Raw genomic sequence first — 57671 nt, 5'->3', positions numbered from 1 at the left:
GACTCACAGGTCACAAATCAGTGCATCTTCGACCATGGTCCAGTACTGAACTTGCAATTTCAGTCTCTCTGGGGCGCGCCGGATTCGATTGTCGATGGTATGATTAGGCCGCTATATGACCAGCAGAGGCCTGGCGGCGTTCTAACCCGCCTCGTTCCTGGCCGTGCGAGCAGCAGATTCACCGGTGTATCAGGCTCGGTGATGACTGGGCACACAGGGTCTTGAATGTATAAAGCTGCGGTTATGTGGTGCCCCGAACCGTCGGAGCGGTCGGGTGGCCCTGGCAGGGTGGCGTACATGTGCCTGATGACCCAAGCTATTTCTGCCAACGGTGCCGATAGGCGATCAAGCAGGCGAAGACCCGCGATCCCGTAACCTGCGTCAGGTGCAGGCATGGATATTGCCTGCAAAATAGCCCCTGCGTACGTTCAACACTATCTTTCGCATAACGGAGTCTCCGGTCGCGGCATCAGCCACAAGCCGTTGCACGCTGCCGGAACATACAGAGTGATACTATGACAAAACAGACGATTTACTACACGCTCACCGACGAAGCGCCTTCGCTGGCAACCTGCTCGCTGCTGCCCATCGTTCGAACCTTTACCAGCGCTGCCGGCATTGATGTCCAGATCACCGATATCTCCCTGGCAGGCCGTGTCCTGTCAGCTTTCCCGGAGTTTTTGACCGAAGACCAGCGCGTAACCGATGGTCTGGCGTTTCTGGGCGACCTGACCCAGGATCCGAATGCGAACATCGTTAAACTGCCAAACATCAGCGCCTCCGTGCCGCAGCTTAAAGCCTGCATCGCCGAGCTGCAGGGCCAGGGCTACAAGATTCCGAACTTCCCCGAAGCGCCGAAGGATGAGGCGGAGCAGGAAATTCGCAGCCGTTACTCCAAGCTGCTGGGCAGCGCGGTAAACCCGGTACTGCGCGAAGGCAACTCCGACCGTCGTGCGCCGGCTGCCGTGAAGCAGTTCGTACGCAAGTTTCCGCACAGCATGGGCAAGTGGAGCATGGCCTCGCAAACCCATGCCGACTACATGCGTGGTGGTGACTTCTACTCCAGCGAACAGTCTGTAACCGTTGATGAGCCCACCGATGTGCGCATCGAGTTTGTTGGCAACGACGGTGCCGTCACCGTTAAGAAAGAACTGAGCCTGGAAGCGGGTGAAATCCTCGACAGCATGTTCATGAGCGCCAAGGCACTGCGCCAGTTCTTTGAAGATTCCCTCAACGATGCCAAAGAATCCAACGTAATGTGGTCTCTGCACGTCAAGGCCACCATGATGAAGGTGTCTCACCCCATCGTGTTCGGCCACGCCGTGACCGTGTTCTACAAGGATTTGTTTGAGAAGCACGGCGAGCTGTTTAAAGAGCTGGGTGTAAATCCGAACAACGGCCTGAGCAGCGTGTACGAGAAAATCGAATCCCTGCCGCGCTCCAAGCGCGAAGAGATTCTGGAAGACATCCACGCCTGCTACGAAAATCGCCCGGAAATGGCGATGGTTGACTCCGTCAAGGGTATCACCAACCTGCACGTACCGAGCGACGTGATCGTCGATGCCTCCATGCCTGCCATGATCCGTAACGGCGGCAAGATGTGGGGCCCCGATGGCAAGGCCAAGGACACCAAGGCCGTCATGCCGGAAAGCACCTACTCCACCATCTATCAGGAGATGATCAACTTCTGCAAGACCAACGGTGCTTTCGATCCCACCACCATGGGTACTGTGCCAAACGTCGGTCTGATGGCGAAAAAAGCCGAAGAGTACGGCTCCCACGACAAGACCTTCGAAATGATGGCCGACGGCATCATGCGTGTGGTCAAGGCCGACGGCACCGTGCTGATGCAGCACAATGTCGAGCAGGGTGATATCTGGCGCGCCTGCCAGACCAAGGACGAGCCCGTACGTGACTGGGTCAAGCTGGCCGTTACCCGTGCTCGCCAGTCCGACACCCCTGCCATCTTCTGGCTGGACCGCAACCGTGCCCACGATATCCAGCTGATCAAGAAGGTTAACAAGTACCTGCAGGAACACGACACCAGTGGTCTGGACATCCGTATCATGACCTACGTTGAGGCGATTCGCCGCAGCATGGAGCGCATGGTGCGTGGTCGTGACACCATCTCCGTGACCGGCAACGTACTGCGTGACTACCTCACCGACCTGTTCCCGATCATGGAGCTGGGTACCTCTGCCAAGATGCTGTCCATCGTGCCGATGCTCAAGGGCGGCGGCATGTATGAAACCGGTGCTGGTGGCTCCGCGCCCAAGCACGTGCAGCAGGTTGAAGAAGAGAACCACCTGCGCTGGGACTCCCTGGGCGAATTCATGGCCCTGGCCGTGTCGCTGGAAGAGATGGGCATCAAGCAGAACAACCCGCGCGCCAAAGTCCTGGCCAAAACCCTGGACGAAGCCACCGGCAAGCTGCTGGAGAACAACAAGTCTCCATCGCGCCGTACCGGCGAACTGGACAACCGCGGCAGCCACTTCTATCTGGGAATGTACTGGGCTCAGGCCCTCACCGCTCAGGCGGAAGATCCGGAGCTGGCTGCACTGTTCGCACCGCTGGCGGAAGCCATGGCCACCAATGAAGACAAGATCATTGGGGAACTTGCTGCCGTTCAGGGCAAGCCCGCTGAGCTGGGTGGCTACTACCATGCCATGCGCGAAAACGTGAAGAAAGTCATGCGCCCAAGCGCCACGCTGAACGCCGTACTGGCAGAGGCTAACGCCCAGCGTTAATTTCATTCTTGCGCAAGACCCAAGCCCGGTGCAGCGAACTGCACCGGGCTTTTTTGTTATTGATGAATGGTGATTGGCGAATGGTAAGTAGTCATTCGAATCGGATGCCGCCAACCGCCGCGGTCCAAATGATGCTTGTGTAGGATGCGGTGCGGCGAAGCGAAACGAAACCCATCGGCAATCGTAACGCGTCATTCATGAGTCGCAGCCCGTAGCCTGGAATGAGTTTACGAATTCCGGGGGCTGAGCGAGCGAAGCCCGAGATCGATCGGCGCTTCTCGGAGTTTGTGCAGGGATTCTGTTCTTCGAAATTCGCCCCGGAATTCGCTTCGCTCATTCCAGGCTACGGCTTATTCTTCGCGTTCGGGGTCGTGCAGGGGGTCTGCTCTTCGAAGTTCGCTTAAGGCTCATTCCAGGCTACGAACTCATACCGTTCACCCTGCCGGCTAGCCACCTTGCCCCCCAGCCCACACACTGTGTACCCCCGGTGTACCCAGCAATCGTGGACACCTCAGTTAAGAGATAATCTCTGAAACCGAGGTAGATGATGACAACGAGAAAGAAATACACCAAAGAGTTTAAACAGGATGCGGTCCGACTGGTCACGGAGCAAGGCTACGCGCGGGCTGAGGCAGCGCGGAACCTGGGTATCAATGCCAACATGCTGGGGCGCTGGGTGCAGGAATTCCAGACTGATGAAAACGACGCCTTTCGTGGTAACGGCAACTTACCACCGGAGCGGGACGAATTGCGTCGCCTGCGCGAAGAGCGTCGCCGGCTGAAGTTGGAGCGGGAAATATTAAAAAAGCGGCGGTCTTCTTCGCGAAAGAATCGAGCTGCAGTATCAGTTCATCGTCCAGAAGAAGAAGGCCTACTCGGTGAAGTTGCTTTGCCGGGCACTGGGTGTTCCACGCAGCGGGTTTTACGACTACCTGCGACGTCAAAGCAACGGGCCAAACCCGGAGCGCGAAGAAATGATCGAGTGGATCCATGCATTGGCGAAGACGTCTGATCATACCTATGGCGCGCGGCGTATGGCCAAGGCCCTGCGGATGCTGGGCTTTCCGGTCGGTCGCTTTCAGGCGCAGAGCCTGATGCGCGAGGCCGGGGTATGGGTGCATTACCGCCGGCGCTATCGGGTTACCACTGACAGCCATCACCGCCAGCCGGTATTCGAGAACCGCCTGAAGCGAGGCTTCTCGGCCAAGGGTCCTGATCAGGCGTATGCCGGCGATATTACGTATGTGTGGACTCAGGAAGGCTGGCTATATTTGGCCGTGGTTATCGACCTGTACTCACGCAAAGTAGTGGGGTGGTCGATGAATAAGCGCATGACCAGTACCCTGGTGTGTGACGCCCTCAGGATGGCTCTATGGAGTCGCCGTCCCGTTCAGGGCCGGCTGATCCACGATTCTGATCGCGGTGTTCAGTATGCCGATCGGGCGTTTCGACAGCTGCTCGAAGCCCACGGCATTGCCGGCAGCATGAGCCGCAAAGGGAATTGCTGGGACACTGCCGTGGTAGAAAGTTTCTTCGACACACTGAAGTCCGAGCGCATTCATTGGCGCAGCTACCAAACCCGGGAGGAAGGCCGGGCGGATATCGCCCGCTACATCACGATGTTTTATAACAGCCACCGGTTACATTCCTATCTGGGTTACCAGAGTCCGAATGAGTTTGAACGAAAGGGCCTGTTGGCCAACGCCGCTTAACTGGGGTGTCCGTTATGACTTGACCACGTCATATCGTGCGGTTTGAAGATAGGTATGGAAGGAGTTGAAAGAGCGGGGGCAAGGGGCAAGGGAGAAGAGCAGGTACAAGGTACAAGGTTCAAGGGGCAAGGTTAAAAAAGCCGGCAAGCGGGCGACCTGCGGCCGCCTTGGTGCAATTCGCTGGAGGCTCATTGGCACCCTACGGGGCCTTTCTACGACTATGATAAAAACTGGGCACCACGAAGATGTCGACTATTCGTCGCGGGGCGCGACTCCTAGTGCGAGTTTTAACCATACGATGATTAAATGCTATTTTGTTATGTTTCGTTCCCGCACATGCTGCGCTATGGTTGAGGAAATTGGAGGTAACCATGAATCCAACACTAAGTGACCTGTCTATTGATCAGCGGATTCGCCTGGTTGAAGACGTCTGGGACAGCATCGCGGCTGAACAGCGGTCACTTCCTCTGATCAAGGCACAGCGGGATGAATTGGATAGGCGTCTGGATGCGTTAGAGGCAGATGGTGATACTGGTCGCAGTGCCACCTCGGTGCTGGAGAGCATTCGGAAAAAATTATGATGTTTGATGTTCGACTTCGCAAAGAAGCCGAGCAGGATCTTGAGGACGCCGCGTAATGGTATGAAGCGCAGAGCCAGGGACTTGGGCATGAATATTTAGGTGAAGTAGAAGCGACGCTGGGCCAAATTGCCGAAAATCCTTCCATGTATCCGCTGGTTCATCGCGGCACCCATCGTGCGTTGATCCGAAAATTTCCATTCGGTATTTATTATCGAGTTGCTGGGGACATGGTCATTGTAATTGCCGTGATGCACGGTAGTCGTCATCCCCGGCGATGGAAAACGAGAACCTGAGCAATAGGTCAAGCCGACAGGTTTCCGCTCAGGCTCCATACGTCGGGCAGCCTCCGAAAGGCGGGCTAGAGAATCGCCGATTTTATGGAAAAGGATTGAACTGATGAAACCGATTGTTATTGCCGGTGGTTCGGGCTCTCGCCTGTGGCCGCTGTCCCGCGCGCTTTACCCCAAGCAATTCCTGCCGCTGGCATCGGATCAGACCATGTTGCAGGCGACCCTGGCCCGTATCGACGGCCTCTGTGATGGTGCTCCTACGGTCATCTGTAATGAAGAACACCGCTTTATCGTCGCCGAACAGTTGCGCAGCCAGGCAGAGGGCGCTTCCATTATTCTGGAGCCCGCCGGGCGCAACACGGCGCCGGCGATTGCACTGGCGGCGCTGGAATCCCTGAACAAGGATGAAGACCCCTTGCTGCTGGTATTGGCGGCGGATCATGTGATTGAAGATGCGCCTCAGTTTCAGCAGGTGGTGCGCGCCGCCATGCCGCTGGCCGAGCAGGGCAAGCTGGTGACTTTTGGTATCGTCGCTACGGGCCCTGAAACCGGTTATGGCTATATCCGCCGTGGGGTGGCAATGGCAGATGCCGCGGCTTTGGCAGCCACTGCAGGTGGCTCGAGCGATTTGACCGGCTACGCCGTTGAGCAGTTTGTCGAAAAACCGGACTTGGCGACGGCCACGGGCTATGTCGACAGCGGTGAGTACTACTGGAACAGCGGCATGTTCCTGTTCAGGGCCAGCCGCTACCTGGAGGCACTGCGTGAATTTCGGCCCGATATTCTGGCCGCCTGTGAGCAGGCCATGGCAGATACGCACCAGGACATGGATTTTGTACGGGTCGACAAGCAGGCGTTTCTGGCCTGCCCGGATGAATCCGTCGATTACGCCGTTATGGAGCCGCTGTGCAGCGCGCCGGGCGATGATAGCGTGGTGGTGATGCCGCTGGCTGCCGGCTGGAGCGATGTGGGGTCCTGGTCGTCCCTGTGGGAGGTGAATGCCAAAGATGCGCAGGGTAATGTCACTCAGGGGGATACCCTGCTGCACAGCACCGAAGACTGCCTGGTACATAGCAGCCACCGACTGGTGGCAACCCTGGGCCTGAAGGACATGATCGTTGTTGAAACCAAGGATGCGGTGCTGGTAGCTGCCAGAGACTCTGTGCAGGATGTGAAGCATCTGGTCAATCACCTCAAGGCGCAGGGTCGCAGTGAGTACCAACTGCACCGCGAAGTTTACCGCCCCTGGGGCAAGTACGATTCCATCGACTCGGGCGAGCGCTACCAGGTGAAATGTATTACCGTGAAGCCCGGCGAGAAGCTCTCCATCCAGATGCACCACCACCGCGCTGAGCACTGGATAGTGGTATCCGGTACCGCCAGGGTACGCCGCGGTGACGAAGAACAGCTGCTCACCGAAAACCAGTCGATCTATATCCCGATCGGCGCCGTTCACTCACTGGAAAATCCCGGCAAGATCCCGTTGGAGCTGATCGAAGTACAGTCGGGTTCTTATCTGGGTGAAGACGATATCGTGCGGTTTGAAGATAGGTATGGCAGAGCGGGGGAAGGATAAAAGCAGGTTCAAGGTTTGCCTTATGTAGGTTGGCAATGAGCATCGCGAATTCCGACAACCGTCGCGCAGCGGTGGCGACTGTGGCTTTTGGTGATTTGATTTCCGGCATTCGCAGGCACTTCCTCGAAATTCGCCTGGGACTCATTTCCCGGAATTCGCTTCGCTCATTCCAGGCTACGGGCTGTACTTGTTTGGCTCCAGGGCGCGGGGCGACGCCCGTCGCACTTCTGACATTGATGTGGCGGTGTTGGCTCAGGCGCCGTTGGCGGCAGAGCTAATGGCGGATATCCGCGATGCGCTAGAAGAGAGCCTGGTGATCAATCATGTCGACTTGGTGGACTTGGCCGGGGTGCCCGATGAGTTTCGAGAGAAGGTGTTGCAGGAGGGTATTTTGTGGAACGATTAAAAGCTCGGTTGCAGCAGGCTGAACGGGGCACTAAGGACGCTGCAGGCCTTGGCCGGACTGGTTAATCCAACGGCTATCGAGCGTGATGCTGCCATTCAGCGCTTCGAATACAGTTTTGAGGCCATCTGGAAAACGGTAAAACGCTATCTGGATGTGGTGGAGGGTGTCGAAGTTGCATCGCCCAAAAGTGTGATTCGCGCTTCGATGGACAATGGTTTGCTAAATGATCGGCAAGTTAGAGCGGCCTTGTTGATGGCCGATGATCGAAATTTAACTTCACATACCTATAACGAAGCCCTGGCGGACGAAATTTTCTCCAGGATTTAGGGCCATACCGCGATTCTGGAGCTTTGGCTTGCAGCGGTTGCGGCGCGGGTTAAGTCGTAACGCATTGTTAGGATCTATCCGTCTTCGCTTGAAACTCAGTCCCCCCGGCATTCGCCGGCACGTCCTCGAAATTCGCCAGGGCTCATTTCCTGGAATTCGCTTCGCTCATTCCAGGCTACGGGCCGGTGTCACGCTGGCGCCGTTATCTGTCACTCGACCTCCATGGATTCCCACGTTCGGGGGAAAGGCGATGGAGCGAACCGTAGGTTGGCAATGAGCTTGCAAATTCCGACAACTGTCGCGCAGCGGTGGGGAGCAGATACGAGGCTAAAGGAGCAAGGTTAAAAAGCTGGCACCCTGGCTCGAATTTGCTCTTTTCACCTTTTACCTTTCGTTTTTCATCTTGCCCCATTAATTTACTTCGTTATGTAACACATAGGAATTGAACATGAAAATTTTGGTAACCGGCGGGGCCGGCTATATCGGTTCACACACGGCGGTTGAGCTACTGAATGCCGCGCACGATGTGGTGGTGCTGGATAACTACTGCAACAGCTCGGCAGTAGCGCTGGAGCGGGTGGCGAAGATCGTCGCCGATGAAACCGGGCGGCCAGCGCAGCTGACGGCTGTCGAGGGCGATATCCGCGATCGCGCGGCGCTGGACACGCTGTTCTCCGAGCATGACATCGACGGCGTGGTGCATTTTGCTGGCCTCAAGGCGGTGGGCGAAAGCGTGGCAAAGCCGTTGGAGTATTACGAGAACAATGTCGGCGGCTCTATCACCCTGTGCCAGGCGATGCAGGCGGCGGGGGTGTTCAATCTGGTATTCAGTTCGTCTGCCACGGTGTATGGCGAGCCACCTGAGATGCCGATTCGTGAAGACTTTCCCATCGGCGTGCCAACCAACCCCTATGGCCGCTCCAAACTGATGGTCGAGGAAGTGTTGCAGGATCTGGCCCGTTCGAATGAGCGCTGGTCCATTGCATTGCTGCGTTACTTCAATCCAGCGGGCGCACATGTAAGTGGTCTGATTGGTGAAGATCCGCAGGGCATTCCGAATAACCTGGTGCCCTATATTAGCCAGGTGGCGATTGGCGCGCGAAAGAGACTGTCGGTATTCGGTGGGGACTACCCGACGACCGACGGTACCGGGGTGCGTGACTACATCCATGTGGTGGATTTGGCAAAAGGTCACCTTTCGGCGCTGAACTGGATGCAGGGTAACAGCGGTGTGGGTATCTGGAATCTGGGTACGGGCCTGGGCTACTCGGTGCTTGATATGGTGCGAGGGCTGGAGAAAGCGAGTGCTCGTGAGGTGCCGTATGAAATTGTTGACCGCCGGCCGGGCGATATTGCCGAATGCTGGGCCGATGCGAGCAAGGCTGCAGCGGAGCTGGGCTGGAAGGCGGAGCTGGGCCTGGATCAGATGATGGCCGACACCTGGCGCTGGCAGTCGATGAACCCGGATGGGTATAAAAAGCAGGGGCAAGGTTAAAAGCAGGTAAAGGAGACGGGAGAGCGAAAACAGGTTAAAGCAACCGCTCTGGCCATGCCCCGGAATTCGTGAACACATCCCCGAAATTCGCCGGGGCTCGTTTCCCGGAATTCGTAAACTCATGTCCTCGGTGTTCGCAAGCTCACTCCCCGGAATTCGCTTCGCTCATTCTAGGCTACGGGTTTTACACCGCTCCTATAACCACGATTTTGACTAACACAACGAATGCTACAAGCTCTTTATAACCTGCGCCTGCCGGTGTTTCTGTGCTGTGTGGCGGGGCTGCTATACGGTATTTTCCGTGCAGCGCCGCCGCCGGATCTGTTTGATCAGTCCGACAAGGGAGGGCACCTGCTGGCCTTCGGAGCATTGGGCCTGAGCAGCCGGCTAGCGTTCCTGCGCCAGCCTGGCTTGGTACTCTGGCCAACGCTTGTGAGCCTCGCGCCGCTGCTGGAGTGGCTGCAGCACCAGTTGCGGCCGCTGCGCATTTACAGCCTTGAAGATGTCTGGCCAATCTGGCCGGTGTTGCGCTGGCGGTGGCGTTTTATCCCGGCACCCATGGCGATTATTACGACCGCCTGGGACGTATTTACGAATGGCAGCATGTGTTTGCACCTTTTGGGGACCCTGCTGCCCGTGCGTCCCGCGAAGCGGCACGGGGTGCTTATCGAATGGCGGTGATTGCCCGCCCTGACTGGCCCTACACCTGGGTGCAGCTGGCGTATGTAAAAACTGCGCCTGGGTGAATTTGACGCCGAGTTCGACACGGCCCTGGCGCGCGGTTTTGAGCTGGGTCCCTGGCGTCTTGATGCCAACCGCTGGCTGGCGGAGATAGGGCTACGGGCCTGGTCATCATTAAATGATGACCAGTGTGAACAGGCGCTGGAGTCGGTGCGCCGCACCGTGGCATTACAGTAATGCAGAGCTCCGTGTGCTCATTAAACTGGTGGATGGCACCGGCCGGCAGCAATTGCTGAGCGATGCTTTATCCGCCGAGCTGAAAACCCGCCGCAAGCTTTGCTTGTGATTGCGGGAGAAAGTCGTCCATAACGGCTGTCTTCGGACGCTAGCGGCCTGTCGGACTTGGTCGGTCGTAGCGAGGGAAAGTCCGTATTGAGGCAGTTTTTGGGCTCTTTTGAGGTGAATAGTGGTTCTATTTAACAAAAAAGAGTACACAAAATGACCAAAATCGGCTTTTTCGCAGTAGATCAGTGTTAAGTCCGACAGGCTGCTAGCGGCCAGCTGGTCGTATAATCGCTTCGGTGATGTGGTTGCGCCGTACGGCACGCCAGGGGTTGGATTTGCCGCCCAGGCGTTCCCGGCGGTCCAGGTACCACCAGAACAGCCGTACCTGGCGCCCGCGCAGAAAGGGCAAAGACCAGATGTCCAGCCCGACCCAGGGCAGGAAGGGGTTGCGGCGGGCGTAGGCCCAGATCTCGACCCGGGTGGAGGGTTCCAGGCTACGTCCGCGCGCATGGAAACCACAGGTGTCGCCGACGACCAGCGTATTGCCGGGTACGGCCAGTGCCTGGGCCTGGGGCAGGCCCAGGCCAGCCAGCTCGTGCGGCTGGATGCGCATGGATCCCCGGGCAGACAGGCTGTTCTCGCCTTTGCCCAGGGTAATGCTGTGCTGTTTTTCCCACTCTAGTCGGGCGGCGGTCGCTTTATGGGATCCGGGTACGTAGGTAAAGGGGCCGTGCTCGGGCGCTACCCTGTCCATGAACAGCCAGGCTTTCATGGAGGGGTGAAAGGCATCCATATGCAGGACGGTCTGCGGGTCGTCCGGGGCATCGCCAACCTGGGTCAGGATCACCTGGATGTAATACACAGGCTCCATGGCATAACTGCTGACATAGTGCATCAGGCCTTTCCAGCGCTGGCTGCGTAGCAGGCGTGCCAGTGTCGGCATTTGCTTCAGGGTGTCCGGGTCGAGCAGTACGCGTCGGGTTACAGCATTACCCTGGGTCATTTCCCGCATCTCACCGCTATAGCCGTAGACTTCCTGGCGCAGTGTCGCGAACTCGGTTTCGGGCAACAGGTCGTTTTTCAGGATAAAGCCATTGGCGGCAAACGCCTCGCGCTCCTGTGGCAGGACGGTACCGGCCATGCGCGCGCGGCGCCAGTCCGCCAGGTTACAGGCGATTTTCTTGCGCCAGACATGCAGGCCGCGCCGGTTCAGGGCTTCGCTGCCTAAAATCGGATTTGCTTTAAACGATTTGGCTGAGGTGGCAATTTCAGCCAGCCAGATGGGCAGCTTCAGCCATCGCAATGCGCGCATGCGGTTTTCCCGGGTATCAAAGCAGTCGTTAAACGGACAATTAAATCTGGCTGCACACTATCGCGCAATACCACTTAAGACAAGCCTTGCCGACCGGGCTGGTCGGCAGTCTTGCTGCGGGATTGATGCAGGTCACAGAGGCGAAGGCCTTTTCACCTCTCACCTTTCACCTTGATAGGTATATCGAGATGAAAGGTGGTGCCCGTCGTATCGGACTCTACACGAATGGTTCCCTCCAGTAGCTGGTAAACCCACTGGTGCACGAGGTGCAGCCCCAGGCCCGCGTGGCCCTCGTCGCGTCCTGACGTCACAAAGGGATCGAACAAGGCATCGCGCACCTGCGGGTCTATGCCCTTGCCATTGTCAACGACACTCAGGTGCAGCCGGTCACCGCTGGCCTTGGCAAGCACCTGGATCTGACCGGCCTGCCTGGGATCAAACGCATGGTTGAGCGCATTGTCGATCAGGTTTTGCAGCACCTGCGACAGGATGCCGGGGTAACCGGTCAGCTGCAGCGACTCGGGAATATCCATGACCAGACTGACCGGGGACTGTTTCAGGCGGTGGCCCAGGTAATTGCTCAGGTCGCGTGTGATCTCGGCCAATGCGAATCGGGTGATATCGCCATGACTGCGTTCCACCGCCATGCGCTTGAAACTTCGAATCAGGTCGGCTGCGCGGTGCAGGTTCTGACCGGCCAGTTGCAGCCCGCTTTCGGTGCGACCGAGGAAGGTTTCCAGCGCGGTTCTGGTCATGCCTGCGCTGAGACTTTGTTGCAGTTTTTTGAGCTGTACCTGCAGTGTGGAAACCGCCATCAGGGCGGCTCCGGTGGGAGTGTTCAGCTCATGGGCGATACCTGCGACCATTAATCCCAGGGATGATAACCGGCGTGACTCCACCAGTTCGTCCTGCATTGTAATCAATTGGTTATGGGACACTTCGAGATTCTGGTAGGCGTTGGTTAGCTGCTGCTGTTCCTGTTCCAGGGCCTCGGTAAGCCTTGCCCGTTCCCCATGGGCAAGGTGGAGACGATGCAGGACGAACAGTCCAAGAGCGAGTATGACAAGGCCCGTCAGGATCACGGCGCTCAGCAACTGGGTGCGGATGGCGGGGATGGTGCCCGGGTGGCTGGCAGCCAGTATGAGGGTATGGTCGGGCGTGTTCCTGCCGTTGTCATCCTGATCATAGTGAAGGCGTGCAAAGCTCCACAGCCGGTTGTCCTGTAACAGATTGTCACCGGTTTGAGCGTCGGCAAGCGCTTGCCACAGGGAAGGCATCAGGTGTTCAAGGTTCAGGTCGCGCCGGTTGAAATGCAAGCCCCATTCCAGCTCGCGGTTGGGGTGGAGCAGCCAGTACCCCTGCTCATCGACAAGTTCGAGCGTGATCTGGGTGTCGCTCAGCGTCCTGAGCTGCTGGAAAAGCTGTGCCAGGTTGATGTTGATAATCAGAACACCGCGCTGCAGTCCGTCGGTATCACCCGTGAGCAATGTGGCGCGCAGGCTGGGCTCGAGTGGTCGTACGATCTCGTTATGTTCCTGGTTTAGATCCAGCTTTGAAAGGTAAACCTGCCCTGGACCCAGGCGCAGGGCTTCCTGGAAATAGTAGCGCTGTGCCTTGTCCTGGAGTTGATCATCGCTAACCCGGTAAGGGCGCCCCTGGCTTATGTTGATGCGAACCTGCTCCAGGCCGCTGCGATCGAGCCAGCGTATCTGGGAAATGGCCGGCACGCCCTTGGCGAAGTGGAGAAAACTGGCGGCCAGGTTATTGAGGTCAGCTGGCCCGCCAGCGTCCAGTGCCTGCTGTACGGAGAGACTGTTTTTCAAGACTCGGGTCAGGTTGCGGATGTGCCCAAGTTCCCGGCTGAAAGTGGCGACAACCCGCTCGACGCGCACGTTTTGCCGCGCTTCCAGTGCACCGATCTGCTGAGCGAACAGGCCGGTATAGGCGAAGGCGCCTCCTGCTCCCAGCAGGATCAACAGTAGCAATAGCATTGCCACCAGGGAGGAGGTCAAGCGGCGATCACTGCGGGTTGCGATTCGTCCCTGGAGGGGCTTTGGCTGCACGGTCATTGTATATGCGTCCTTGCCCACTCAATGGCCTGAGGGAGCGGCATCGGGCGCGCGAAGAGAAACCCCTGTCCCATCTGGCAACCTCTGTTCATTAAGGCTGTGCGCTGTTGTTCAGTTTCAATACCCTCGGCGATGATGGTGAAGCCGAAGCATTCGCCCAGGCGCAAAATCATGTCCACCACCTGTTCGTCGGCCCGGGAATGACCGAGCCGGTCGACGAAGGACTTGTCGATTTTAAGGGTGGTGGCGGCCAGGTCCGTGATGTGGCTGAGCGAGGAATAGCCGATGCCGAAGTCGTCAATGCTGACGCCCATGCCCAGTGCGATTAGTTTGCGCAATGACGGCGAGATGCGGCTGTAGTCCTTGACGGCCTGGGTCTCGGTAATTTCGAGCTCCAGCTGGCTGGGGCTGATACCGGCGTCTTCAATCAGCTTCAACATGCGGTTGAAGAATTTGGGCTCCGTCAGATCCGATGAGGACACATTGAAGGCAATGGGCACCTCGATACCGGCCGCCTTGAGTTCATGCAGTGCGCGGCAGGTCTGCAGCAGAACAAGCTGATCCAGCTTGCCAATCAGGCCCGAGGTTTCAGCCAGCGGAATAAACTGGCTGGGCGGAATCTGCTGCCCGTCAGGGAGTGTCCAGCGGGCCAGTGCCTCAAACCCCAGCAGTTTTTTGTCGGACAAGCGCACCTTGGGCTGCAGCTCCACGTAAAACTGCTCCCGGGACAGGGCGCTGCGCAGTTCACTCAGCAGGGCATAACGGCTGGCGATATCTTCCTCGAAGCCGGGGTTGTAGGCCAGATAGCCCAACTTCTGCTTGTGCGCCGTTTCGACGGTGCTTTCTGCCAGGCGCAGAATCTGCTCTGGCTTGCGGTTGGGCTGCAGGCGCAGCGCAACCACGGTAACTGTCGCGGCGATGCGGTGTTCGGCATCTGCAATGATTAATGGCTGACTCAGAAACTGGGCAAAAAACGCCTGATCGAGACTTTGGGCAGAGGAGGTCAGCAGTGCGAAGGCATCGTGGTCAATACGGGCGATAACGATATCCGGCGACAGCGCAGAAACCAGCTGACGATACAGGCAGTAGAGCAACTCATTGCAAAAGGGCTCGCCAAAGGCGATGCCGATGTCGGTGAAGTCGTCGATCTCCAGCACGATCAGTTCGGCTTGCTGGCGGTCGGTTTGCGACATGTTGTCGAGCTCGCGCATTAGCCAGTTACGGTTGGGTATGCAAAGCAGCGGATCGCTGTAGGCCAGTTCGGTCAGCCGGTTATACAGTGCGACATTGGTAAAGCCGGTGCTGATGTTTTCGCTGAAGACCTGCAGCAGGTTCACTTCGCCGCTGAGCAGCGGGCGCCGGGTCTCGATCAGAATCAGGTATTCCCGTTTGTCGATCTCGGTGCTGTTGAAATAAAACAGCGAATAGCCATCCAAAAAGCAATGTTCGCGGCGGGTGGCGGCCTGATGAAACGCCTGTCGCAGCTCGCTGGATTCAATGGACTTCACGGTATGGCCAACGAGGTTTGTGAATTCTTCGGTGGCGGCCAGAATGGTGGCGTCGTCAGCCTCGCATTGCGCCTGCAGCAGGGTACAGAGGATCCCCCCTTTCTCGATGCCAAGGATGTGGCCGATTTCCAACAGCACGGTATGGGTAAAGCTGGCGATATCCCGTTTCGAACTAATGGCCTGGCTAGCATCGATCACCATCTGCAGGCCCTGGCGGGCGCGGGTCAGCTGGGTCAGGTGGTCCCAGGTGCGGATATTGCTGGTAATGATGGTCAGCAGGTGGTCATTGGTGAGTTCGGACTTGCACCAGTAATCGTCGATATCGTAGCGGTGCATGATATCTTGGCGCGGTGCCATGCCGGGCTGGCCGGTCAGCAGGATGATGCGTACTTCGGCGTTGCCGATGACGTCCCGGATTGTTCTGACCAGCCGCAAGCCGGCTTCATCGTCTTCCATGACCACATCCAGCAGAATGACGCTGATATCGGGGTTGTGGGCGATGATCTGAGCTGCGTCAAATGCAGAGCGGGCACACAGCAACTCGGTGCCGCGTCCGAGTACCTCCAGTGAATCCAGCGCGAAAATCAGCGAGGCCTGGTAACCGGCATCGTCTTCGACACTGAGGATCTTCCAGCACTGCTGCGCAGGCTCAATGCTTGTCTCGGCTTCAGGCTTGAAGTCGAACAAAGGTCCATCTAGTGACATCTCTGTACTCCCTTACAGCGCTTTCCCTAAGGTCGCCTGCGTGATTGTCGATGCCGGCGAGCGGATGCCTCCTGAACTCTTTAAGAGTTTCTCGGCTAAGTATAGATACCGCGCTGGAAAGCACGCGATCTAACTTTTTACTCAGTGCTGCGGGTGTCATATAGCCGGCATCGAAGAGCGGTACCGTTAATATATGAAAATCCATATATGTGAATTATCATATGTTTTTTGAGCGCAGATCGCATCACGCGTCTGCCAGTGAACATGAATGCGATAGAGACGCTTATGACCGCTATGCTGACGCCAACCGGAGTCTTCAAGTGCCTGGCCGATGAAACCCGGGCACGCATTGTGCTGTTGATTCAGCGCGAACAGGAGCTTTGCGTCTGCGAACTGATCCGTGCACTGGACGAAAGCCAACCGAAAATCTCGCGCCATCTGGCGCAGCTGCGAAAGTGCGGTCTGTTGCAGGATCGTCGTCAGGGACAGTGGATTTACTACCGCATCCATCCGGACCTGGATGACTGGGTGGTTCAAATACTGTCCACGACACTGGCGGCTAACCTGCACTGGCTGGAGCCCAGCCAGCAGCGCCTGACTGCGATGGGCGATCGCCCGGCCCGCTGTTGTGCATGAACGGTAAAAGACGAATGACAGTTTTTGGATCGCGGTTGTCACCATTGCGTGGTGGTTAGTGAGGTCCACTGTACTCATTCCAACGGAACAGCTTATAAGGAAGCTAATCATGACCATCAAGATAGGTATTAACGGCTTTGGCCGCATGGGGCGGCTGGCACTGCGGGCGGCCTGGGGCTGGCCGGAAGTCGAGTTCGTGCAGATTAACGATCCGGCGGGGGATGCCGCGACTCTGGCCCATCTGCTGAGCTTCGATTCGATTCATGGCCGCTGGCAACATGAGGCGGGCAGCGATGGCGATACCATCACCATCGGGGACCAGCGCATTGTCACCAGCTGCAACAGCGCCATTGGCGACACTGACTGGTCAGGCTGCGATCTGGTGATCGAGGCGTCGGGCAAGATGAAAACCCGGGCATTGCTGCAGGCCTATCTGGACCAGGGCGTGAAACGGGTGCTGGTGACGGCGCCGGTAAAGGAACCCGGGGTGCTGAACATGGTGATGGGCGTTAACCATGATCTCTACGATCCTGCGCAACACCGTATCGTGACGGCAGCATCCTGCACCACCAACTGCCTGGCGCCGGTCGTGAAGGTTATCCATGCGGCGCTGGGTATCCGCCATGGCTCCATGACCACCATCCATGACCTGACCAACACCCAGACCATCCTCGATGCGCCGCACAAGGATCTGCGCCGTGCCCGTGCCTGCGGCACCAGCCTGATACCGACTACCACCGGATCCGCCACGGCAATCACTGAGATTTTCCCCGAGCTCAAAGGGCGCCTGAACGGCCATGCCATTCGCGTGCCGCTGGCCAATGCATCCATTACCGACTGCGTGTTCGAGGTCGAACGGGCGACCACGCCTGAGGAAGTCAACGGCTTGCTAAAAAAGGCGGCAGAACAGGAACTTAACGGCATCCTGGGGTATGAGGAGCGACCGCTGGTATCGGTGGATTACAAGACCGATCCGCGCTCCAGCATCATCGATGCGCTCTCGACACTGGTTATCAATGGCACCCAGGTGAAACTCTATGCCTGGTACGACAATGAGTGGGGCTACGCCAACCGTGTGGCGGAGCTGGCACGCATGGTCGGCTTGCGGGACCAGATCGCCTGATGTGGCTGGCACAGCTTTCGAGCGGTGTGCGCCAGTACCTGCTGGTCACCGGTAACTACTGGGCCTTCACCCTTACCGACGGCGCGTTGCGCATGCTGGTGGTGCTGCACTTCCATGCACTGGGTTACAGCCCGCTGCAGATCGCCTTGCTGTTCCTGTTTTACGAGCTGTTCGGCGTGGTGACCAATCTGGTGGGGGGCTGGCTGGGCGCGCGCCTGGGCCTGAATCGCACCATGAACCTGGGGCTGGCGCTGCAGGTGGTGGCGCTGGCCATGTTGCTGCTGCCGGCACCGAGCCTGACGGTGGCCTGGGTGATGGCGGCCCAAGCGTTGTCGGGAATCGCCAAGGATCTCAACAAGATGAGCGCCAAAAGCGCCATCAAGCTGCTGGTGCCGGGCGAGGCCCAGGGGTCACTCTATCGCTGGGTGGCGCTGCTGACGGGGTCCAAGAACGCACTCAAGGGCGTAGGGTTCTTTCTGGGTGGCGCCCTGCTCAGTGCATTGGGATTCCGGCTGGCGATCGGCGCTATGGCACTGTTGCTGGCGCTGGTCTGGCTGAGCAGTGTGCTGTTGCTGAAAAAGGACCTGGGCAAGGCGCGGGCCAAGCCCAAGTTTCGTGATCTGTTCTCCAAAAGCCCGGCGATCAACCGGCTGTCGGCGGCCAGACTGTTTCTGTTCGGCGCCCGGGATGTCTGGTTTGTGGTCGCGCTGCCCGTGTTTCTGGCGACAGCGCTGGGCTGGGATCACTGGTCGGTCGGCAGCTTTCTGGCGCTGTGGATTATCGGCTACGGGGTGGTGCAGTCCGCTGCACCCTGGCTGACCGGCAGCAAATCCGGGCGTGTGCCGGACGGGCGTAGCGCTTTTGTCTGGGCACTGGCGCTGTCGGCGCTGCCGGCGGCCATTGCGCTGGGGCTGGATACCGGTTTTGATACCCAAACCGTGCTGTTGGGCGGCCTGATGCTGTTCGGTGTGCTCTTTGCGATCAATTCATCGCTGCACAGCTACCTGATCGTCCGTTATGCCAGTGCCGATGGTGTTTCGCTGGATGTGGGCTTTTACTACATGGCCAATGCCATGGGGCGGCTGATCGGCACCCTGCTGTCGGGCTGGCTGTATCAGAGCGCCGGCCTTGAGGCTTGTCTCTGGGTATCGAGCCTGTTCGTCGCCATTGCAGCCCTGCTGTCCATCAGCTTGCCGCGCCGGGACGGCTGATACGTTCTCAAGTCGATATGGCCTGTTGAAGAGTCCGGCGACGTCGCTTCAGGGGTTGGGTGTCGCTCTTGGTCAGAGTGCCACCGCGGCCCTGTGCTATGGTGATTTTCTTTTTGAAAAGGAGTGTATTGGTGACAACGCAGAACGATGCCATGCAAAGCACATCGGCGCAGGCCGGGCCTGTCCAGGTCAGGGTGATCAGCGGCGCGGCGATCGAGCCCCATGTGGCGGATCTGGCGCGCCTGCGTATCGAAGTATTTCGCGCCTTTCCATATCTCTATGATGGCGACCTGGACTACGAGCGCGACTATATCCGCCGCTACTCAGCCTCGCCGCGCAGTCTGTTTGTCCTGGCCCTGGATGGCGAGCGCGTGGTTGGAGTGGCGACCGGTGTGCCGCTGGCGGATGAGGCCGAGGTGTTTCGACGTCCCTTTATAGACGCGGGGCAGGACATCGAGGACATTTTCTATTTTGGTGAGTCGGTACTGTTGCCCGAATACCGGGGGCAGGGGCTGGGCGTGCGTTTCTTTGCCGAGCGCGAGCAGTATGCCAGGGCACTTGGAATGCACCGTTGCGCCTTCTGTGCGGTGGAACGTGACGAGGATCATCCCCGCCGTCCGGCTGACTATGTACCGCTGAACGCCTTTTGGCACAAGCGTGGCTATCGTCATGCAGCGCAGTTACGCACGCAACTGGGCTGGAAGGATATTGGCGAAGAGAGCGAGTCGGTCAAGTCGTTGTCGTTCTGGCTGAGGGATCTGGCATGAGCCGGGTAACGCTTGCGGCCTGTCAGTACGCCATCGAACTGCTGACAGACTGGGACAGCTACGAGCGTCATCTGCGCGCGCTGGTGGCGGAGGCGGCTGAGCAGGGCGCATCCCTGGTGCTCCTGCCTGAATATGCCGGCATGGCCCTCAGCGGGCAGTTACCTGAGGCCGTGCGCAGTGACCTGCAGGCCTCCATTGCCGAGCTGCAGCCGCTGATTCCCCGCTGGCTGGCGCTTTGCGAGTCGCTGGCGCGGGAACATGAAATCTGGTTCTGTCCGGGCTCGGTGGCGGTGCTGGATGAGGATGGTATCTATCGCAACCGCTGCTGGCTGTTTGGCCCCGATGGCGTCATCGGGCAGCAGGACAAGCTGATGATGACCCGTTTCGAGCGCGAGCAATGGCTTATCGGGCCTGGCTCCGGTTTGCAGGTGTTCGATACACCCTTTGCGCGAATTGGCATTCTGATCTGCTATGACTCAGAGTTTCCGCTGCTGGGGCGTCGCCTGACGGAGGCCGGCGTTGATCTGATCCTGGTGCCCAGCTGCACCGATACCCGCGCAGGCTTTCACCGCGTGCGCATTGGCTGCCAGGCGCGCGCACTGGAGGGGCAGGTTGCGGTGTTGCAGGCACCGACGGCGGGACTGGCGCCCTGGTCTCCGGCGCTGGATATCAATACGGGCCGGGCGGCACTCTATCTGCCGCCGGACTACGGCCTGCCTGATGATGGTGTACAAGCGCAGAGCGCGTCCGAGCTGGCGGAACAATCCCGCTGGCTGCTGTGTGAGCTGGATTTCGCCGCCCTGCACGATGTGCGCCTGCGGGGCCAGGTGTTCACGCGGCGCGACTGGTCCGAACAGTTTGATGGGCACGCCGAACTGTTAAGCTAGCAGCCTGTCGGACTTAACACTGATCTACTCGGCTCGGGCATCCTGCTTCGCCCTATCTCCTGCATCCATGCAGTCGTGCGGAAAAGCCACCTCTCTTATGCGAAGAGTGGCCATTTTTGGTACTCTTTATTGTTAAATAGAACCACTATTTGCCTCAAAAGAGTTCAAAAAACTGCCTCATTCAATTGTCGGGAATGATTGAACGTGCAAACCCCGAAGGGGTGAAGCACATGGATGTGCTGAACAAATCGGTCTTTCCCTCGCTACGAACGGCCAAGCCCGACAGGCTGCCAGGTCCTTACTGAAAAATACTCAGATCCAGCGGCAGCATCTCGCCCATCCAGATGGCGTGGTCGGTGTGATCCTTGAGATCATCGTCGGTTACCAGATGACTGAAGACGGTGAGGCCGTTACGGTGCTGGGCCAGCCAGGCGAGGGTGCGGCCAAAGTTTTCGATCCTGTCGGACAGCTGGCAGCTCCAGCGCGGGTGCGGGCCCACCAGTTTGCAGTGCACGCGACCCACCTGCAGCCCCAGCGTTGTGCCGGCCTGCTGGCACAGTTCGGTTGCCTGTTGCAGCGTCTGGGCATCGAAATAAACATGGGCGTGGAAGGCTTTGGCCGGGGTCATGGGTTTCCTCTGGGGCTTGAACGGTTGAAGATATTGGTCAGCCATCGCTTGCCAGCATCTCGCGTATTGTCGTGTCTGGGTCTGGCGGTACCTGTGCTGGCAGCGTCAGCAGCGTGACCTTCTGATACTGGAGCTCGCTCAACAGTGTAGCGTCGATGGCTGGTTGTGCGCAGCCGTTTACCTGAACCACGGCACAGGCCTGGTGCTTTTGCAGCAGCGCCATCAGTTCGCCCGGGTAATGCACCGGCGCACCGCCGATGCGGGTGCGGTGGTTCCAGGGTTCATCGTCGATAAAGGCGCAAATCTCAAAGGCGTTACCCGCGCCCAGGGCGCTGTGCCACTGGTGGCAACCATAATCGATGCCAAGCATGATCAGGTGGCGAGGTCTTGCTGGACGCAGTCGTGCCAGAAGGCGCTGCCAGCGAGAAGGTGCCGGGCTCATTCGACTATCCTCGCGGGTGCGGGATTATCGTGCGCTGCTGTGCTTGAGGTGCGGTGCATGCCCTGCTGTATCCTCTGCTGTGGATAAGTTTGCTGTGTATACTGTGCCCTTGTCTGATTTTACAGGGAGTACGCACATGGGCATTCTGATTTTTTTGCTGATTGGCGCGATTGCTGGTTGGCTGGCCGGCACCATCATCAAGGGCCGCGGATTTGGGGTGGTGGGAAATATCGTGGTGGGTATTGTCGGCGCGGTGGTCGGCGGTCTGTTGTTTGATTTTCTGGGTGTGCGCAGCGGTGGCTTTATTGGTTCGATCATTACGGCCACCCTGGGCGCGGTGATTCTGCTCTACGGTGCCCGTTTGCTGAAAAAGTGAATGGCCATCTCAGCGCCCGGAAGCAGGAGGAGGCTGCCGGTTGAAAAGGGGAACACAGCCCTGTTTACCTGCAACCTTGCCTCTTATCTGCTCCTGATCCTGCCATATACGGCTAATAAACGATGTTGATCTTGCCGAGCGCCTCGAGGGCTGTTGCGATGGCATTCTCGATGTCGTCGGCCTTGACCAGTCCAACACCAAGGCGGCGCTGACCGTCGATACTGGGCCCGGCAAACAACCGAAGCTGGGTGCTACGCACGCTGATGGCATCGGCCACGCCGTCAAAGCTCAGGTTGTTTGAGCGGCCATTGCCCAGAATAACCGCCGATGTACTCGGACCCTGCTGGCTTATATGGCCAATCGGCCAGCGTCGCAGGCGCGACGCTCCGTCGCGAACAGGGCGGGTATCGCATTTTTCCGTTGTGCGGATAGCCCCTAAGGGTTCACGTGAGGACTCAGTGACGCACCAGTTCGTCCAGCGTGATCTCGTACTGCCTGGCATAGGCATCGTAATGGAGGCCGTAACTGGCCGGATAGGCAAAGTCAGGGCTGTAGGCCTGCGGCTGTTTGACCGGTGTCGACGTGTTCGGTCGTGATTGCAGGAACGCGAGCGTTATCATTGGTTCCGTGAAAATGAGCTTGCCGTCGTAAAAGCCGTAGATGAAGGTCTGCGTAAAGGGCTGTTGCTGGAACTCGGCGCTGCCAGGATCAATGGCATGGGCGCCCATTCGCGGCACCTCGGTACCGGGTGGCAGTACGTAGTCCGCCGGCATATGGGAAGGCTCAGGCGCCTTGTGCGCGCGCTCCAGGTCGTCACCCACGGCGGTGATCGCGTTACGCGCGGCACTGTCGATGGCATAGAAGTGGAAATCGAAATGGGGCACGTTGTAGACCCCTTCGGGAATATGCCCTGCCGGATTCCAGTCCACGGTGACATGCTTGTATCCGGTACCGGCAGCCTCGGCCGGCAGGGCCAGCTCGTACTCCCACTCGCCGTGGGGCGGGACCTCCTGGGGCAGACCGGACAGGGCCGCTTCGCTCAGCCTGATACCCAGTGTCTGGGCCTGCCCCTGTGCGTCCAGCGTAACGAAGGTTCTTGCCTCTCCCTGGCCGATGGCGACCGCCGGACCTTCATAGGTGCCGGCGATGGAAACCTCTTTCTGAGGCATGGAACACCCCGTGAAAAACACCGCTCCAAGCGCAAGCAGCAGTGTGTGCAACCGCTGTGGATCCATTCGACTGACAGGCATTATTGGGAACCCTCTTGTTCTCTTGTTCTCTTGTTCGAGAGGCCGGCGGATAGCACTGCCCGTCGGCAGCCTGACAAGCATGGTCCCGGTACCGGCCAAACGCCAGTGGCTGTCGGTGCCTTTCGATATCGGGGCATAGGCGACCCTCTAAACGAAAAGAGCCCGCTGCTGTTGCAGCGGGCTCTTTTTCGTCAGGCAGCCCGGCGTATCAACGGAACACGAATTCCCCGGCTTCGACATCCACGGCGATCTCGTGACCCGGCGGGTAGGCGCCGGCGAGGATGTTCTGCGCCAGCGGGTTTTCGATCCAGCGCTGGATCGCCCGTTTCAGCGGCCGTGCGCCATAGATGGGCTCGAAGCCCACGTCCACCAGCTTGTCCATTGCGGTGCTGGTCAGCGTCAGGGTCAGATCCCGCTCGGCCAGGCGCTTGCGCAGCCGATCGAGCTGGACTTCGGCGATGCCGGCCACCTGTTCGCGGCGCAGGCTGTGGAAGACCACCACTTCGTCGATGCGGTTGATGACCTCGGGGCGAAAGTGAGCGCTGACCGCTTCCATCACGGCGGCCTGCATGAGGCTGTAGTCGTCATCGTCGCTGAAGTTCTGGATCAGGTCGGAACCCAGGTTCGAGGTCATCACCACGATGGTATTGCGGAAATCCACCGTACGGCCCTGGCCATCGGTCAGGCGGCCGTCTTCCAGTACCTGCAGCAGGATGTTGAACACGTCGGGGTGGGCCTTTTCCACCTCGTCGAGCAGTAGCACCGAATACGGACGACGGCGCACGGCCTCGGTCAGGTAGCCGCCCTCTTCGTAGCCGACGTAGCCGGGAGGCGCGCCGATCAGACGGGCCACGGAGTGTTTTTCCATGAACTCGGACATGTCGATGCGCACCATGGCCTCATCGGTGTCGAACAGGAAATTGGCCAGCGTTTTACAAAGCTCGGTTTTACCGACCCCGGTGGGGCCGAGGAAAAGGAAGCTGCCGTTGGGCCTGTTGGGATCGGACAGGCCCGCGCGGGAGCGGCGTACCGCGTTGGCGACGGCGACCACGGCCTCGTTCTGGCCGATCACGCGCTGGTGCAAAGCCTCTTCCATGCGCAGCAGCTTTTCCCGTTCGCCTTCAAGCATCTTGCTGATCGGGATGCCAGTCCAGCGGGAGACGACTTCAGCCACTTCTTCGTCGGTCACCTTGTTGCGCAGCAGTGTGGTTTCTTTCTGTTCGCCCTCGCTGGCGGCGGCGAGCTGCTTTTCCAGTTCAGGGATTTGGCCGTACTGCAGTTCGGACATGCGGGACAGATCGCCGGCGCGGCGCGCCTGTTCCATTTCAACCCGGGCCTGGTCCAGCTGTTCCTTGATGTGCTGGGAACCTTGCAGGGTGGCCTTTTCGGCTTTCCAGATTTCCTCGAAATCGGCGTATTCCCGTTCCAGCTTGTCGATGTTCTGTACCAGTTCGGCCAGGCGCTTGTGCGAGGGCTCGTCGGTTTCCTTTTTCAGTGCCTCGCGTTCCATCTTCAGCTGGATCAGGCGCCGTTCAAGGCGGTCCATGTCTTCGGGCTTGGAGTCCATTTCCATGCGGATGCGCGAGGCGGCCTCGTCGATCAGGTCAATGGCCTTGTCGGGCAGCTGGCGGTCGGTGATGTAGCGCTGGCTCAGTTTGGCCGCGGCGATAATGGCCGCGTCGGTGATATCAACGCTGTGGTGGATCTCATAGCGCTCTTTGAGGCCGCGCAGGATGGCGATGGTGTCTTCTTCGCTGGGTTCGTCGACCAGCACTTTCTGGAAACGGCGCTCAAGTGCCGCATCCTTTTCGACGTACTGGCGGTACTCGTTCAGGGTGGTGGCGCCCACGCAGTGCAGCTCGCCGCGGGCCAGGGCGGGTTTGAGCATGTTGCCGGCATCCATGGCGCCTTCGGCCTTGCCGGCGCCGACCATGGTGTGCAGCTCGTCAATAAAGAGGATGATCTGGCCTTCCTGCTTCGACAGTTCATTGAGCAGGGCCTTGAGGCGTTCCTCGAACTCGCCGCGAAACTTGGCGCCGGCGATCAGGGCGCCCATGTCCAGCGCCAGCACGCGCTTGTGCTTGAGGCCCTCCGGTACTTCACCATTGACGATGCGCTGGGCCAGGCCCTCGGCGATGGCGGTCTTGCCGACGCCGGGCTCGCCGATGAGCACGGGGTTGTTCTTGGTGCGGCGCTGCAGCACCTGGATGGTGCGGCGGATTTCCTCGTCACGCCCGATGACCGGATCCAGCTTGCCGGACTCGGCCCGCTCGGTCAGGTCGATGCAGTATTTGTCCAGCGCCTGGCGGGATTCCTCGGCATTGGGGTCCTGTACGCTTTCGCCACCGCGCATCTGATTGATCGCCTCTTCCAGTTTGGGTTTAGTGACACCGGATTCGCGAAGCAGCTTGCCCGCGTCACCCTTGTCGTCGAACATGGCCAGCAGTATCAGTTCGCTGGCGATGTACTGATCGCCGCGCTGCTGCGCCAGCTTGTCGGTGAGGTTGAACAGCCGCGCCATGTTCTGCGACAGGCGGATTTCGCCATCCGGGCTCTGTACCTGGGGCAGGCGCTCCAGTGCTTCGCCGAGCTTATGAGTCAGGGTCTGCAGGTTGGCTCCGGCGCGGGACAGCAGTGGTCGTATGGAGCCGTCTCGCTGTTCGATGAAGGCTGCCAGCAGGTGCAGCGGTTCCATCATGTTGTGATCCCGGCCGACCGCGAGTGATTGTGCGTCGGACAGGGCTTCCTGCAATTTGGAGGTGAATTTGTCGGGTCGCATGGAGCCTCCTGAAGTAGGGAATCAGCCAGTTATGGCTCTCTATATTGTGGCAAACCCACAAGGCTTCAAGGGACATAATTATTTAATTAGCAAATACTGATATAGGTCATCGGATGATGAGGCGCAGCGATGCGCTGGCCTGGCTTCTCGCTGTTACTCCGTCGCAGGGTATCGCACCAGCGGTCGAATCGGTGCGGATTTCGGGCTGGGTTTTGGCCGTTGCGGTTAAAACCCGGATTACGTAATCGGAATATCGAAGCTGCCATGCGGATAGGGCTCATCGCGCAGGGTGAAGTGCCACCATTCGTGGTGAAAGGGAATAAAGCCCGCGGCGGTCATCAGCTGTTGCAGCAGCAGGCGGTTGGCACGCGCCTGGATACTGAGGCGGTCATAGTCGAGCCAGGACTCGGGGCCGAAGTAGTCGAATATGGTGCCCATATCCAGTTCTTCGTGCTGATCCCGGGTGCCATTGACCGACACGATGGTCAGATCGACGGTGCTGCCGCGGCTGTGGCTGGAGCTTTTGCTCAGGTAGCCTTCGCTGAACAGCTCGGCTTTTTCCAGGTTGGGGTAATAGCGCGCCTTGAGTGCCGCCTCGCAGGGAGTGTCACACCAGCGGATAAAGTGATCCACGGCGCGCTGTGGCCGGTAGGCATCGAATATCTTGAGCCCCAGGTCGAATCGGGCAAGGCTTCGCTGCACGCCGACCAGTGCCTTCGCGGCGGGCTCTGTGAGCCAGGCTTTGGGAGCTCCGTAACCGTCGACCGGAGTGCCCAGGAAATTGTCGCTGGTGCAATACTTCATGTCCAGCAACAGGTCGGGCAGGTACTGTGTCAGATCGACCAATAAGGGTTGTGAACTCAAGCCTGTGTCCTTGAATCGGTATGATGTGGGCTAAATTACCAAGGCTGCATTCCTTGCTGACCTTCGCTGCCGGTATCGGGATGGCGAGCTGAATCATAAGTGTGTATTGTCGGATTTGTTCAGGATCACTGCAAGGAGGCGAGGCATCATGGATACCCAGAGGCCTGTCGGCGAATCGTTAGAGGCTGTCCCAAAGTCAAATATCACCGAGCAGACGCTGGCGGAGCAGCTAAAGATTACCGAGCGCGAGATTGAAGAGCGCAAACAATTGATCGGCTTCACGGCGGAAGATTCGGCTGCGCTGCAGCGCTGGAAACCCGTCGTTCAGCGCGATATCAAACTGATCGTTGATGAGTTCTATCGACGCCAGAGATCAATCTCTGAAGTGGCGCTGCTTATTGGCGATGCCGAGACCTTTCGCAGGTTGCATCATTCCATGCGGCGTTATGTACTGGAACTCTTTGATGGTTTCTACGACTCCGAATACGTCAACAAGCGCCTGCGCATCGGCAAGGTACACAAGCAGATTGGTGTATCCCCCAAGCTCTATATCGCTGCGATCGTAACGCTGCAGGAAGTATTGCGACAGCATCTGGGCTCCGTAGCACTGGCACCGTCGCACACGGATGATGAACCGCCGCTTCAGCCGCTGCATCGACTGATGATGTTTGACGTGCAATTTGTGTTTGATACTTACATCCACAGCCTGGTGTCCGAAGTCGAATCTATCCGTCATCGGGTGGAAGACTATGCCTCCAGTCTGGAGGCCACTATTGCCGAGCGGACCCGGGAGCTCGAGCGTCTGTCGCAAACGGACCCGTTGACCGGATTGCAGAATCAGCGTTCGTATTATGAGCATCTGCGCCGCGAAGTGTCTCGCGCCGAGCGCCAGGGTAATTTTCTGAGTCTGCTGTATGTCGATTTGAACCAGTTCAAGGAACTGAACGATCAGGCGGGGCACCGCGCCGGCGATGATCTGCTGGCGCACTTCAGCCAGGTGCTGCAGGGCATCAGCAGATCCTGTGATATCCCCTGTCGGTATGGTGGCGACGAGTTCATTGTGATTTTGCCGGATACAAGGCCTGAGCAGGCCGAACAGCTTGCGCATCGGCTGATAGCTGTGTTCTCGCAAGGGGATACACAGGGTATTACGCTGAGCATTGGCATCGCCCACACCTGTCTGGACAACCTGCTGGATCCCGAAAGCCTGACTAATCTGGCCGATAAGGCCATGTACGGTGCCAAGCAGCATAGTCGCGCCAGGTTGGATAACTATATCCATTTATCGGGTCGGGAAGGTGGCGCAATTGCGCCACAGGGTGCGGGGAAAAACGAGACGGCGGTTGTCGGCTCCTGAGGGGGCATAGACACATGAGGGCTGAGACGCAGTCCGAGGTCTTTAATTGATGTTAGTCAGTCCCCTGTCAGCAGCACCTTGCATACGCTGGCTTATTGTTACATCTGCGGCGTTACGCCAGGGCCGCTCTTGCTGACGGTAGATGGGGCGCAATGCCCCAAACCCTGCTTTTACCATCACTCATGCTTGTCTGTGTCGATAGATGAGCGCGCCAGATCACCGATATCAAATACTGGCGCCGCATCTATATCCAGCGCGTTAATGATGCCTGCCACGCGCTCCAGTGACGTTATTACCATTGACTGTTCCCACTCCTCCATCGCCTCAAACTTGCCGATGAACAGGTCCTGCAGGGATGTTGGTGATGTCTCCAGCAGGTGAATGCCGGTCTCCGAAAGGCAGGCCCATACCTTTCGCTTGTCGTGGCTGTCACGCCGCCGCTCCACCAGTTGCTTCTTTTCCAGCCGGTCCAGAATACTGGTGACAGTCGCCTGGGCCAGGTTCATTTCTCGTGCCAGCAGGCCAATGGTCATGGAGCCGCCTTCCTGCAGCGTCTGCATGGTCAGTAGTTGTGGCAGTGTGAGCCCGCTCACCCGGCTGAGTTGCTTGTCGTGCAGGTCGGTTGCACGAATGATCTGGCGGATCAGGACAAGGGCGGACTGGCTTTTGCTCATGCAGACTCGGGCGCTGGTTTCGTGGAGGTAACGGATTATTGTCGTCTTTTACGGCCTTGGCGGCAATAACGCAACGACTGTCGCGCTCCTCGCCCAGCTGAAGGAGGGTATCTGTATCGAAATGCTACGTACTCATGTGCCTATTATCAGATCGGCCAACAAAATTACTTCGTGTTGCTAACTAGTTAAATCTTCAGTGAGCGCAAAATTATACAGGATAATTTTTTTATTGACTAGTATTTAGCCAGTATTGGCTGTTGATGTTCATTGTTGGATGTGTTTTATAATAATAAAGCATCGCAACACGAAAAGTTATTTACCCTATGGAAGTTGATTCGATAAAGTTCCGCAAACCCAGTGGTCTTGATGGCCACGCGCTGCACCAGCTGATTTCACGCTGTGCGCCTCTGGATACCAATTCCGTTTATTGCAACCTGCTGCAATGTACCGATTTTGCAGACACGGCCATCGCGGCCCAGGCGCCCGACGGACGCCTGCTGGGCTTCATTTCGGGATACCGCCCACCGGGGCGTGAAGACACCCTATTCGTCTGGCAGGTGGCGGTTGATGAGGCTGCCCGCGGATTGGGATTGGGCAGCCGCATGCTGCTGGCACTAATCCGACGTCTTGCACCCCAGGGTGTGAGGCATATAGAAACCACGATTTCACCCGGCAACGATGCGTCCGAAGCCCTGTTCCGCAAAGTCTTTGACGTACTCGATGCCCCCTGGGAGCGGCAGCTGCTGTTTTCCCGCGAGGCCCACTTCGCCGGTCAGCATGATGACGAAATGCTGTACCGTGCCGGCCCCTTCGCGCTGCCGATCCCCTCAAAAGCTTAACAGGAGTAATAATGAATATTTTTGAACAGAATGAATCCGCTATTCGCAGCTATTGCCGTTCGTTTCCGGTGGTTTTCAACCATGCCAAGGGCGCCGAGCTCACGGTGCGTGACGGTGAGCGTTATATCGACTTTCTTGCCGGCGCCGGCACCCTGAACTACGGCCACAACAACCCGATACTCAAGAAAGCCCTGATTGAGTACATCGAGTCCGATGGTGTGGCACACGGCCTGGACATGCACACCGATGCCAAGGAAAGCTTCCTTGAGGTATTTAATCGCATCATCCTGGAACCTCGCGGTCTGGGTGACTGTGTCGTGCAATTTACCGGCCCGACCGGGTCCAATTCGGTTGAGGCCGCGCTAAAACTGGCGCGCAAGGTCAAGGGACGTCGCAACATCATCAGCTTCACCAACGGCTTTCACGGTGTGACCACTGGTGCTCTGGCCTGTACCGGCAATCAGCACCACCGCGGCGCAGCTGGCGTGACGTTGGGTGATGTTACGCGCATGCCGTTTGATGGCTATATGGGTGACAAGATGAACACCCTGGCCTACATGGATAAGCTGCTCAGCGATCCGAGCAGCGGCATTGACCACCCGGCGGCGGTGATCGTTGAAACCGTTCAGGGCGAAGGCGGTCTGAACGTTGCCTCGGCTGACTGGATGCGCCGGCTCGAGCGCCTGTGCCGCAAGCACGACATGCTGTTGATCGTTGATGATATCCAGGCCGGTTGCGGCCGTACCGGCTCTTTCTTCAGCTTCGAAGAGATGGGCATCAAGCCGGACATGATTACCCTGTCCAAGTCCCTCAGTGGTTATGGTCTGCCCCTGGCGGTGCTGGTGCTGCGCAAGGAGCTTGATCAGTGGGAGCCGGGTGAGCATAACGGTACCTTTCGCGGTAACAACCACGCCTTCGTGACGGCCACCGCCGCGATTGAAACCTTCTGGAGCGATACACGTTTTGCCGAAGAGGTGAAACGCAAGGGCGCACTGGTACGCGAACGTTTTCAGTCCATCGTCCAGCGTCAGGGCCCGAATTCGCTGAAAGTGAAAGGTCGTGGCCTGATGATCGGTATCGAATGTCCCAACGGTGAGATTGCTGCCAGTGTTTGCCGTCGCTCCTTTGCGCGCAACCTGGTGATCGAAACCAGTGGTGCACACAGCCAGGTGGTGAAATGCCTGTGCCCGCTGACCATCACCGATGAGCAGCTCACCACCGCGCTGGATATTCTGGAAGGTGCTTTTGCCGGCGCCATGGCTGAACAAATCGAAACTGCCGCATCCTGAGGAGATCGAGAATGATCGTACGTACACTGCAAGAAGCTGAAAAAAGTGAGCGCCGGGTTGTTGCCGAGAACTGGGAAAGCACCCGTATGCTGCTAAAGCAGGACAATATGGGGTATTCCTTCCATATCACCACAATTTACGCGGGCACCGAAACGCATATCTGGTACCAGAACCATTTCGAGTCGGTGTACTGCATCAGCGGTGAAGGCGAGATCGAAACCCTGGCCGATGGCAAGGTCTATCCGATCCGCCCGGGCACCCTGTACAACCTGGACAAGCACGATGAGCACCTGTTGCGGGCCAGTTCCGAACTGAAGCTGGCGTGCGTGTTCAACCCGCCGCTGAACGGGCTTGAAGTGCATGACGAAAACGGTGTCTATCCGCTGGAAACGGATGCCGTTGCCTGAGTGATGCACGTTACCCGGGGCGTCATCAGCCCCGGGAGCTGAGTGTCACGGCCCCTACATTACTAACCGGAGAATCCATGAGTTCGCGTCAAGATCTGTACCCGTCCCGTCAGCAGGCCGAGCCACAATGGCTGGAGCGCCAGGATCCTGTGGTGTATAGCCAGGATCCCGCGGCTGCGCCGATTGCGTCCGAGCTGATTGCCCAATACGAGCGTGACGGCTACATGGTGATTCCCGAGCTCTTTTCACCGGCTGAAGTTGCCGTCATGACCACGGAACTGGAGCGTCTTCGGCATGACCCGGCTGTATTGGCATCTGACAAGGCCATTCGCGAACCGAATAGTGGCGCGTTACGTTCGCTGTTTGAGATCCACCATGACAATGCGCTTTTTGGCAGGCTGGCATGTGATGCCCGCATTGCCGAAATAGCCCGCTTTATCCTCGGCGGCGATGTGTATATTCACCAGTCGCGCATGAACCTGAAGCCCGGCTTCATCGGCAAGGAGTTCTACTGGCACTCCGATTTTGAAACCTGGCACGTTGAGGATGGCATGCCGCGCATGCGTGCGCTGAGCTGTTCCATCCTGCTGACCGACAATGACATCAACAACGGTCCGCTGATGCTGGTACCGGGTTCCCACCGCCATTACGTTGGCTGTGTCGGCGCAACCCCGCATAACCATTATCAGTACTCGCTGCGCAGGCAGGATTTTGGTGTGCCGGATAACGCAAGCCTCAGTCGAATGGTCGAGCGCTACGGTATCGATACTGCCACAGGACCTGCGGGGTCCGTGGTGTTTTTCGACTGTAACACGCTGCATGGCTCCAACAGCAATATTACGCCGGCCCCGCGCAGCAACCTGTTCTTTGTGTTTAATCACATCGAAAACGGCCTGCAGGCGCCTTTCTGCGAGCAGCCGCCGCGCCCGGCATTTGTCGCTGACCGCGAGCCGGTTAAACCGCTGGAGATCGTGGAGCAGACGTACGCCTGAGCCGCACTCGCCCTTCTTTCCTGCTGCCGCATTCACTGCGGCAGCCCTGAATTTTACGGGACTTTCCATATCAATATGCACACGGTAGAAAAAATCGGTGGCACGTCCATGAGCCGCTTTGACGAAGTCATGGACAACATTTTAGTGGGCGATCGCAGCGGCGATTCGCTCTATAACCGCATCTTTGTCGTATCGGCCTATGCCGGCATGACCAATTTGCTGCTGGAACACAAGAAAACCGGCGAACCCGGCGTTTATGCCCGCTTTGCCGACGCTCATAGCGAAGATGCCTGGCTGGAAGCACTGGACGGTGTCTGCAGCCGCATGCTGCAGAAAAACGCCGAACTGTTTGACAGTGACTACGAGCGCAGCGCCGCAGACCACTTTGTACAGGAGCGCATCAAGGATGCCCGCGCCTGCATGCAGAGCCTGCAGCGTCTTTGTACCTATGGTCACTTTCAGCTCGAAGAGCATCTGATGAAGGTGCGCGAAATGCTGGCGGCCATCGGTGAGGCGCACAGTGCACACAACACGGTGCTTGCGCTGCGCAGCCGCGGTGTTAACGCCCGCATGGTGGACCTGACAGGCTGGCACCAGGACGCGCCCCAGGCTTTTGAGGACATGGTGCGTTCCGGGTTTGAAGATATCGATCCTGCCACGGAGCTGGCGGTTGCCACGGGCTACACCCATTGCGCCGCGGGATTGATGAATACGTATGACCGGGGCTATAGCGAGATCACCTTTGCGGAAATCGCCTCTGTGACTTCGGCCCGTGAAGCCATTATCCACAAGGAATACCACCTTAGCAGTGCCGATCCCATGTTGGTCGGTACCGATAAGGTGGTGACCATCGGGCGCACCAACTACGATGTGGCTGACCAGCTGTCGAACCTGGGCATGGAAGCCATCCATCCCAAGGCGGCCAAGTCCTTGCGTCGGGCTGGCGTGGAGCTGCGCATCAAGAACGCCTTTGAGCCTGAACATGACGGTACCCTGATCAGCCAGTCCTACGTGAGCGACCGACCCTGCGTTGAGATCGTGGCCGGGCGCAAGGATGTTTTCGGGTTGGAAGTATTCGATCAGGAAATGCTCGGCGATGTAGGCTACGACATGGAACTGACGCGTCTGCTCAAGCAGCTGAAGCTCTACGTGGTGAACAAGGACTCGGATGCCAACAGCATCACCTACTACGTTTCGGGTTCGCGCAAGATGGTTAACCGTGCCGCGCGCCTGGTGGAAGAGCGCTACAAGGATGCCGAGGTGACGGTACATAACGTGGCCATCGTGTCGGCCATTGGCTCTGACCTCAAGGTCAAGGGCATGCTGGCGCGCATGATGTCCGCCATGGCTGAGGCTGGCATCAGTGTGCAGGGCGCGCATCAGTCGATCCGCCAGGTTCAGATGCAGTGTGTCGTCCGGGAAGAGGACTATGCCCAGACCGTAGTGGTACTGCACAGGGCGCTGGTGGAGCAAGAGGGTTATGAGGACGTGATCTCCGCTGCCTGAGTGCTCGCTGCGTCGCCTGATTACCCCCGCAAGCCCGGCCTTATGGTCCGGGCTTTTGCTTTCTGGTCTTGAGCTTGTTGCTGCCTGCAGCGGAATTCGATTTTGCCACGGCTTAATGTCATGATGGTGCCAGTTTTTTTATGACCAGAACGACTGTGAAACATGGAGAGCCGAGTCGTGAGTGCAGTGCTTAAATCCCTGAACGACACAGACCAACTGCCCGTACTGTTAGCGCGGCAGCCCATTTATTCCAAGAATCAGGATGTCGTTGCGTATGAGCTGCTGTTTCGCAGCCAGTCCGGTGAAGTTGACCGGTCGATTACGGATGATGCGGCGACCCTGGCTGTCATTACCAATACCTATGCCAGCGTGTGTACCGGTGGCGAGGTTCGTACTCTGCCCTGCTATCTCAAGCTCACAGACAAGGTACTGATGAATGTCAATTTTCCTGAGCTGCCCAGGGACAGCTTTGCGCTTGAATTGCTCGGTCATACCGATGTAACCCCAGCGTTGCTGGAGCGCTTGACCCAGCTGGCCCGGTCGGGCTATCGCCTGGTCCTGGCGGATTATGATCCGGGCAACCCGAAATTCGAGCCCCTGCTGTCTATCGTACATGTCCTCAAGCTCGATGTCCTCAAGCTGGGCCTGCGCGAATTACCGGACATCATCCGCAAGCTGAAGCCTTATAACCTGGAATTGCTGGCCGACAAGGTCGAAAACAAGGAGCAGTTCAGGCAGTGTCTTGAAATGGGCTTCTCGCTCTATCAGGGCTATTTCCTGAGCATGCCGATTCCGGTGCGCGGCAAGAAAATTGTCGGCAACAAGGTCGTTCTGCTGCAGCTTTTGACGGAGTTGCAGAATCCGGATACGACCGCGGCGGCGCTGGAACAGATCGCGATAAACGACGCGGCGCTTACCTACAAGATTCTCAAGGTGGTCAACTCGGCGGCTTTCAGCCTGAAGCGCGAGATTGAGTCTCTGTCCCACGCCATTACGCTGCTGGGGCTGGATCAGATCCGCCGCTGGGTCACTCTGTTTCTGGCCAGTGCCGAACCCGGCAAGCCCGATGAGCTGACGCGTAACATGCTGGTGCGCGGACGTATGTGCGAGCTGCTGGCTGAGCTTATGGGGCGCCCTAATACGCTGAATTACTTCGTTGTCGGTCTGTTGTCCCAGCTGGACGCGCTGCTGGACATCGATATGAGCGAGCTGATGGAACAGGTTCCGTTGCAACAGGATATCAAGGATGCGTTGCTCAACCGTTCCGGCATGCTTGGCGAAGTGCTGAAGGATGTCGAGGTTTACGAGCAGGGAAAGTTTGCGGCGCTGCAGAGGTTTGTAGATCCGTCTTTTTACGAGGTTTCCTATCGCCACAGCCTGTCATGGGCTCAAACGGTGATGCTGGCCATGTCTGAAGGTTAGCGCACGCGCGGCAGGTGAAAGGCAAAAAATGCCGCTTTTGCGGCGCTGCTTAAACCTTTCACCTCAATGGCGCCAGTCCGTCTGTGTCAGCTGGCGCTTTCCATCTGGGACTGCAGGTAATTCTGCAGACCGACCTTGTTGATAAGCTCCAGCTGTGTTTCCAGGTAGTCGATATGCTCTTCTTCGGATTCGAGTATGTCTTCGAGCAATTCACGGCTGGTGTAATCCTGCACCTTTTCGCAATGCTTGATGCCTTCGCGCAGGTCCGGCAATGCATCGAGTTCCAGGGCCAGGTCGCATTCAAGCATTTCCTGAGTGTCTTCGCCGATGCGTAGTTTGCCGAGGTTTTGCAGGTTAGGCAGGCCTTCCAGAAACAGGATGCGCTCAATCAGCCGGTCGGCGTGCTTCATTTCATCGATGGATTCGTGGTATTCGTGATCGGCCAGAGCTTTCAGGCCCCAGTCCTTCCACATGCGGGAGTGCAGGAAGTACTGATTGATGGCAATCAGTTCGTTGTACAGGGCCTTGTTGAGATACTCGAGGACTTTCTTGTCGCCTTTCATGCCGCTGTCTCCGCGTTGGATAAACAGCAAACAGTATTGAAGGCGGGCTTCGATCTGTCAAAGCCAAGTGGGTTATGCTTTTCAAGCAGGGATTTGTGGTGACCGCAAACTGGCCGGACGTTGTGATATCAGGCGGCGATAATTTCTTCTGCGAGATCCATGAAGGGATGGTCGTCAATGATCTGGCGAGTGGTGCAAATGCATTTTCCACATTCTGAGCCGACACCCAGCTGACGGTAAACGTCACGCAGGGTACGGGCGCCCTGGTCCAGAGCTTCGCGAATTTGACGGTCGCTTACGTTCTTGCAGATACAGACTTTCATGGCTTGACCCGCGGATGTCTTGATACGGAATGTTAATGATAATAGTTATCAAAACCGTTTCTGGCAAGCCTTAATGCTAAGCGGAACTTGAAAGATATTTGATTATTTTTAGCTATTATTTATATGTTTCCGATAGTTTTTATTCTTCTGGCGTCTGTCTCACGCGCACAAAAAAGGCAGCTGAAGCTGCCTTTTTTGTGCTTTACGCCCGCATGAATGTCAGCCGGGCTTCAGATGCAGCTTAATCCAGCGCGGACAGGTCGCGCACCGCGCCCTTGTCTGCGCTGGTGGCCAGCAGGGCGTAGGCCTTGAGGGCGGCCGAGACTTTGCGTGGACGAGGTTCGGCCGGTTTCCAGCCATCCTTGCCTTTCCTGTCCATTTGCGCACGGCGATGAGCCAGCTCTTCCATCGGCAATTTCACGTCGATGGTGCGGTTGGGGATATCGATGCGAATGATGTCACCGCTTTCCACCAGGGCAATAGCGCCGCCAGCGCCGGCTTCAGGCGATACATGCCCGATAGACAGGCCCGAAGTGCCGCCGGAGAAACGACCGTCGGTCAGCAGGGCGCAGGCTTTGCCCAGTCCCTTGGACTTGAGATAGGACGTCGGGTACAGCATTTCCTGCATGCCAGGGCCGCCTTTAGGGCCTTCGTAGCGCACGATAACCACGTCGCCGGGCTTGACCTTGTCTTCCAGGATATGACGTACGGCCTCGTCCTGGGACTCGGTGATATGGGCCGGTCCTTCAAACACCAGGTTCTCGTCGTCGACGCCGGCAGTTTTGACTACGCAGCCGTCTTCGGCGATGTTGCCGTACAGAACGGCCAGGCCGCCTTCCAGCGAGAAGGCATGTTCCAGCGAGCGAATGCAGCCATTCTCACGGTCGCCGTCCAGCGTGGGCCAGCGTGTCGCCTGGCTGAACGCAGTCTGGGTCGGGATACCGGCAGGCCCGGCCTTGAAAAACTCCACTACGGCAGGTGTGGGGTTACGCATGATATCCCACTCGTCCAGCGCGGCTTTCATGCTGGTGCTATGGACGGTGGGCAGATCGGTGTGCAGTTTGCCGGCACGGTCCAGTTCGCCAAGGATCGCCATGATGCCGCCGGCGCGGTGCACGTCTTCGATATGGTACTTAGGTGTGTTCGGCGCCACCTTGCAAAGCTGGGGCACCAGGTGCGACAGACGGTCGATGTCCTTGAGGGTGAAGTCCAGCTCCGCTTCCTGGGCGATGGCCAGCAGGTGCAGGATGGTGTTGGTGGACCCGCCCATGGCGATATCCAGCGTCATGGCGTTTTCGAACGCCTTGAAGTTGCCGATGCTGCGCGGCAGGGCGTTGTCGTCATCCTGCTCGTAGTAGCGTTTGGCGAGCTCGACGATGGTGCGGCCGGCTTTCAGGAACAGCTCTTCGCGATCGGCATGGGTAGCCAGTACGGTACCGTTACCCGGCAGGGACAGACCCAGGGCTTCGGTCAGGCAGTTCATGGAGTTGGCAGTGAACATGCCGGAGCAGGAGCCGCAGGTGGGGCAGGCGGATCTTTCGTACTCGGCAACTTTTTCGTCAGAAGCGCTGTCATCGGCGGCGATGACCATGGCGTCGACCAGGTCCAGCTTGTGCTCGGACAGCTTGGTCTTGCCGGCTTCCATCGGACCGCCGGAAACGAAGATCACCGGAATGTTCAGGCGCATGGCGGCCATCAGCATTCCCGGTGTGATCTTGTCGCAGTTGGAAATGCAGACGAGCGCATCGGCGCAGTGGGCATTGACCATGTATTCAACGGAGTCGGCGATGATGTCGCGGCTTGGCAGCGAGTAGAGCATGCCGTCGTGACCCATGGCGATGCCGTCATCAACAGCGATGGTGTTGAATTCCTTGGCGACGCCGCCGGCCTTTTCGATTTCGCGCGCGACCAGTTGGCCCATGTCCTTGAGGTGGACATGGCCCGGCACGAACTGGGTAAAGGAGTTGGCGATGGCGATGATCGGCTTGTGGAAATCCTCGTCCGTCATTCCGGTTGCACGCCAGAGCGCGCGGGCGCCGGCCATATTGCGACCGGCTGTCGAGGTCTTTGAACGATATTGCGGCATGACCTTGTGTCCTCGGCTGCTGGGGACGCCAGCGTAGCTGGCGACACGCCCGTATTGGGAAACGGCGAGTATAACAGATGCCCTGCATGGTGCAGTACTGCCTCGACTGGCCGTGTTAATCCGACGATTCCTTCATGCCGGATTCAGCCGATTGTTACTAAAGTGACAGCCTGAGTGAAGCATTCCTGCGACTTAAGGAGGCAGCTAATGTTACGCATACTATGTACAGGATTGATCGCCGTCTGGCTGCTGGCCCCTTTGGCCCCCCTGGCCCATGCCGGATCAAGGGATCGCGATGACTGGCATGAATCGCGGCATCACGGACGGTACGACTACGCCAAGGTGGTCGACGTCGATCCCATCGTGCAGCGCGAACGGGTTCGGGTCGAACGTGAGACCTGCTGGGATGAGCAGGTGCGTGTGCGGACCGACGGCTATCGCAGCAGCAACGCAGTGGGTGGTGCACTGGTGGGCGGTATGATCGGCGGGGTCGTTGGACATGAGCTGGGTCATGGTCATCATCATAGCCCGGCGGGTACCCTTGTGGGGGCTGCAGTCGGGGCAACGCTGGGGCATCAGCTGGCCTGGCGCCGGCATGATCGCTACGAAACAGTGACAGAGCGGCGCTGTGCCGTGAAACCGGATCTGGAGTATTATGAGAGGGTTACGGGGTACCGCGTAAGTTACCGCTATCGAGGCCAGATTTACCACACCACGACGACGGACCATCCCGGCAGGCGCATTCGCGTCAGGGTGGATGTGACACCTGCGCACTGGCATGGCTGAAAGGCCGGACATTAATCAAACGAGGAGCGGACCTTGATGTTGCGAACCTATAGTATTCGGCGGCTGTCGGGCATCAGTTTGGTGTTGTGCGCACTGGTGTTTTGCCTGGCACCGGCGCCGGCTGCCCGCGCTGAGCATGAAGCGCCGGCCCCGATGCTGCTAGCGGCAGACCGGGGGTTGAGCATGCAGCAGGCGGTCGAGATGGTTCGCAGCCAGTACAAGGGACAGGTGGTCAAGGCGACCGAAATCGAATATCAGGGACGTCCGGCCTACCGCATTCGTCTGGTCAATGCAGGGCGCGTGCGGGATGTGCTGGTGGATGTCCAGTCAGGTCAGATTATTAATGCCAGGGGTAACGACGGATGAAAGTACTGATCGTCGAAGATGACAAAGATTTGCGCCGTCAACTCAAGACGGCGCTGGAAAGCCGCGGTTATACCGTGGAAGAAAGTGCCGACGGTGAAGACGCCGCCTTTATGGGCGCAGAGTACCCTTACGATCTGGCGGTGGTGGATCTGGGGCTGCCCAAGCTTTCCGGCGTGGAGGTGATTCGTCGCTGGCGCGCCGAACATAAAATGTTTCCGGTACTTATCCTGACCGCCCGGGGCGACTGGCAGGACAAGGTGGAGGGACTGGAGGCCGGTGCCGATGACTATCTGGTCAAGCCGTTTCATATCGAGGAACTGATGGCGCGTCTCAATGCGCTGGTGCGCCGGGCTGCAGGCCATGCCACCCCGGTGCTGCGTTTTGGCCCCATCGCGCTGGATACGTCCGGCAGGGTGGTGACGCTGGATGACAAGCCGGTGAAACTCACCAGCTATGAATTCCGCACCCTGGAATACCTGATTCTGAACGCCGGCAAGACCATTTCCAAGACCGAGCTGACCGAACACCTGTATCACCAGGACTTTGACCGCGACAGCAATGTACTGGAAGTGTTTATTCGCCGTCTGCGCCAGAAGCTGGACCCGGACCAGACTCTGCAGCCGATCACCACCGTACGCGGACTGGGCTATCGTTTTGATCTGTCGCCGGTTGCCGAGGCCTGATGCTGCGACGGCTGTGTCCCAGGGTGCGCTCACTGCGAGCGCGCCTGCTGGTTTTTTCCTGCAGCCTGCTGCCGGTCGTCTTTTTCAGTGCCTGGTTTGCCCTGCAGAATGCCTTTTTACACAGCCTTGAAACGGCCGAGCGTGAACGCCTCAAGTTACAGGTATACCTGTTGCTGGGGGCTGCCGAATTTCATGCTGGTCGGCTGAATATTCCCCAGGCGCTGCGCGAACCCCGTTTTGGGCAGGTCGAATCAGGTTTGTACGGCGTCATTGAAAGCCGCAGTGGCGCGCTGCAATGGCGCTCCGAGTCCAGCATGCTGCTGTCGGCCTCCCTGTTGCTGGCGCTGCACGAAACCCAGCTGGCCCCCGGCGATGTCCTGTTTACCCACCTGCCCGAACATGGCCTGTACCTGTACCAGTACCCGGTTGTATGGGAAAGCGCCGGGCGGGAGCATCAGTATCTGATTAACGTGCTGGAAACCGACCAGCCGTTGCAAGCTGAATTGCGGGCTTATCGTAACCAGTTGGTGAGCTGGCTCAGCCTGCTGTTTGTGCTGGCGCTGCTGGTGCAGTACATCATTCTGCGCTGGAGCCTTAAACCGCTGGATGCGCTGGCGCTGGATCTCAAGCGCATCGAAAGCGGGGATGCACGCCAGCTTGAGGGTACCTATCCGCTGGAAGTTCAACCGGTCACAGAAAACCTCAACCTGCTGCTCGACAGTGAGCGGCGTCAGCGAGAACGCTATCGTAATACCCTGGGGGATCTGGCCCACAGTCTGAAGACGCCGCTGGCCGTGATGCGGGGCTTGTCCGAGGAAGCGCTGCCCCATAACGAATATCAGCACATTGTGCATGAGCAGACAGAGCGTATGGGGCAGATTGTGCAGTATCAGCTCGCCCGGGCGGTGAAGAGCCAGGGACGGGGGATATCAGCCGGGGTGGATGTGGCGCCCATCGTGCAGCGTATCTCCCAGGCCCTGCTCAAGGTATACCGCGACAAGAATGTGCAGATCGAGCAGCATCTGGCCGAGGGACTGCGTTTTGCAGGCGATGAGCGTGACCTGATGGAACTGCTGGGTAACCTGCTGGAGAACGCCTGCAAATACGGCAAGCAGAAGGTCAGGGTGGTGGCAGGCCTGCAGGATGCCGACAACCTGCAGATCTACATCGACGATGACGGCGCCGGGGTGTCGGCCGAGCGCCGTGATGTGGTGTTGCAGCGTGGCGAGCGACTCGATACTTCGGCGCCGGGGCAGGGCATCGGTCTGGCGGTGGCGGTGGACATTCTCAGTAGCTACAACGGCGAACTCAGTATCCATGAGTCGCCGCTGGGCGGTGCCCGTTTCCGCATACTGTTGCCGGCCGTCTCTGTCTGAAGAGCGGCCTGAACCGTGCTGTTGCCAGTCAGATGGGCTTGATAAACACCTTGGAATTGCGCTGATAGTTATAAAGCTCCTTGCGTTTGCCGGGCAGCTTTTCCAACGGTGCCTCGACAAAGCCGCGCTCGATAAACCAGTGTGCGGTACGGGTGGTCAGTACGAATAACTGAGACAGCCCCATTGCACGTGCCGCCTCTTCAATGGCGCCGAGCAGCATTTCACCGCGCTCACCACCACGGTACAGGTTGGATACCGCGACGCAGGCCAGCTCCCCCATGCCCTCATCGGCGAACGGATAAAGGGCTGCGCAGGCAATGATGGCACCGTCGCGCTCAACGATGGTGAACTGCTCGATTTCCGCCTCCAGCAGTTCGCGGGAGCGGCGCACCAGGACGCCGGCCTGTTCCAGCGGCGCGATGAGCTCCAGAATGCCGCCAACGTCCTCAATGGATGCCTGGCGTACCTGCTCGTACGATTCGCTTACCACCATGGTACCGGCACCGTCGCGGGTAAAGAGCTCACTCAGCAGGGCGCCATTTTCCTGATAGCTGATCAGGTGGCAGCGCGGAATGCCGTTATTGCAGGCGATTACGGCAGCCTCGAGCTGACGCGACAGCTCGGTATATTCCTGGTCCGGCGCCTCGGATTCCATGCGGTTGAGGTACTGCTTGACCATGCGTTCAGCGGTGCGGGCCAGCAGTTCGCTGCGCAGCTCGCCGCTGCTGTCAAACACCCCTTTGGTCGCGCCAAACAGGATCAGCTTCTCGGCGCCCAGCGCCTTGGCCGCTTCGGTCGCGACTTCTTCGATGGCCAGGTTGAACATTTCTCCCGTGGGGGAATAGCCGATATTGGACAGCAGGACGATCTCACCCTGGTCCAGGTGGCGCGCAATGGCGGTCTTGTCCACGCGGCGCACTTCACCGGTATGCATCAGGTCCACGCCTTCGTGGATGCCGTAAGGGCGCGCCGTGACAAAGTTGCCGGAGCAGACGCGAATGCGGGCGCCGTGCATCGGTGTATTGGCCAGCCCCATCGAGAGCCGGGCCTCGATCAGGCAGCGCTGGTAGCCACAGGCATCGATAACGCAGTCCAGCGTCTCGCTGTCGGTTATGCGCATATCGTGATGCAGGCGTGATTGCAGGCCCCGCTCGGCCAGACGCTGCTCGATCTGCAGGCGTGACCCGTATACCAGTACCAGGCGCACGCCCAGGCTGTTGAGCAGTACGATGTCGTGCACGATGTTGGCGAAATTGTCGTCTACCACCGCATCGCCGCCGAGCATCAGCACGAAGGTCTTGCCGCGGTGGGCATTGATATAGGGGGATGACTGGCGGAACCAGTTTACGTACTGTTGAATGTCGTTTGTCACGTCAGGCGTCCGTTGTGCCGTGCAGGCAGTATTTCTGTATCAGTTGTTCAAGCACGCCGACCATGGGATTGATCTGGTCGTGGCTCAGGTATTCATCGGGCTGATGGGCCTGGGCAATACTGCCGGGTCCCATGACGATAGTGTCCATGCCCATGCCCTGCAGGAACGGGGCTTCGGTGCCGAATGCGACGGCTTCCGCCTGGTGGCCGGTGAGCTGCTCGGCGGTACGTACCAGCTCTGACGTGCGCGAGTTCTGGAACGGCGGGATGCCCGGGAAAAGCTCGTCGACGTCGATCTTTACGCCGTAGGGCTGCTGCAGGGGCGCCAGACGCTTGTGAATAGACTCGCGCAGCACATCGATACTCATGCCGGGCAGCGGGCGCAGATCAAATTCCAGTTCGCAGCGGCCACAGATGCGGTTTGGGTTATCACCCCCGTGGATGCAACCCAGATTGAGGGTTGGTACCGAGACGGTGAAATCGCTCTGGCGATACTGCTGCTGCAGCTCGCGGCGAAAGGAAATCAGTTCCCCCATGACGCCATGCATGGCTTCCAGCGCGCTGGCGCCCAGGCTCGGGTCCGACGAGTGGCCGGACCTCCCGGTAACCCGTACCACATCCATCATGATGCCTTTGTGCATGTAAATGGGCTTGATGCTGGTGGGCTCGCCAATGACGGCATAGCGGGCCTTCGGCCGGCCCGCTTCGGCCAGAGCACGGGCGCCGCTCATGGAGCTTTCTTCATCGGCGGTGGCCAGGATGATCAGCGGCTGCCTGAGGGGCTGGTCCACAAAACGCCGTGCCGCTTCAATGGCTATCGGGAAGAAGCCCTTCATGTCGCAGGTGCCGAGGCCATAAAAACGGTTGTCCCGCTCATCGAGCCGGAACGGATCGCTTTTCCACAATTCGCTGTTGCAGGGGACGGTATCGGTATGACCGGACAGCACCAGCCCGCCGGGGCCCATGCCCAGGGTGGCGATGAGGTTGGATTTTCCGGGGTGGCCCGGCACCGGCATGACCTCGGTACGAAAGCCAAGATCCGACAGCCAGGTTTCAAGCTTGGTGATAACGCCAAGGTTGCTTTGATCCCAGTCAGCGGATGAGCAGCTGATCGACGGAGACGCGATCAGTTCGCGCAGCATGGTGACCAGGTCGGGAATGGCAGCGGGCATGGCAGACCTCAAAGGTAACGGACATGCGCTCTATTGTGCAGGCTTTGCGGGCACCGGTCTATGCTCCGGCGCGCGGCAACCCGGCGGCTGGAACGCGGACTGCATGCCTCATCCAGCAGTGCACAGATCCGCTCGGGCGCGGGTCCGGTCAAATTTTCGTTTTCATCCGTCAGCGGTAATCTTTACTGACGCATGCTTGTCCTGATCGCTATGCCAGCGCAATTCGCTACCCGCTACAAACAAAAATGGCGCCTTCGGGGAAGGCGCCATTTTGTATAGCAAGAGGGGGGACCGCCCTAGCTGAACATGCCCTTGAACATAAAGAAGAACATGATGGCCAGGAAGGCACCGGCCGGCAGGGTAATGACCCAGGACACGAAAATGGTGCCCACCACCCGAAGGTTCAGTGCCGCCAGGCCGCGGGCCATGCCGACACCCAGTACCGCACCCACCAGGGTATGGGTGGTCGAGATCGGCAGCCCGGTACCGGACGCAATGACCACGGTGGTGGCGGCGGCCAGTGTTGCGGCGAAACCGCGGCTGGGTGTCAGCTCGGTGATGTTGTTGCCCACGGTTGCGATAACCTTGTGGCCGTACATCATCAGGCCGGCAACGATACCTGCGCCACCAAGCAGCAGAATCCAGGCCGGCATCGAGGTTTGCTGGGCCACGGCGCCGCCTGCATTGACGACACCCACAATGGCGGCCAGCGGGCCGACGGCGTTGGCAACGTCGTTGGAGCCGTGAGCAAAGGCCATGGCGCAGGCCGTGAACATCATCAGAATGGCGAAGATTTTCTCGACGCTGGAAAAGTGATAGTCACGGTCGGCTTCCGGGTTGGGCTGGATGTTGCGTTGCAGCATCATCCCGATCAGCATGGTCAGTATGCCAAAGCCGACGGAGAAGAGTGCGCTTTGGGTCCAGCTCAGGTGCAGGCCGATATGCTTGAGACCCTTGGTGAAGGTCACCATCGCAATGATAAAGCCCACCAGGAAGATGTAGATCGGCACATATTTCTTGGCGTTCTTGAACGGGTCTGTCGTATCCAGTATGAGCGCCTGTACGGTTCGAAACAGGAAGAAGGCGATGCAGCCCGCCATGAGTGGCGATACCACCCAGCTGGCCACGATGCTCGATACCTTGCCCCACTGCACGGCTTCCGGTGATATGCCCACGGCGGCGAAGCCGACAATGGCACCGACAATGGAGTGAGTGGTGGAGACCGGCCAGCCGTAGTGCGTTGCGATCAGCAGCCAGAAACCGGCCGCCAGCAGGGCGGCGAGCATGCCGTAGATCAGCAGATCCGGCGAGCCTGTCAGCAGTGCCGGATCAATGATGCCCTTGCGGATAGTGTCTGTAACAGCGCCACCGGCCAGATAGGCGCCGGCAAACTCGAACAGAATGGCGATCATGATCGCCTGTTTCAGGGTCAGGGCTCGGGAGCCCACTGAGGTACCCATGGCATTGGCAACGTCATTGGCGCCTACACCCCAGGCCATGAAGAATCCGAAGATGCAGGCAAGGATGACGATCATATCGCCGTGCTGTGCAATCATGTTCATGTGGAAATCCTTGGTACGAGAAGCTTAGCGTGCGAGCAGCAATTGCAGACGCGCGCCTACTTGCTGTGCGCGGTCGGCGAGGTCGCCAATCCAGTTGATGACCTTGTACAGGAACATCGCATCGATCGGGTGCATGTCTTTTTCCACAGCGAACAGGGCGCTACGAATTTCGCGCTCCAGGTCGTCGGCATCGTGTTCGAGGTCGTCAATGTTGTTGATCATCCCTTCAACTGACTTGACTTCATGACCGCTGAAACCCGAGCTGATGAGTTCGTCCAGTTCATTCAATGCCGTCAGTGCCTGGGCGGATGTCTGCAGCGCGCTGCGGACAAACAGGCTCATCTTGGGCTGAATGGCTTCCGGGATGTGCATTTTGCGCCCAAGCATCAGGCCAGCAATATCCTTGGCTCGGTTCGCGATCTTGTCCTGCATGCGCAGAAGCTCAAGCAGATCGGAACGCGGAACAGGTAGAAAAATGCTGTTGGGAAGGTGCGTACGAACCTCTTTTTTCATCGCATCCGCTTCATGCTCAAGGACAGCAATCCGCTGCTGGACCGCCGCAGCTGTTTCCCAGTCGTTGGCCATCACGGCATCGAAAAACGGAATCAGCTGCAAGGCGCAAGACTGAGCCTTGGCAATGTGCTCCTGCATGGGTTTGAACGGCGAGCGCGCAAACATCTGCAGAATCGGATTATTGGTTACCATTGGGTATCCCTGTTGGTTGTCTCGACTTCGGGCGCAAGTATAAGTGGGCATAAAGCGCTGTTGTAGTAAAAGTAGAATATTTTTTTAACACTTTTGTGTTTGAAGGGCTGTTTGGATATTACTTCACAGTGCTTACGGCGACCGTCGCCGGGCGGTTAAACTCTGCATCCATCCTTTAAAATACGGACGACTCCATGGCGCGGGAAATTGAGTTGAAGCTGAGTATTGAGCCGCAACAGGCCGTTGTGCTGCTGGCGCTGCCGCTGTTGGCCGAACCGGAGTCGGGCGGGTGCAGGCCGCTGCATAACCAGTATTTCGATACGCCAGATCGCTTGCTGGCGCAGCACCAGGTGGCGTTGCGCATTCGCGAACAGGGCGGTCGATACATCCAGACCCTGAAAACCCGGGGCTCCAGTCAGGGCGGGTTGCATCAGCGCAACGAGTGGGAATGGGATTTGGTAACGCCTGCGCTGGATTATGCGCTGCTGGCCACGGCAGACTGGCCCCAGGCATTGCAGGCCCCGGAGGTGCAGCAGCGCATAGTGCCGGCTTTTCGAACTGATTTTGAGCGTACGACCTGGCTGCTGCGTCCGCCGTCGATCAGTGGCAAGCCGGTCTTGATCGAGCTGGTGCTCGATCAGGGCGAGGTGACAGCGACGCCCGCCGGTGGGACAAGGCTCAGCACAGCGTTGTGTGAACTGGAACTGGAACTTAAACAGGGCTCGGCCGCGGATCTGTATCGCGTTGCGCTGGAGCTGGCGACCGCCGTCCCGGTTTTGTTAAGCGATATCAGCAAGGCCGAGCGGGGTTATCGCCTGCTGGGGGCGGTGGAGCCGCTGCCTGAGTCTGCACCGTCGCCCGACAGCTTGACCGGTAGGGATGCCTTTTTGTGCCTGGCCCAGGGCGCGTTGACCCGTGCCAGCCGGGGACTCGACGCATGGCGCAGCAGTGGTGACTGCATAGCTGACAGGCAAGGGCGCGACTGGCAGGCCGCGGAAATGGCTGCGCTGGCCTGCCGGGAATTGCAGGCATTGCTGCAGTGCTTTGCCGCGCTATTGCCCGAGACGGTCGGGGTCGAACTGGGGGCTCCCCTGTTCGAGTTGTCTCAGGGGCTTGAGCGGGCGCTGGGCTGGCGTCGACTGCAGCGCAGGCTTGCCGTCGCTTCGCAACGCGACTGGGAAACACAACAGGCGCCGGGCGCGGCGATGAATCTTGATGCACTGCTGCGCGATCCCGCGCCTGGGCGCGTCTTGCTGGCTTACGGCGCCCTGCTGCACAGCATGTGAGGCCGGTTTCGGCCTGTCGCACCGAGTCTGGTAAGCTTTGTTCAAAACAGCGCCTAACGCTGGTTCAGGGAGTAGAAAAATAATGCTGGCACCGCAACTTGATCATATACCGCAGCCGCTGCATGGCCTGGTTGAGCAGCACTGGCAGACTCTGGCTGATGTTCTGGAACCGCTGCAGTTCGGGGCGGGGGCCCTGTCTGCGGATGATTTTGCGCGCCAGCTGACCCAGGTGCTGGTTGGCAGTGACTATGTGGCCGCACAGCTCATCAAGCTGCCTGCGTTGCTGCAGGATCTGCTGGACAAGGGCGATCTGGTGCGGGATTACCCCGCCGGTCATTATCGTGAGCAGCTGGCGATGGTGCTGGCGGCGGTGAACGACGAAGCCGGTTTGCACCGTGCATTGCGCCAGTTCCGCCACCGCGAAATGGTGCGCATTATCTGGCGCGACCTGACCCGCCAGGCAGACATGCGTCGCACCACGCTTGAGCTGTCCTGGCTGGCCGATACCTGTATAGATCTGACGCTTGAAAGGCTTTACCAGGACGCCTGTGAAAAATGGGGTACGCCGCATTCACGCCCGGATGCTCAGGGCCGAACTCAGCCCCAGCGCATGGTGGTGCTGGGCATGGGCAAACTGGGTGCCTTTGAGTTGAACCTGTCATCGGATATCGATCTGATCTTCAGTTTTGCCCGCAATGGCAGCACGCAGGGGGCGCGCCGCAGCCTGGAAAACCAGGATTTCTTTATTCGTCTGGGGCAGAAGCTGATTCAGGCGCTGGACAACATCACGGTCGACGGTTTTGTGTTCCGCGTTGACATGCGACTGCGTCCTTTCGGGTCGGCGGGCCCCATGGCGTGCAGCTTTGGTGCGCTGGAAGGCTATTACCAGGATCAGGGCCGTGAGTGGGAGCGCTACGCCATGATCAAGGCGCGGGTCGTGGCCGGTGACATCGACGCCGGAGCTGAGCTGCAGCAGCTGCTGCGCCCGTTCGTGTATCGCAAGTACATCGACTTCAGTGCCTTTGAATCATTGCGCGACATGAAGGAAATGATCAATCGCGAAGTGCGGCGCAAGGGGCTGGAGCAGAACATCAAGCTTGGCTCAGGCGGCATTCGCGAGGTGGAGTTTATCGCCCAGGCCTTTCAGCTAATCCGGGGCGGGCGCGATCGCCGGCTGCAACAACGTGAACTGCTCAACATACTGCCGTTACTGACGGAATTTGGCATGCCCCAGGACGCTGTCGATGAACTCCAGAGTGCCTATACCTACCTGCGCAATGTCGAGCATGCGATTCAGGCCCTGGAGGACAAGCAAACCCAGGAATTGCCGACCGATGACACGGATCGTTTGCGCCTGGCCTGTAGTCTGGGGGCGCCCGACTGGGATAGCTTCAGTGCCGAGCTGGAATTGCAGCGCGGCCATGTACGGCGTCATTTTGCAGATGTGATCGCACCGGCCAAAGAAGAGGATGCCGAGGTTCTGGAGGATGTTGCAGAGTGGCTGGCGCTGTGGGATGGCGCTCTGGAGCCCGAGGCCGCCGAGCAGTATCTGGCTGAGCAGGGTTATGACGATCCCGCCCGCAGCCGTGAAGAGCTGGATCAGCTGCGCGCCTCGCGCACGGTTGCCACCTTGCAGACGGTGGCCATGGAGCGTTTGCGCATCGTGTTGCCCCGGCTGCTGATGGATGTGGCGACAGTCGAAAACGCCAGCGAAACGCTGTCGCGCGTGCTGCAGCTGATTCAGGCCGTGTTGCGCCGCTCGGCCTATCTGGTGCTGCTGGGGGAGAACCCGGCGGCTTTGCGCCAGCTGGTTCGGCTCTGTTCCGGCAGTCGCTGGTTTTCGGACAAGCTGACGCGACTGCCCATCCTGCTGGATGAGTTGATCGATCCACGCACGCTCTATGCACCACCCGACAAAATGGTGCTGCAACATGAGTTGCGCCAGCAGCTGCTGCGTATTCCCCAGGAGGATGTCGAGCAGCAAATGGAGGCGCTGCGCTACTTCAAGAATGCCCATGTGCTGCGGGTGGCGGCGTCCGATATTACCGGCGCCCTGCCTCTGATGAAGGTGAGCGATTATCTGACCTGGCTTGCAGAATGCATTCTGGAGGCCGTGTTCGAAATCGCCTGGCGTCTGCTGGTGGAAAAGCATGGTGTGCCGATCAAGGCTCCTGGCGAGCCGTGCGATCCTGACTTTGTCATCGTGGGCTATGGCAAGCTGGGAGGCATCGAGCTGTCCTACGGTTCAGACCTGGATCTGGTGTTCCTGCACGATGCGGACCCGAACCTGTCGACCACGGGCGAGAAACCGGTGTTCAACAATGTTTTTTTCACCCGCCTGGGACAGCGCATCATTCATATTCTCAGCACCTTTACCGCCGGTGGTCTGCTGTACGAAGTGGATATGCGATTGCGTCCCTCCGGCAATGCCGGGCTGCTGGTCAGCTCGCTTAAAGCCTTTGCCGAGTATCAGCGCAAGGAAGCCTGGACCTGGGAACATCAGGCCTTGTCGCGCGCACGGGTTGTCGCCGGTTGTCCGCGACTGGCCCAGGAATTTGAGCAGGTGCGGGCGGATATTCTGGCCCAGCCGCGGGATGAGACCGCGCTGCGCCAGGAGGTGGTGGACATGCGCCTCAAGATGCGAGACCACCTGGGCAGCAAGCCGAGTGGGAACGATGAGCCGGGTGTCTTCAACCTGAAACAGGACCGGGGTGGCATTGTTGATATTGAATTCATGGTGCAGTACTGCGTACTGGCCCATGGCAGCCGTTATCCGCAGTTGCTGGAATATACCGACAATATCCGCATTCTGGATGCGGCAGAGCAAGTGGGTCTGTTTACGCCGGACGATGCCGACATACTGCGTGAGGCGTACAAGGCGTACCGTTCGGTAGGGCACCGCCTGAGCCTGCAGGAGCAGTCGAGCGTGATTGCTGATTCGGAGATGGGGAGCTATCGCGCGGCGGTGAGTCGCATCTGGGTACAACTGATGGAACCGGATGCCGGAACTGAATCCAGCTGATTCTGGTGCCAGCCTGTAGCCCGGAATGAGTTTACGAATTCCGGGCAATGAGCGAAGCGAGTTTCGAGCATGTGGCCATTTACGCTTAGGTATTAGTCATTGGTAATTAGCGGGCGCCTGATCATGACTCAGGCTTCGCGACTTGCTACTGACGAATCACGAGAGGTCATCTCACTACACCGTAGAAGCTGCGTCCCGCAGCGAAGCCTTAGGGGGCAGGTTCAATACCCAAAAAGAAAAAGCGCCAGACATCACTGCCTGGCGCTTTTTCTTTTTGGGAAGACTGGCCGCGACAAGTCGCGGTGTTGTTCCGCAAATCAGATGCTGGTGAGCCAGCCGTGCCTGTCTTCGGCCTTGCCCCACTGAATATCGTTCAGTGCCTGGCGCAGTTTTACTGTGGTCGCGCCAATGCCGCCGTCGCCGACCGCGTATTCCTTGCCGTGGAAAATCAGGGTGCCAACCGGCGCCAGAACCGCTGCTGTGCCTGACAGTGCGGCTTCGCAGCCGGGCTTGGCGGCCCGCTCCAGCAGTTCGTCAATGCTCAGAGCGCGCTCAGATATCTTCATGCCCATGTCCCGCGCCAGCGTAAGAATCGAGTCCCGCGTGACACCGTGCAGGAAACTCTCGTCCAGCGCCTTGGTGATGATTTCGTCGCCGTCGATGAGCAGGAAGTTGGCAGCGCCGGTTTCCTGTACATCGCCACCGGGGCAAAACAGCACCTGGTCAGCCTGGTATTCGGCGCGTGCGCGCATGATTGGACGCAGGGCGCCGGCATAGTTGCCCCCGCTCTTGACCATGCCCATGTGTGGCGGGCAGCGCATGCCCTGATCATCAACCAGCAGCCGCAGTGCCTTGTCGCCACCGGCGAAGTAGTCCCCCACCGGAGACAGCAGCACGTACTGGCATGATGTCAGCGACGGCACGGCGGCCTTGCCAATGGCAGGTTCGGTACCGAAATGGGTCGGGCGAATGTACATGGAACCGGGCGGCGCGGGCACTTCGTCGGCAAAGCGGGCAACGATGTCGGTGATCATTGCCGTGGTGGCCGCCGGATCGATGGCCGGCAAGGCCAGCAGCTCGGCGCTTTGCGCGAAGCGGGCAATGTTGCGGTCCATACGGAAGATCTTGATCGAGCCGTCTGCATGGCGAAATGCCTTGAGGCCTTCAAAACAGGTGCTGGAGTAATGCAGGACATGAGCGCCAGGGTGCAGCTGGATACTGTCGCTCGATACCACCTGGCTCTCACTCCAGTCAGAGCCATCAAACCAGGAAATCGCCATTTCTGGCATAAATAGTGAGCCGAACGCCGCCATACTGAGTATCCCAAACAAATTCTTTTCAAGGGTCCCGACAGGGACGGGACAGGAGTAACACCCTCGGTTTATCGGGGTATAGGACCGTAGATTGTAAGCATCCCAGTAAAAAATGGAATCGCCCGAGGCATAAAAGTGCGCTAGGGCGCCTGTGGCCCGCTGCAGAATTTGATTATCATGGTTGCGCCTGTGTGCTGGCGTATCGTCATGCGAACATCAGACATCATTCCGCAAAGGTGGATATCAGTGGTAGCGATCTGCATCATCAATGACGGTAAGCCCGGACACCTTAACCAGTCCCTGGGGCTTGCGGAAGCGCTATGCCGTTTGCGTCCGGACATTGTTATTCAGGAAGTCACGCCACTGGCCCGTGGGACCGCGTTGTGGACCTGGCTGACTGGCCGCCTGCCAGCCGGTGTCCTGCCTGATGGACTCGGGGTCCCCCCAGCACTGGTGCTGGGAGCAGGCCATGCTACCCATCTCAGTTTGCTGGCGCTGAAACGCGCATGGCAGGTGCCCGGGGTGGTGCTGATGAGGCCTTCCTTGCCACTCGGCTGCTTCGACCTTTGCCTGATGCCAGGGCATGACGCACCGCCGGCGCGAGATAACGTGATCGCGACGCGAGGCGCGCTTAACCGAATGCGCCCAGGGCAGAAACAGCGGGGGCGGGGCGTCATCCTGATCGGCGGCCCGTCGCGACACAGTGACTGGGATGAGACTATGCTGTTGGCGCAGCTTGAACGTATCCTGGTGGCTGACGATACCCGCTGGTGCATGACAAGCTCGAGACGTACCCCCGCATCGACCGAGCAGCGCCTGGCTGCATTGCCCGGTGTCGAGTTCGTTCCCGCAAGCGAAACCGCACGCGACTGGCTGCCGAGGCAATTGGCGGGGGCGAGCGCCTGCTGGGTGACCGAGGATAGTGTGTCTATGGTGTATGAGGCGCTGACCGCGGGTTGCGCTGTAGGGACCCTGAAAGTGCCTGGGCAGAAGGGGAATCGCCTGCACAAAGGATTGCAGCAGTTGGCGGATGCGGGGCTGGTGACGCCCTATGACGGCTGGCGCGGCGAGACGCTGCGGGCGCCGGCTTCGGGCTTCGACGAAGCCGGCCGGTGCGCCAAAGAGTTACTGGCGCGCGGCTGGCTCAAGTAGCGCTCTGCCGCCTTAGCGGTTGCTTCTGATCTGCTGATAGAAATCGGCATACCGCTGCACGATGTGCGCCTTGCTGTAGCCGTTGGCATAGACCTCGCTTGCTCCGTCAATCAGGCGCTGCCGAAGTTCATTGCTTTTCAGTACCGAGGCTACGGCTTTTGCGAGCGCCGTTGCATCGTCGATCGGTGTGATCAGGCCGCTGACGCCATCGGTAATCGACTCGCCAGGCCCCTGGGAGTTGGTGGCAACAATCGGGCAGCGGTGCGCCCAGGACTCCATGACAATCGAGCCCAGCCCCTCGTGGCGAGAGGGACAGACGAAGAGGTCGGCGGTTCGCATCAGTGCCGTAACATCGGTTCGCCAGCCGAGGAAGCGTACCCGCGATTCCAGCCCCAGTTTGGCGCACAGAGCCTTAAGGTTCTGCTCTTCCGGTCCTGAGCCCGCGAGCCAGAGCGTGACATCCGGCAGTTCGGTCAGGCTGTGCAGCAGTACGTCGAATGCCTTGTTGACGTGCAGACGGCCGGCAGCAAGGATCAAAGGCCTGTCCGTGGGAGTACTGAAACTGTCACGCGCAAGTGGCTCAACTTCTCGTTCATCGGCGAAATTGGGAATATGTACCACGCGATCGGCGGGAAAGCCGCCTTCGATCATGTGCTTGCAGATCCCCTTGCTGATACCAACCCAGTAATCGGCATGGCTGTAATACTTCAGCTTGTAGTAGTGGCCGAGCCGGCTCACCAGCGTGTAGTCGCGTGAATGGGGAGTGTAGGCACTGGCACGGCCCATCCAGGTCATAACGATTTCGGGGGCGTATTGCCTGAGCGTGGTGCGAAAACGATGGCGATCAAGCAAATCCAGGCTCGAACCAAAACGAAAACCCTCGGTGTCGACGCCTGCTTGACGAAGCGAGTCGATACGGTGGGCATGGTCGCGGATGAATGCCTTGACCTCCAGGGATGGGTGCTCATGCAGCCCGGCCACCAGACGAACGAAAAAGTTTTCCGCACCGCCCTGGGCAGCGCCGGCCAGTACCTGTGCGACGCGAATGGGTGAGTCTGTCATATAGATCAGCCTTGGGATTGCGTAGTGGTTGAGCGCGGACGGGCCGTCGCCATACCGTGATTGCCGGGGTTTTCGCCACGGGCCTTTTTCGCCAGCGTCTGCTCGATGCGCTCTTGCATATTGGCGAGCTTGCGCTCGACCTTGGCCTGGCGCAGCGACGCGGGCAGGCAGCGAAAGGGAATGATATTGGGGCTGCCAAGCCCGTCGATGACGACAAGGCGGCTGATTTGGCCGCTGCTGTCCTTCTGTACCAGAATGTTGTGCAGCAGCAGGTCGCGCGAGGGGATCTGCAAGTCGCGCCAGCGTGCACAGAAACGCTCGACCGCCGCACGGCAGTCCGCCGTATAACCTTCGAACCAAAGGTGGGCCTTGAGTGTCTGGGAAATTTCACCGTCGGCATCGCGTACCAGCTCCAGTACCAGGCCTGCCCCCAGATCGGTCTGCTCGAACCCGAAGCAGCGGCTGACATGCTCGAAGGCGACTTCACCTGGATGGCGGGCGAGGGCGCTGATAACCTCGAATTCCTCACGGTTGTCGTCGAAGCGACTCAGTGGCAACAGGTTCTTGGGAAAGCCTTTCTTGCGCCGCAGGTCCTCCAGTGTGAAGTCCGGGCGCCGCACCTTGATACAGCGGTTGTGGTCATCCGGGTGCACGAAGCAGAGCCTGTTGCCGCCCTGCGCGAAGGGCCTTTCGTTGGTCAGCGCCAGCGTCATCTCAGGGTGCCGTCCAAGTTGATGTCCTGGGCCCAGCAATAGGGGTGGCTAAAGGGGATCTGCAAGCCGGCCTCAAGAATGTACTGGGCATAGAGCGTCGAGTTAATTTCCTTGTGGAAGAACTCGCGCGCGGCTCCGGCCCAGGCACGGCGCTTGTGGTCGTCGGCATGAAACTCGCGAATCTTCGCGATCAGATCATCTTCTTCATCGAAGTAGACCAGGGATTCAGGTGGTAGCAGTTCCTCGAAGCGCCCCGAGGAATGGGTGAACTGCAGAATGCCATTGCCCGCGAGCTGAGCCATCCGAGCGGAGGAGTACCAGTAGAGACCCTCCTGGCGGTTGAAGTTGAGTCCCATTTTGCTGGACTGCAATGCGCGGTCGTAGTCGCGTCCCCAGACGGGTGGCTCGTTAAAGCTGCCGAAGGTCTTGAAGTTCATGATCGGATCAAGCTGCTCCTTCATCCGCGCAATCATTTCGAGGCGCTTGGTGAAGTTCTGACTATTGCTGCAAAAGATCAGATCGATCGGTACCTCGGCGGAGGGGCGGATCGAGTTATCAAAACACTCGACCGAAGGCTCGACCGGATTTGGCATGTGATAAACGCGTGCGCGGGAGCCTTCGAACTGGGTCAGTTCCCGACGCCCGGTGGACACGAATACGGCGTCTGTAACTTCGGCCCGATACTTGATCCGTTCGACGTTGGAGGGGACGAACAGCGGGTCGTTGTTGCAGTGGATGATGGCGCAGTTCGGCATCATCGCCCGAATGGCTTCCAGAGTATCATTGCTGATCATGTCGCAGTGACCGGCGATCACCAGATCGGGCTCAAAGGCCTCGACGGTTTCCAGCAGGCGGCGGTTGGCCTTTTTCTTGCCCAGGTCCCTAATGCCTAAGGGAGCCTCAAAGGCGGCAACGTCGCGGTCACTGAAACTCTGTACCAGATGATCGTTCTTGATCAGGCCGTAGGTAAGCTTCTGTGCCCAGCTGACGCGGGTGTGGCCATATCTCTTCAGCTGCAGGTAGGCGACGTGGAGTACTCTCATTCTGATCCGACCTAGGTTAGGGTAATTGACTAAAACAGTAGCATGTTCGTCCTGCGCGGATCAGGCCTGATCCAGCAGCCGGCGATAGACGGCCAGCGTGGCCTCTGTCTGGTACTGCAGATAGAACTGTTCCGGAAGCTGTATATTGACCGAGTCACGGTGCAGCAGCTCATCCGCCCGGCGGGCAACGGCCTTGACATCATCTGCTTCCACCAGACCTTCGGCAAAAGCGGCATGCAGAGACTCGCTGGCCCCCCCGCGATCATACGCGATGACCGGGCATCCGCAAGCCAGGGCTTCGGGTACTGTGCGGCCGAACGGCTCGGCCTTGTTCGACAGGTGACAGGTCAAATCGGCCAGACGATAGAACGACTGGATGTCCGAGCGGTGGCCGACGAAGGTAACCCGTTCATCCAGGCCTAGTGTATGGCGCTTGTCGAGCAGTTCCTGCAGGTAGTGCTGCTTGTTCGCTTCGGCTTCACCGATCACAATGCCGTGACAGTCATTTCGCAGCTGGCAAAGGTGCTGCATTACCTCGAGAAACGCCTCCTGCCCCTTCCAGCGAGACAGGCGTCCCGGCATCACCAGCAGGCGCTTGCCCCTGAATTGCGGATATTCCTCGAACAACTGCTCGCGCCAGGCCCCGTCGTCGCCCTCCTGCCTGAATACACTGGGGTCGAGTCCGCGGTAGACGCGCGTGATGCGTGCCTCGGGGATTCCGTAATTCTGCGTGATGTAGTCGTGCACGCAGTCGGAAATGGCGATAATCTGCTCGGCCTTTGTCATAATGGCGCTATAAGCGTTAACCGAGTACATGCCATGTACAGTACTGACAAGACGCGGCCGGTCATTGACCGGCAGCTTGCGCCAGGCCAGCCAGGCTATCCAGGCCGGCGCGCGGGAGCGTACATGCACGATATCCGGTTTCAGATCGGCCAGCAGCCGGCGCATCGACCGCACCTGTACCAGGGATCGCAGCGACTTGCGATGCACGGGCATGCGGATATGGCGCGACCCCTCGGCCTCAAGCCGTTCGACCTGGCGGCCGCCATTGGAGATGACGATTGATTCATGGCCGCGCTTGACCAGCTCGCGGGCGAACTCCACGGTGCCGCGCTCGACGCCGCCAGCGTCCAGGGCGGGGAGAATCTGGATGATACGTAGGGGGTGGTGGGTTATCGTCCCGGATCGTTGCATACTGGATTGGGCATCTTTATAGGTGGTCAGTTATGCTAGCAGAGTTTTGCTGGTTGGATAACTGCTTCTCCTCGTACTGCGCGGGCAGGCGCAAATGCTGTCGTTACATGAGCTTGGGACGACGAGCGCACATTATCGAAACTTTTAGTGCCTGGTAGGTTTGAAATGGTAATCAATATATGTGTTTGCACCTATCGGCGGGAGGAGCTCCTGCGGGCCTGTCTACGGAGCCTGTGTGAGACATCAATGCCTCACAATGTTGTTGTCAAAGTTACAGTTGTCGATAACGACGCTGCCATGTCGGCTAAGATCGCCGTTGATGATATTCGCCAGCGCATTGGCGTTGAAATCATCTACGTCGTCGAGGAAAAAAGAGGCATTCCCTGCGCCAGAAACAGGGCTATCGAGGTTGCCAATCATCTTGAGGCAGATCTGCTGGTGTTCATCGACGACGATGAAATCGTCGAGAAAGACTGGTTGGAGGCGTTGTTCCGCGCGAGTGGAGACTACGACTATAAAGCGGTGGTGCATGGCTCCGTTTTGGCAAAGCTGGACCCAAGTGTTCCGAAAAGTATTTCTGGACTCTTCGCGACGCGGGTACGTGCCGAACGCCAGGAGTTGACCGCCTGTGCGACGGACAATGTCATGATTCCCATGAAATTTGTCAATCGAGAGCAACTTAGATTTGACGAGTCTAAGCCTCTGGCGGGCGGTACCGATACCATCTTCTTTACACAGGCCCACAAG

The 57671-nt window shown here is 58.6% G+C and carries 50 protein-coding genes and 2 pseudogenes (1 of these 52 running past the window's edge); 30 read left to right on the top strand and 22 right to left on the bottom strand.

Going from position 1 to position 57671, the window contains the following annotated elements; genetic code table 11:
• Positions 1–515 precede the first annotated feature (515 nt).
• The 9 genes and pseudogenes from F451_RS0100535 to F451_RS24405 all read left to right on the top strand — a co-directional run bounded on the left by F451_RS0100535 (position 516) and on the right by F451_RS24405 (position 9815).
• A complete protein-coding gene (locus tag F451_RS0100535) occupies positions 516–2747 on the top strand; it encodes an NADP-dependent isocitrate dehydrogenase (protein WP_020679388.1) in 2232 nt (743 codons plus the stop codon).
• A 547-nt stretch (positions 2748–3294) separates the two neighbouring features.
• Positions 3295–4459, top strand: a protein-coding gene (locus F451_RS0100525; RefSeq protein ID WP_240476424.1) for an IS3 family transposase whose coding sequence is annotated in 2 segments (ribosomal slippage) — positions 3295–3560 and positions 3559–4459 — 1167 coding nt in all. Because the reading frame shifts where the segments join, the coding sequence is not laid out codon by codon here.
• 371 nt (positions 4460–4830) lie between these two features.
• Positions 4831–5040 carry an addiction module protein gene (locus tag F451_RS0100520; RefSeq protein ID WP_020679385.1) on the top strand — a complete coding sequence of 70 codons (210 nt, stop codon included), beginning with the start codon at positions 4831–4833 and terminating at the stop codon, positions 5038–5040.
• Between the two features lie 83 nt (positions 5041–5123).
• Positions 5124–5333 (top strand): annotated as a pseudogene (locus tag F451_RS28735) (type II toxin-antitoxin system RelE/ParE family toxin); the annotation flags it as partial.
• A gap of 103 nt (positions 5334–5436) precedes the next feature.
• The gene (locus F451_RS0100515; RefSeq protein ID WP_020679384.1) at positions 5437–6906 is read left to right on the top strand and encodes a mannose-1-phosphate guanylyltransferase/mannose-6-phosphate isomerase; all 1470 of its coding nucleotides are present in this window, start codon (positions 5437–5439) and stop codon (positions 6904–6906) included.
• 163 nt (positions 6907–7069) lie between these two features.
• Positions 7070–7312 (top strand): annotated as a pseudogene (gene mntA / locus F451_RS24415) (type VII toxin-antitoxin system MntA family adenylyltransferase antitoxin); the annotation flags it as partial.
• An 18-nt stretch (positions 7313–7330) separates the two neighbouring features.
• Positions 7331–7639, top strand: a complete 309-nt coding sequence (locus tag F451_RS24410) for an HI0074 family nucleotidyltransferase substrate-binding subunit (RefSeq protein WP_083928294.1) — start codon at positions 7331–7333, stop codon at positions 7637–7639.
• Between the two features lie 448 nt (positions 7640–8087).
• On the top strand, positions 8088–9134 hold the full coding sequence (gene galE / locus F451_RS0100500; RefSeq protein WP_020679381.1) for a UDP-glucose 4-epimerase GalE: 1047 nt from the start codon (positions 8088–8090) through the stop codon (positions 9132–9134).
• Between the two features lie 225 nt (positions 9135–9359).
• A complete protein-coding gene (locus F451_RS24405; RefSeq protein WP_020679380.1) occupies positions 9360–9815 on the top strand; it encodes a hypothetical protein in 456 nt (151 codons plus the stop codon).
• A gap of 550 nt (positions 9816–10365) precedes the next feature.
• Here F451_RS24405 and F451_RS24400 read toward each other — a convergent pair.
• The 3 genes from F451_RS24400 to F451_RS0100475 all read right to left on the bottom strand — a co-directional run bounded on the left by F451_RS24400 (position 10366) and on the right by F451_RS0100475 (position 15694).
• Entirely contained in the window at positions 10366–11412 is a 1047-nt protein-coding gene (locus F451_RS24400; protein WP_020679378.1) for a phytanoyl-CoA dioxygenase family protein, read from the bottom strand.
• A gap of 152 nt (positions 11413–11564) precedes the next feature.
• Positions 11565–13481 (bottom strand): sensor histidine kinase, encoded by a 1917-nt coding sequence (locus F451_RS0100480; RefSeq protein ID WP_020679377.1) that lies wholly within the window; start codon positions 13479–13481, stop codon positions 11565–11567.
• Positions 13478–15694 carry a putative bifunctional diguanylate cyclase/phosphodiesterase gene (locus F451_RS0100475; protein WP_026291392.1) on the bottom strand — a complete coding sequence of 739 codons (2217 nt, stop codon included), beginning with the start codon at positions 15692–15694 and terminating at the stop codon, positions 13478–13480. Before F451_RS0100475 ends, F451_RS0100480 begins: the two co-directional genes overlap by 4 nt.
• Positions 15695–15979: 285 nt before the next feature.
• On the opposite strand from F451_RS0100475, the gene F451_RS0100470 reads away from it, so the two are divergent.
• From F451_RS0100470 to F451_RS0100450, 5 genes are all read left to right on the top strand, one after another.
• Positions 15980–16330, top strand: a complete 351-nt coding sequence (locus tag F451_RS0100470) for a metalloregulator ArsR/SmtB family transcription factor (RefSeq protein ID WP_020679375.1) — start codon at positions 15980–15982, stop codon at positions 16328–16330.
• Positions 16331–16439: 109 nt separating this feature from the next.
• The gene (locus tag F451_RS0100465) at positions 16440–17453 is read left to right on the top strand and encodes an ArsJ-associated glyceraldehyde-3-phosphate dehydrogenase (RefSeq protein WP_020679374.1); all 1014 of its coding nucleotides are present in this window, start codon (positions 16440–16442) and stop codon (positions 17451–17453) included.
• A complete protein-coding gene (gene arsJ / locus F451_RS0100460; protein WP_020679373.1) occupies positions 17453–18664 on the top strand; it encodes an organoarsenical effux MFS transporter ArsJ in 1212 nt (403 codons plus the stop codon). The genes F451_RS0100465 and arsJ overlap by 1 nt, the downstream gene beginning before the upstream one ends.
• A 131-nt stretch (positions 18665–18795) precedes the next feature.
• The gene (locus F451_RS0100455; protein WP_020679372.1) at positions 18796–19431 is read left to right on the top strand and encodes a GNAT family N-acetyltransferase; all 636 of its coding nucleotides are present in this window, start codon (positions 18796–18798) and stop codon (positions 19429–19431) included.
• Positions 19428–20318: a carbon-nitrogen hydrolase family protein gene (locus F451_RS0100450; protein WP_020679371.1), complete on the top strand. Its 891-nt coding sequence runs from the start codon at positions 19428–19430 to the stop codon at positions 20316–20318. The genes F451_RS0100455 and F451_RS0100450 overlap by 4 nt, the downstream gene beginning before the upstream one ends.
• 298 nt (positions 20319–20616) lie before the next feature.
• Here the strand turns inward: F451_RS0100450 and F451_RS0100445 are convergent, their stop codons facing one another.
• Both F451_RS0100445 and F451_RS26495 read right to left on the bottom strand, forming a co-directional pair.
• Positions 20617–20946, bottom strand: a complete 330-nt coding sequence (locus F451_RS0100445; protein ID WP_020679370.1) for a DOPA 4,5-dioxygenase family protein — start codon at positions 20944–20946, stop codon at positions 20617–20619.
• 37 nt (positions 20947–20983) lie between these two features.
• Positions 20984–21388 carry a nucleoside-diphosphate sugar epimerase/dehydratase gene (locus F451_RS26495; RefSeq protein ID WP_020679369.1) on the bottom strand — a complete coding sequence of 135 codons (405 nt, stop codon included), beginning with the start codon at positions 21386–21388 and terminating at the stop codon, positions 20984–20986.
• Between the two features lie 136 nt (positions 21389–21524).
• Between F451_RS26495 and F451_RS0100435 the strand changes: the two genes are divergently transcribed.
• Entirely contained in the window at positions 21525–21764 is a 240-nt protein-coding gene (locus tag F451_RS0100435) for a GlsB/YeaQ/YmgE family stress response membrane protein (RefSeq protein WP_020679368.1), read from the top strand.
• A gap of 112 nt (positions 21765–21876) precedes the next feature.
• Here the strand turns inward: F451_RS0100435 and F451_RS28185 are convergent, their stop codons facing one another.
• The 4 genes from F451_RS28185 to F451_RS0100415 all read right to left on the bottom strand — a co-directional run bounded on the left by F451_RS28185 (position 21877) and on the right by F451_RS0100415 (position 26657).
• A complete protein-coding gene (locus F451_RS28185; RefSeq protein ID WP_205623944.1) occupies positions 21877–22266 on the bottom strand; it encodes a hypothetical protein in 390 nt (129 codons plus the stop codon).
• The gene (locus tag F451_RS0100425) at positions 22220–22933 is read right to left on the bottom strand and encodes a DUF5602 domain-containing protein (RefSeq protein WP_156826319.1); all 714 of its coding nucleotides are present in this window, start codon (positions 22931–22933) and stop codon (positions 22220–22222) included. Before F451_RS0100425 ends, F451_RS28185 begins: the two co-directional genes overlap by 47 nt.
• A 289-nt stretch (positions 22934–23222) precedes the next feature.
• Positions 23223–25793, bottom strand: a complete 2571-nt coding sequence (clpB, locus tag F451_RS0100420; protein WP_020679365.1) for an ATP-dependent chaperone ClpB — start codon at positions 25791–25793, stop codon at positions 23223–23225.
• Positions 25794–26030: 237 nt separating this feature from the next.
• Positions 26031–26657 (bottom strand): M15 family metallopeptidase, encoded by a 627-nt coding sequence (locus F451_RS0100415; RefSeq protein ID WP_051103878.1) that lies wholly within the window; start codon positions 26655–26657, stop codon positions 26031–26033.
• 148 nt (positions 26658–26805) lie between these two features.
• On the opposite strand from F451_RS0100415, the gene F451_RS24390 reads away from it, so the two are divergent.
• A complete protein-coding gene (locus tag F451_RS24390) occupies positions 26806–28014 on the top strand; it encodes a GGDEF domain-containing protein (protein WP_020679363.1) in 1209 nt (402 codons plus the stop codon).
• Between the two features lie 176 nt (positions 28015–28190).
• Here F451_RS24390 and F451_RS0100405 read toward each other — a convergent pair whose 3' ends face one another.
• Positions 28191–28688, bottom strand: coding sequence for a MarR family winged helix-turn-helix transcriptional regulator (locus F451_RS0100405; RefSeq protein WP_020679362.1), 498 nt, complete (start codon positions 28686–28688; stop codon positions 28191–28193).
• Between the two features lie 323 nt (positions 28689–29011).
• Between F451_RS0100405 and ectA the strand changes: the two genes are divergently transcribed.
• From ectA to F451_RS0100375, 6 genes are all read left to right on the top strand, one after another.
• Positions 29012–29527, top strand: a complete 516-nt coding sequence (gene ectA / locus F451_RS0100400; RefSeq protein WP_020679361.1) for a diaminobutyrate acetyltransferase — start codon at positions 29012–29014, stop codon at positions 29525–29527.
• Between the two features lie 11 nt (positions 29528–29538).
• A complete protein-coding gene (gene ectB, locus F451_RS0100395; RefSeq protein ID WP_020679360.1) occupies positions 29539–30816 on the top strand; it encodes a diaminobutyrate--2-oxoglutarate transaminase in 1278 nt (425 codons plus the stop codon).
• A gap of 11 nt (positions 30817–30827) precedes the next feature.
• Positions 30828–31223, top strand: a complete 396-nt coding sequence (locus F451_RS0100390) for an ectoine synthase (protein ID WP_020679359.1) — start codon at positions 30828–30830, stop codon at positions 31221–31223.
• A 77-nt stretch (positions 31224–31300) separates the two neighbouring features.
• Positions 31301–32215 carry an ectoine hydroxylase gene (gene thpD / locus F451_RS0100385; RefSeq protein WP_020679358.1) on the top strand — a complete coding sequence of 305 codons (915 nt, stop codon included), beginning with the start codon at positions 31301–31303 and terminating at the stop codon, positions 32213–32215.
• Between the two features lie 75 nt (positions 32216–32290).
• Positions 32291–33721 carry an aspartate kinase gene (locus F451_RS0100380; protein ID WP_020679357.1) on the top strand — a complete coding sequence of 477 codons (1431 nt, stop codon included), beginning with the start codon at positions 32291–32293 and terminating at the stop codon, positions 33719–33721.
• A gap of 177 nt (positions 33722–33898) precedes the next feature.
• Positions 33899–35143, top strand: coding sequence for an EAL and HDOD domain-containing protein (locus tag F451_RS0100375; RefSeq protein ID WP_020679356.1), 1245 nt, complete (start codon positions 33899–33901; stop codon positions 35141–35143).
• Between the two features lie 86 nt (positions 35144–35229).
• On the opposite strand, the gene bfr is transcribed toward F451_RS0100375, so the two are convergent.
• The 3 genes from bfr to ilvD form a co-directional block, all read right to left on the bottom strand.
• Complete coding sequence (bfr, locus tag F451_RS0100370) at positions 35230–35706, bottom strand: bacterioferritin (protein ID WP_020679355.1); 477 nt, start codon at positions 35704–35706, stop codon at positions 35230–35232.
• Positions 35707–35834: 128 nt separating this feature from the next.
• Positions 35835–36029 carry a (2Fe-2S)-binding protein gene (locus F451_RS26990; RefSeq protein ID WP_083928293.1) on the bottom strand — a complete coding sequence of 65 codons (195 nt, stop codon included), beginning with the start codon at positions 36027–36029 and terminating at the stop codon, positions 35835–35837.
• A 241-nt stretch (positions 36030–36270) separates the two neighbouring features.
• The gene (ilvD, locus tag F451_RS0100360) at positions 36271–38115 is read right to left on the bottom strand and encodes a dihydroxy-acid dehydratase (protein ID WP_020679353.1); all 1845 of its coding nucleotides are present in this window, start codon (positions 38113–38115) and stop codon (positions 36271–36273) included.
• A gap of 207 nt (positions 38116–38322) precedes the next feature.
• Between ilvD and F451_RS24385 the strand changes: the two genes are divergently transcribed.
• The 4 genes from F451_RS24385 to F451_RS0100340 are packed head-to-tail and all read left to right on the top strand — an operon-like array spanning position 38323 to position 41326.
• The gene (locus tag F451_RS24385; protein WP_083928292.1) at positions 38323–38901 is read left to right on the top strand and encodes a glycine zipper 2TM domain-containing protein; all 579 of its coding nucleotides are present in this window, start codon (positions 38323–38325) and stop codon (positions 38899–38901) included.
• 36 nt (positions 38902–38937) lie between these two features.
• Positions 38938–39267 (top strand): PepSY domain-containing protein, encoded by a 330-nt coding sequence (locus F451_RS0100350; protein ID WP_020679351.1) that lies wholly within the window; start codon positions 38938–38940, stop codon positions 39265–39267.
• Complete coding sequence (locus tag F451_RS0100345; RefSeq protein WP_020679350.1) at positions 39264–39950, top strand: response regulator transcription factor; 687 nt, start codon at positions 39264–39266, stop codon at positions 39948–39950. Before F451_RS0100350 ends, F451_RS0100345 begins: the two co-directional genes overlap by 4 nt.
• Positions 39950–41326, top strand: coding sequence for an ATP-binding protein (locus F451_RS0100340; protein ID WP_020679349.1), 1377 nt, complete (start codon positions 39950–39952; stop codon positions 41324–41326). The genes F451_RS0100345 and F451_RS0100340 overlap by 1 nt, the downstream gene beginning before the upstream one ends.
• A 28-nt stretch (positions 41327–41354) precedes the next feature.
• Here F451_RS0100340 and argA read toward each other — a convergent pair whose 3' ends face one another.
• From argA to F451_RS0100320, 4 genes are all read right to left on the bottom strand, one after another.
• On the bottom strand, positions 41355–42698 hold the full coding sequence (argA, locus tag F451_RS0100335) for an amino-acid N-acetyltransferase (protein ID WP_020679348.1): 1344 nt from the start codon (positions 42696–42698) through the stop codon (positions 41355–41357).
• Position 42699: 1 nt separating this feature from the next.
• Positions 42700–43869, bottom strand: a complete 1170-nt coding sequence (gene argE / locus F451_RS0100330; protein ID WP_020679347.1) for an acetylornithine deacetylase — start codon at positions 43867–43869, stop codon at positions 42700–42702.
• Between the two features lie 296 nt (positions 43870–44165).
• A complete protein-coding gene (locus tag F451_RS0100325; RefSeq protein ID WP_020679346.1) occupies positions 44166–45431 on the bottom strand; it encodes an inorganic phosphate transporter in 1266 nt (421 codons plus the stop codon).
• A gap of 24 nt (positions 45432–45455) precedes the next feature.
• Positions 45456–46136 (bottom strand): TIGR00153 family protein, encoded by a 681-nt coding sequence (locus F451_RS0100320; RefSeq protein ID WP_020679345.1) that lies wholly within the window; start codon positions 46134–46136, stop codon positions 45456–45458.
• Positions 46137–46330: 194 nt separating this feature from the next.
• On the opposite strand from F451_RS0100320, the gene F451_RS26490 reads away from it, so the two are divergent.
• Both F451_RS26490 and glnE read left to right on the top strand, forming a co-directional pair.
• A complete protein-coding gene (locus F451_RS26490) occupies positions 46331–47422 on the top strand; it encodes a CYTH domain-containing protein (RefSeq protein ID WP_020679344.1) in 1092 nt (363 codons plus the stop codon).
• 82 nt (positions 47423–47504) lie between these two features.
• A complete protein-coding gene (gene glnE / locus F451_RS0100310) occupies positions 47505–50444 on the top strand; it encodes a bifunctional [glutamate--ammonia ligase]-adenylyl-L-tyrosine phosphorylase/[glutamate--ammonia-ligase] adenylyltransferase (RefSeq protein ID WP_020679343.1) in 2940 nt (979 codons plus the stop codon).
• Positions 50445–50761: 317 nt separating this feature from the next.
• On the opposite strand, the gene F451_RS0100305 is transcribed toward glnE, so the two are convergent.
• Positions 50762–51757, bottom strand: coding sequence for a branched-chain amino acid aminotransferase (locus tag F451_RS0100305; RefSeq protein ID WP_020679342.1), 996 nt, complete (start codon positions 51755–51757; stop codon positions 50762–50764).
• Between the two features lie 207 nt (positions 51758–51964).
• Here F451_RS0100305 and F451_RS0100300 point away from each other — a divergent pair, with 207 nt between their 5' ends.
• Positions 51965–52909: a mitochondrial fission ELM1 family protein gene (locus tag F451_RS0100300; protein ID WP_020679341.1), complete on the top strand. Its 945-nt coding sequence runs from the start codon at positions 51965–51967 to the stop codon at positions 52907–52909.
• A 12-nt stretch (positions 52910–52921) separates the two neighbouring features.
• Here the strand turns inward: F451_RS0100300 and F451_RS0100295 are convergent, their stop codons facing one another.
• The 4 genes from F451_RS0100295 to F451_RS0100280 are packed head-to-tail and all read right to left on the bottom strand — an operon-like array spanning position 52922 to position 56924.
• The gene (locus F451_RS0100295) at positions 52922–53971 is read right to left on the bottom strand and encodes a glycosyltransferase (RefSeq protein WP_020679340.1); all 1050 of its coding nucleotides are present in this window, start codon (positions 53969–53971) and stop codon (positions 52922–52924) included.
• A gap of 5 nt (positions 53972–53976) precedes the next feature.
• Positions 53977–54684, bottom strand: a complete 708-nt coding sequence (locus F451_RS0100290) for a YrbL family protein (protein WP_020679339.1) — start codon at positions 54682–54684, stop codon at positions 53977–53979.
• Positions 54681–55727: a glycosyltransferase family protein gene (locus tag F451_RS0100285; RefSeq protein ID WP_020679338.1), complete on the bottom strand. Its 1047-nt coding sequence runs from the start codon at positions 55725–55727 to the stop codon at positions 54681–54683. The genes F451_RS0100290 and F451_RS0100285 overlap by 4 nt, the downstream gene beginning before the upstream one ends.
• Before the next feature lie 60 nt (positions 55728–55787).
• On the bottom strand, positions 55788–56924 hold the full coding sequence (locus tag F451_RS0100280; RefSeq protein WP_020679337.1) for a glycosyltransferase family 4 protein: 1137 nt from the start codon (positions 56922–56924) through the stop codon (positions 55788–55790).
• A 165-nt stretch (positions 56925–57089) separates the two neighbouring features.
• Here F451_RS0100280 and F451_RS0100275 point away from each other — a divergent pair, with 165 nt between their 5' ends.
• Positions 57090–57671, top strand: the 5' portion of a protein-coding gene (locus F451_RS0100275) for a glycosyltransferase family 2 protein (protein WP_083928291.1). Its footprint extends 330 nt past the window's final position; the window shows 582 of its 912 coding nt (coding positions 1–582); it begins with the start codon at positions 57090–57092; its stop codon lies off the right edge, out of view.

It is taken from the genome of Marinobacterium rhizophilum DSM 18822 (assembly GCF_000378045.1).
Taxonomy (GTDB): domain Bacteria; phylum Pseudomonadota; class Gammaproteobacteria; order Pseudomonadales; family Balneatricaceae; genus Marinobacterium_A; species Marinobacterium_A rhizophilum.
This window is presented reverse-complemented; position numbering and strand designations above follow the sequence as displayed.

Excerpts from the sequence above, each read along its gene's own strand:
- argE (WP_020679347.1), bottom strand. The coding sequence starts at position 43,869 with ATGCCCGCTGCCATTCCCGACCTGGTCACCATGCTGCGCGAACTGATC.
- clpB (WP_020679365.1), bottom strand. The coding sequence starts at position 25,793 with ATGCGACCCGACAAATTCACCTCCAAATTGCAGGAAGCCCTGTCCGAC.
- F451_RS24405 (WP_020679380.1), top strand. The coding sequence starts at position 9,360 with ATGCTACAAGCTCTTTATAACCTGCGCCTGCCGGTGTTTCTGTGCTGT.
- F451_RS0100350 (WP_020679351.1), top strand. The coding sequence starts at position 38,938 with ATGTTGCGAACCTATAGTATTCGGCGGCTGTCGGGCATCAGTTTGGTG.
- thpD (WP_020679358.1), top strand. The coding sequence starts at position 31,301 with ATGAGTTCGCGTCAAGATCTGTACCCGTCCCGTCAGCAGGCCGAGCCA.
- F451_RS0100405 (WP_020679362.1), bottom strand. The coding sequence starts at position 28,688 with ATGAGCAAAAGCCAGTCCGCCCTTGTCCTGATCCGCCAGATCATTCGT.
- F451_RS0100435 (WP_020679368.1), top strand. The coding sequence starts at position 21,525 with ATGGGCATTCTGATTTTTTTGCTGATTGGCGCGATTGCTGGTTGGCTG.
- F451_RS0100515 (WP_020679384.1), top strand. The coding sequence starts at position 5,437 with ATGAAACCGATTGTTATTGCCGGTGGTTCGGGCTCTCGCCTGTGGCCG.
- F451_RS24390 (WP_020679363.1), top strand. The coding sequence starts at position 26,806 with ATGGATACCCAGAGGCCTGTCGGCGAATCGTTAGAGGCTGTCCCAAAG.
- F451_RS0100345 (WP_020679350.1), top strand. The coding sequence starts at position 39,264 with ATGAAAGTACTGATCGTCGAAGATGACAAAGATTTGCGCCGTCAACTC.
- F451_RS0100470 (WP_020679375.1), top strand. The coding sequence starts at position 15,980 with ATGACCGCTATGCTGACGCCAACCGGAGTCTTCAAGTGCCTGGCCGAT.
- F451_RS0100480 (WP_020679377.1), bottom strand. The coding sequence starts at position 13,481 with ATGACCGTGCAGCCAAAGCCCCTCCAGGGACGAATCGCAACCCGCAGT.
- F451_RS0100445 (WP_020679370.1), bottom strand. The coding sequence starts at position 20,946 with ATGACCCCGGCCAAAGCCTTCCACGCCCATGTTTATTTCGATGCCCAG.
- F451_RS0100305 (WP_020679342.1), bottom strand. The coding sequence starts at position 51,757 with ATGGCGGCGTTCGGCTCACTATTTATGCCAGAAATGGCGATTTCCTGG.
- ectA (WP_020679361.1), top strand. The coding sequence starts at position 29,012 with ATGGAAGTTGATTCGATAAAGTTCCGCAAACCCAGTGGTCTTGATGGC.
- F451_RS24385 (WP_083928292.1), top strand. The coding sequence starts at position 38,323 with ATGTTACGCATACTATGTACAGGATTGATCGCCGTCTGGCTGCTGGCC.
- F451_RS0100325 (WP_020679346.1), bottom strand. The coding sequence starts at position 45,431 with ATGAACATGATTGCACAGCACGGCGATATGATCGTCATCCTTGCCTGC.
- F451_RS0100290 (WP_020679339.1), bottom strand. The coding sequence starts at position 54,684 with ATGACGCTGGCGCTGACCAACGAAAGGCCCTTCGCGCAGGGCGGCAAC.
- F451_RS0100475 (WP_026291392.1), bottom strand. The coding sequence starts at position 15,694 with ATGTCACTAGATGGACCTTTGTTCGACTTCAAGCCTGAAGCCGAGACA.
- F451_RS0100320 (WP_020679345.1), bottom strand. The coding sequence starts at position 46,136 with ATGGTAACCAATAATCCGATTCTGCAGATGTTTGCGCGCTCGCCGTTC.
- F451_RS0100340 (WP_020679349.1), top strand. The coding sequence starts at position 39,950 with ATGCTGCGACGGCTGTGTCCCAGGGTGCGCTCACTGCGAGCGCGCCTG.
- arsJ (WP_020679373.1), top strand. The coding sequence starts at position 17,453 with ATGTGGCTGGCACAGCTTTCGAGCGGTGTGCGCCAGTACCTGCTGGTC.
- F451_RS0100300 (WP_020679341.1), top strand. The coding sequence starts at position 51,965 with ATGCGAACATCAGACATCATTCCGCAAAGGTGGATATCAGTGGTAGCG.
- bfr (WP_020679355.1), bottom strand. The coding sequence starts at position 35,706 with ATGAAAGGCGACAAGAAAGTCCTCGAGTATCTCAACAAGGCCCTGTAC.
- ilvD (WP_020679353.1), bottom strand. The coding sequence starts at position 38,115 with ATGCCGCAATATCGTTCAAAGACCTCGACAGCCGGTCGCAATATGGCC.
- F451_RS0100280 (WP_020679337.1), bottom strand. The coding sequence starts at position 56,924 with ATGCAACGATCCGGGACGATAACCCACCACCCCCTACGTATCATCCAG.
- F451_RS0100520 (WP_020679385.1), top strand. The coding sequence starts at position 4,831 with ATGAATCCAACACTAAGTGACCTGTCTATTGATCAGCGGATTCGCCTG.
- F451_RS0100390 (WP_020679359.1), top strand. The coding sequence starts at position 30,828 with ATGATCGTACGTACACTGCAAGAAGCTGAAAAAAGTGAGCGCCGGGTT.
- F451_RS28185 (WP_205623944.1), bottom strand. The coding sequence starts at position 22,266 with ATGCCAGGCAGTACGAGATCACGCTGGACGAACTGGTGCGTCACTGAG.
- F451_RS0100450 (WP_020679371.1), top strand. The coding sequence starts at position 19,428 with ATGAGCCGGGTAACGCTTGCGGCCTGTCAGTACGCCATCGAACTGCTG.
- F451_RS26990 (WP_083928293.1), bottom strand. The coding sequence starts at position 36,029 with ATGAAAGTCTGTATCTGCAAGAACGTAAGCGACCGTCAAATTCGCGAA.
- F451_RS24400 (WP_020679378.1), bottom strand. The coding sequence starts at position 11,412 with ATGCGCGCATTGCGATGGCTGAAGCTGCCCATCTGGCTGGCTGAAATT.
- F451_RS0100295 (WP_020679340.1), bottom strand. The coding sequence starts at position 53,971 with ATGACAGACTCACCCATTCGCGTCGCACAGGTACTGGCCGGCGCTGCC.
- F451_RS26490 (WP_020679344.1), top strand. The coding sequence starts at position 46,331 with ATGGCGCGGGAAATTGAGTTGAAGCTGAGTATTGAGCCGCAACAGGCC.
- galE (WP_020679381.1), top strand. The coding sequence starts at position 8,088 with ATGAAAATTTTGGTAACCGGCGGGGCCGGCTATATCGGTTCACACACG.
- F451_RS0100380 (WP_020679357.1), top strand. The coding sequence starts at position 32,291 with ATGCACACGGTAGAAAAAATCGGTGGCACGTCCATGAGCCGCTTTGAC.
- F451_RS0100535 (WP_020679388.1), top strand. The coding sequence starts at position 516 with ATGACAAAACAGACGATTTACTACACGCTCACCGACGAAGCGCCTTCG.
- F451_RS26495 (WP_020679369.1), bottom strand. The coding sequence starts at position 21,388 with ATGAGCCCGGCACCTTCTCGCTGGCAGCGCCTTCTGGCACGACTGCGT.
- F451_RS0100425 (WP_156826319.1), bottom strand. The coding sequence starts at position 22,933 with ATGCCTCAGAAAGAGGTTTCCATCGCCGGCACCTATGAAGGTCCGGCG.
- ectB (WP_020679360.1), top strand. The coding sequence starts at position 29,539 with ATGAATATTTTTGAACAGAATGAATCCGCTATTCGCAGCTATTGCCGT.
- F451_RS0100285 (WP_020679338.1), bottom strand. The coding sequence starts at position 55,727 with ATGAGAGTACTCCACGTCGCCTACCTGCAGCTGAAGAGATATGGCCAC.
- F451_RS0100465 (WP_020679374.1), top strand. The coding sequence starts at position 16,440 with ATGACCATCAAGATAGGTATTAACGGCTTTGGCCGCATGGGGCGGCTG.
- glnE (WP_020679343.1), top strand. The coding sequence starts at position 47,505 with ATGCTGGCACCGCAACTTGATCATATACCGCAGCCGCTGCATGGCCTG.